This window comes from Paenarthrobacter sp. NPDC091669 (assembly GCF_044756725.1).
Classification (GTDB): Bacteria; Actinomycetota; Actinomycetes; order Actinomycetales; family Micrococcaceae; genus Arthrobacter; species Arthrobacter bambusae_C.
On record NZ_JBIVTK010000004.1, the window covers coordinates 230,687 to 288,357 of the forward strand.

General features: G+C 62.4%; 50 protein-coding genes (2 of these 50 running past the window's edge). 13 read left to right on the plus strand and 37 right to left on the minus strand.

Annotated elements, in window-relative coordinates; translation table 11 throughout:
• The 4 genes from ctaD to ACIQLI_RS08725 all read right to left on the minus strand — a co-directional run.
• Positions 1-179, minus strand: the start of a protein-coding gene (ctaD, locus tag ACIQLI_RS08710; RefSeq protein ID WP_089595185.1) for a cytochrome c oxidase subunit I. Its footprint begins 1,546 nt before the window's first position; 179 of the gene's 1,725 nt are visible here — the first part of the coding sequence; the start codon lies at positions 177-179; its stop codon lies beyond the left edge, outside the window.
• A gap of 10 nt (positions 180-189) precedes the next feature.
• Positions 190-1,062 (minus strand): cytochrome c oxidase subunit II, encoded by an 873-nt coding sequence (gene coxB / locus ACIQLI_RS08715; protein ID WP_089595186.1) that lies wholly within the window; start codon positions 1,060-1,062, stop codon positions 190-192.
• A gap of 183 nt (positions 1,063-1,245) precedes the next feature.
• Positions 1,246-1,635: an iron-sulfur cluster assembly accessory protein gene (locus tag ACIQLI_RS08720; RefSeq protein WP_026540757.1), complete on the minus strand. Its 390-nt coding sequence runs from the start codon at positions 1,633-1,635 to the stop codon at positions 1,246-1,248.
• A gap of 176 nt (positions 1,636-1,811) precedes the next feature.
• Positions 1,812-3,245 (minus strand): dipeptidase, encoded by a 1,434-nt coding sequence (locus ACIQLI_RS08725; protein ID WP_400387220.1) that lies wholly within the window; start codon positions 3,243-3,245, stop codon positions 1,812-1,814.
• Between the two features lie 115 nt (positions 3,246-3,360).
• On the opposite strand from ACIQLI_RS08725, the gene ACIQLI_RS08730 reads away from it, so the two are divergent.
• Entirely contained in the window at positions 3,361-3,954 is a 594-nt protein-coding gene (locus ACIQLI_RS08730; RefSeq protein WP_354227256.1) for a DUF3043 domain-containing protein, read from the plus strand.
• Positions 3,955-4,042: 88 nt separating this feature from the next.
• On the opposite strand, the gene ACIQLI_RS08735 is transcribed toward ACIQLI_RS08730, so the two are convergent.
• On the minus strand, positions 4,043-5,119 hold the full coding sequence (locus ACIQLI_RS08735) for a quinone-dependent dihydroorotate dehydrogenase (protein ID WP_400387224.1): 1,077 nt from the start codon (positions 5,117-5,119) through the stop codon (positions 4,043-4,045).
• Positions 5,120-5,286: 167 nt separating this feature from the next.
• Between ACIQLI_RS08735 and ACIQLI_RS08740 the strand changes: the two genes are divergently transcribed.
• Positions 5,287-6,297, plus strand: coding sequence for an alpha/beta hydrolase (locus tag ACIQLI_RS08740; protein WP_400387227.1), 1,011 nt, complete (start codon positions 5,287-5,289; stop codon positions 6,295-6,297).
• Positions 6,294-7,367 (plus strand): alpha/beta hydrolase, encoded by a 1,074-nt coding sequence (locus ACIQLI_RS08745; RefSeq protein WP_400387230.1) that lies wholly within the window; start codon positions 6,294-6,296, stop codon positions 7,365-7,367. The genes ACIQLI_RS08740 and ACIQLI_RS08745 overlap by 4 nt, the downstream gene beginning before the upstream one ends.
• Positions 7,368-7,382: 15 nt before the next feature.
• Here ACIQLI_RS08745 and ACIQLI_RS08750 read toward each other — a convergent pair whose 3' ends face one another.
• The 3 genes from ACIQLI_RS08750 to leuA form a co-directional block, all read right to left on the minus strand.
• On the minus strand, positions 7,383-8,207 hold the full coding sequence (locus ACIQLI_RS08750) for an isoprenyl transferase (RefSeq protein WP_354226885.1): 825 nt from the start codon (positions 8,205-8,207) through the stop codon (positions 7,383-7,385).
• A 2-nt stretch (positions 8,208-8,209) separates the two neighbouring features.
• Complete coding sequence (gene recO, locus ACIQLI_RS08755) at positions 8,210-8,962, minus strand: DNA repair protein RecO (RefSeq protein ID WP_354226887.1); 753 nt, start codon at positions 8,960-8,962, stop codon at positions 8,210-8,212.
• Positions 8,963-9,048: 86 nt separating this feature from the next.
• Positions 9,049-10,788 (minus strand): 2-isopropylmalate synthase, encoded by a 1,740-nt coding sequence (gene leuA / locus ACIQLI_RS08760; RefSeq protein WP_354226889.1) that lies wholly within the window; start codon positions 10,786-10,788, stop codon positions 9,049-9,051.
• A 249-nt stretch (positions 10,789-11,037) separates the two neighbouring features.
• Between leuA and ACIQLI_RS08765 the strand changes: the two genes are divergently transcribed.
• Positions 11,038-12,990, plus strand: a complete 1,953-nt coding sequence (locus ACIQLI_RS08765; RefSeq protein ID WP_400387234.1) for a M13 family metallopeptidase — start codon at positions 11,038-11,040, stop codon at positions 12,988-12,990.
• Positions 12,991-13,085: 95 nt separating this feature from the next.
• On the opposite strand, the gene ACIQLI_RS08770 is transcribed toward ACIQLI_RS08765, so the two are convergent.
• From ACIQLI_RS08770 to ACIQLI_RS08790, 5 genes are all read right to left on the minus strand, one after another.
• Complete coding sequence (locus ACIQLI_RS08770; RefSeq protein ID WP_400387237.1) at positions 13,086-14,645, minus strand: LCP family protein; 1,560 nt, start codon at positions 14,643-14,645, stop codon at positions 13,086-13,088.
• A 105-nt stretch (positions 14,646-14,750) separates the two neighbouring features.
• Positions 14,751-15,713 carry a GTPase Era gene (gene era, locus ACIQLI_RS08775; RefSeq protein ID WP_207593633.1) on the minus strand — a complete coding sequence of 321 codons (963 nt, stop codon included), beginning with the start codon at positions 15,711-15,713 and terminating at the stop codon, positions 14,751-14,753.
• Entirely contained in the window at positions 15,697-17,028 is a 1,332-nt protein-coding gene (locus ACIQLI_RS08780) for a hemolysin family protein (RefSeq protein WP_089595198.1), read from the minus strand. Before ACIQLI_RS08780 ends, era begins: the two co-directional genes overlap by 17 nt.
• Entirely contained in the window at positions 17,025-17,498 is a 474-nt protein-coding gene (ybeY, locus tag ACIQLI_RS08785) for an rRNA maturation RNase YbeY (protein WP_400387242.1), read from the minus strand. The genes ACIQLI_RS08780 and ybeY overlap by 4 nt, the downstream gene beginning before the upstream one ends.
• Positions 17,495-18,577 carry a PhoH family protein gene (locus tag ACIQLI_RS08790; RefSeq protein WP_354226900.1) on the minus strand — a complete coding sequence of 361 codons (1,083 nt, stop codon included), beginning with the start codon at positions 18,575-18,577 and terminating at the stop codon, positions 17,495-17,497. The genes ybeY and ACIQLI_RS08790 overlap by 4 nt, the downstream gene beginning before the upstream one ends.
• A gap of 425 nt (positions 18,578-19,002) precedes the next feature.
• On the opposite strand from ACIQLI_RS08790, the gene ACIQLI_RS08795 reads away from it, so the two are divergent.
• A complete protein-coding gene (locus ACIQLI_RS08795) occupies positions 19,003-19,875 on the plus strand; it encodes a GerMN domain-containing protein (RefSeq protein ID WP_400387582.1) in 873 nt (290 codons plus the stop codon).
• Positions 19,876-19,934: 59 nt separating this feature from the next.
• Here ACIQLI_RS08795 and ACIQLI_RS08800 read toward each other — a convergent pair whose 3' ends face one another.
• From ACIQLI_RS08800 to hrcA, 3 genes are read right to left on the minus strand one after another with little or no spacing between them, the layout of a single operon-like run.
• A complete protein-coding gene (locus ACIQLI_RS08800) occupies positions 19,935-20,699 on the minus strand; it encodes a 16S rRNA (uracil(1498)-N(3))-methyltransferase (protein ID WP_400387245.1) in 765 nt (254 codons plus the stop codon).
• Between the two features lie 2 nt (positions 20,700-20,701).
• Positions 20,702-21,829 carry a molecular chaperone DnaJ gene (dnaJ, locus tag ACIQLI_RS08805; protein WP_400387247.1) on the minus strand — a complete coding sequence of 376 codons (1,128 nt, stop codon included), beginning with the start codon at positions 21,827-21,829 and terminating at the stop codon, positions 20,702-20,704.
• Between the two features lie 50 nt (positions 21,830-21,879).
• Entirely contained in the window at positions 21,880-22,887 is a 1,008-nt protein-coding gene (gene hrcA, locus ACIQLI_RS08810) for a heat-inducible transcriptional repressor HrcA (protein ID WP_400387250.1), read from the minus strand.
• 178 nt (positions 22,888-23,065) lie between these two features.
• Here hrcA and ACIQLI_RS08815 point away from each other — a divergent pair, with 178 nt between their 5' ends.
• Both ACIQLI_RS08815 and ACIQLI_RS08820 read left to right on the plus strand, forming a co-directional pair.
• Positions 23,066-23,917, plus strand: a complete 852-nt coding sequence (locus tag ACIQLI_RS08815) for a DUF3097 domain-containing protein (RefSeq protein WP_400387253.1) — start codon at positions 23,066-23,068, stop codon at positions 23,915-23,917.
• A gap of 121 nt (positions 23,918-24,038) precedes the next feature.
• On the plus strand, positions 24,039-24,452 hold the full coding sequence (locus tag ACIQLI_RS08820; RefSeq protein ID WP_159699313.1) for a DUF4870 domain-containing protein: 414 nt from the start codon (positions 24,039-24,041) through the stop codon (positions 24,450-24,452).
• 28 nt (positions 24,453-24,480) lie between these two features.
• On the opposite strand, the gene hemW is transcribed toward ACIQLI_RS08820, so the two are convergent.
• Together hemW and lepA are read right to left on the minus strand one after the other, a co-directional pair.
• Complete coding sequence (gene hemW, locus ACIQLI_RS08825) at positions 24,481-25,710, minus strand: radical SAM family heme chaperone HemW (protein WP_400387257.1); 1,230 nt, start codon at positions 25,708-25,710, stop codon at positions 24,481-24,483.
• Complete coding sequence (gene lepA, locus ACIQLI_RS08830; RefSeq protein ID WP_011774924.1) at positions 25,711-27,564, minus strand: translation elongation factor 4; 1,854 nt, start codon at positions 27,562-27,564, stop codon at positions 25,711-25,713.
• 160 nt (positions 27,565-27,724) lie between these two features.
• Between lepA and ACIQLI_RS08835 the strand changes: the two genes are divergently transcribed.
• Complete coding sequence (locus ACIQLI_RS08835; RefSeq protein ID WP_400387262.1) at positions 27,725-28,252, plus strand: type II toxin-antitoxin system PemK/MazF family toxin; 528 nt, start codon at positions 27,725-27,727, stop codon at positions 28,250-28,252.
• A 178-nt stretch (positions 28,253-28,430) separates the two neighbouring features.
• Complete coding sequence (rpsT, locus tag ACIQLI_RS08840; protein WP_054808077.1) at positions 28,431-28,691, plus strand: 30S ribosomal protein S20; 261 nt, start codon at positions 28,431-28,433, stop codon at positions 28,689-28,691.
• Between the two features lie 95 nt (positions 28,692-28,786).
• Here rpsT and holA read toward each other — a convergent pair whose 3' ends face one another.
• The 8 genes from holA to ACIQLI_RS08880 all read right to left on the minus strand — a co-directional run bounded on the left by holA (position 28,787) and on the right by ACIQLI_RS08880 (position 40,544).
• Positions 28,787-29,803 (minus strand): DNA polymerase III subunit delta, encoded by a 1,017-nt coding sequence (gene holA, locus ACIQLI_RS08845; protein WP_400387265.1) that lies wholly within the window; start codon positions 29,801-29,803, stop codon positions 28,787-28,789.
• A 59-nt stretch (positions 29,804-29,862) separates the two neighbouring features.
• A complete protein-coding gene (locus ACIQLI_RS08850; RefSeq protein ID WP_400387268.1) occupies positions 29,863-31,440 on the minus strand; it encodes a ComEC/Rec2 family competence protein in 1,578 nt (525 codons plus the stop codon).
• A complete protein-coding gene (locus ACIQLI_RS08855; RefSeq protein WP_400387271.1) occupies positions 31,433-31,870 on the minus strand; it encodes a helix-hairpin-helix domain-containing protein in 438 nt (145 codons plus the stop codon). The genes ACIQLI_RS08850 and ACIQLI_RS08855 overlap by 8 nt, the downstream gene beginning before the upstream one ends.
• Positions 31,871-32,329: 459 nt before the next feature.
• Complete coding sequence (locus ACIQLI_RS08860) at positions 32,330-33,364, minus strand: DegV family protein (protein WP_400387274.1); 1,035 nt, start codon at positions 33,362-33,364, stop codon at positions 32,330-32,332.
• Positions 33,365-33,372: 8 nt separating this feature from the next.
• Positions 33,373-35,901, minus strand: coding sequence for a leucine--tRNA ligase (leuS, locus tag ACIQLI_RS08865; protein ID WP_400387277.1), 2,529 nt, complete (start codon positions 35,899-35,901; stop codon positions 33,373-33,375).
• A 331-nt stretch (positions 35,902-36,232) separates the two neighbouring features.
• Entirely contained in the window at positions 36,233-37,747 is a 1,515-nt protein-coding gene (gene glpK / locus ACIQLI_RS08870; protein WP_089595212.1) for a glycerol kinase GlpK, read from the minus strand.
• A gap of 94 nt (positions 37,748-37,841) precedes the next feature.
• Complete coding sequence (locus tag ACIQLI_RS08875) at positions 37,842-38,594, minus strand: MIP/aquaporin family protein (protein WP_089595213.1); 753 nt, start codon at positions 38,592-38,594, stop codon at positions 37,842-37,844.
• Positions 38,595-38,762: 168 nt separating this feature from the next.
• Positions 38,763-40,544, minus strand: coding sequence for a glycerol-3-phosphate dehydrogenase/oxidase (locus ACIQLI_RS08880; RefSeq protein WP_400387281.1), 1,782 nt, complete (start codon positions 40,542-40,544; stop codon positions 38,763-38,765).
• A gap of 122 nt (positions 40,545-40,666) precedes the next feature.
• Here ACIQLI_RS08880 and ACIQLI_RS08885 point away from each other — a divergent pair, with 122 nt between their 5' ends.
• From ACIQLI_RS08885 to ACIQLI_RS08900, 4 genes are read left to right on the plus strand one after another with little or no spacing between them, the layout of a single operon-like run.
• The gene (locus ACIQLI_RS08885) at positions 40,667-41,629 is read left to right on the plus strand and encodes a sugar-binding domain-containing protein (protein WP_354226927.1); all 963 of its coding nucleotides are present in this window, start codon (positions 40,667-40,669) and stop codon (positions 41,627-41,629) included.
• Between the two features lie 34 nt (positions 41,630-41,663).
• A complete protein-coding gene (locus ACIQLI_RS08890; protein ID WP_400387284.1) occupies positions 41,664-42,545 on the plus strand; it encodes an aldo/keto reductase in 882 nt (293 codons plus the stop codon).
• A gap of 10 nt (positions 42,546-42,555) precedes the next feature.
• On the plus strand, positions 42,556-43,500 hold the full coding sequence (locus ACIQLI_RS08895; protein WP_400387286.1) for an alpha/beta fold hydrolase: 945 nt from the start codon (positions 42,556-42,558) through the stop codon (positions 43,498-43,500).
• The gene (locus ACIQLI_RS08900; protein WP_400387289.1) at positions 43,497-44,579 is read left to right on the plus strand and encodes a glycosyltransferase family 4 protein; all 1,083 of its coding nucleotides are present in this window, start codon (positions 43,497-43,499) and stop codon (positions 44,577-44,579) included. Before ACIQLI_RS08895 ends, ACIQLI_RS08900 begins: the two co-directional genes overlap by 4 nt.
• 9 nt (positions 44,580-44,588) lie before the next feature.
• Here the strand turns inward: ACIQLI_RS08900 and ACIQLI_RS08905 are convergent, their stop codons facing one another.
• The 11 genes from ACIQLI_RS08905 to ACIQLI_RS08955 all read right to left on the minus strand — a co-directional run.
• Positions 44,589-46,688: a primosomal protein N' gene (locus tag ACIQLI_RS08905; protein ID WP_400387292.1), complete on the minus strand. Its 2,100-nt coding sequence runs from the start codon at positions 46,686-46,688 to the stop codon at positions 44,589-44,591.
• Between the two features lie 144 nt (positions 46,689-46,832).
• Positions 46,833-48,062, minus strand: coding sequence for a methionine adenosyltransferase (gene metK / locus ACIQLI_RS08910; RefSeq protein WP_311212937.1), 1,230 nt, complete (start codon positions 48,060-48,062; stop codon positions 46,833-46,835).
• A 76-nt stretch (positions 48,063-48,138) separates the two neighbouring features.
• Positions 48,139-49,389 carry a bifunctional phosphopantothenoylcysteine decarboxylase/phosphopantothenate--cysteine ligase CoaBC gene (gene coaBC / locus ACIQLI_RS08915; protein WP_400387296.1) on the minus strand — a complete coding sequence of 417 codons (1,251 nt, stop codon included), beginning with the start codon at positions 49,387-49,389 and terminating at the stop codon, positions 48,139-48,141.
• A 28-nt stretch (positions 49,390-49,417) separates the two neighbouring features.
• On the minus strand, positions 49,418-49,678 hold the full coding sequence (rpoZ, locus tag ACIQLI_RS08920; RefSeq protein WP_017197559.1) for a DNA-directed RNA polymerase subunit omega: 261 nt from the start codon (positions 49,676-49,678) through the stop codon (positions 49,418-49,420).
• A gap of 39 nt (positions 49,679-49,717) precedes the next feature.
• A complete protein-coding gene (gene gmk, locus ACIQLI_RS08925; protein ID WP_026540798.1) occupies positions 49,718-50,290 on the minus strand; it encodes a guanylate kinase in 573 nt (190 codons plus the stop codon).
• Between the two features lie 21 nt (positions 50,291-50,311).
• A complete protein-coding gene (gene mihF / locus ACIQLI_RS08930) occupies positions 50,312-50,638 on the minus strand; it encodes an integration host factor, actinobacterial type (RefSeq protein WP_024816819.1) in 327 nt (108 codons plus the stop codon).
• Between the two features lie 97 nt (positions 50,639-50,735).
• Positions 50,736-51,611 (minus strand): orotidine-5'-phosphate decarboxylase, encoded by an 876-nt coding sequence (gene pyrF, locus ACIQLI_RS08935; RefSeq protein ID WP_400387301.1) that lies wholly within the window; start codon positions 51,609-51,611, stop codon positions 50,736-50,738.
• Positions 51,604-54,912 carry a carbamoyl-phosphate synthase large subunit gene (carB, locus tag ACIQLI_RS08940; protein WP_400387304.1) on the minus strand — a complete coding sequence of 1,103 codons (3,309 nt, stop codon included), beginning with the start codon at positions 54,910-54,912 and terminating at the stop codon, positions 51,604-51,606. Before carB ends, pyrF begins: the two co-directional genes overlap by 8 nt.
• Entirely contained in the window at positions 54,912-56,159 is a 1,248-nt protein-coding gene (gene carA / locus ACIQLI_RS08945) for a glutamine-hydrolyzing carbamoyl-phosphate synthase small subunit (RefSeq protein ID WP_354226945.1), read from the minus strand. The genes carB and carA overlap by 1 nt, the downstream gene beginning before the upstream one ends.
• A complete protein-coding gene (locus tag ACIQLI_RS08950) occupies positions 56,140-56,661 on the minus strand; it encodes a hypothetical protein (RefSeq protein WP_400387307.1) in 522 nt (173 codons plus the stop codon). The genes carA and ACIQLI_RS08950 overlap by 20 nt, the downstream gene beginning before the upstream one ends.
• Positions 56,661-57,671 carry the 3' portion of a dihydroorotase gene (locus ACIQLI_RS08955; RefSeq protein ID WP_400387310.1) on the minus strand. It continues 315 nt past the right edge of the window, so 1,011 of the gene's 1,326 nt are visible here — the last part of the coding sequence; the start codon falls outside the window, past its right edge — the gene reads right to left on this strand; it ends in the stop codon at positions 56,661-56,663. Before ACIQLI_RS08955 ends, ACIQLI_RS08950 begins: the two co-directional genes overlap by 1 nt.

Genomic DNA, 57,671 nt, shown 5'->3' on the forward strand with positions numbered 1-57,671 from the left:
CGGATCAGCAACGCCATGACGCCGCCGAGGCAGAAGAACACGAAGGACGCGATCAGGTACATGTACCCGATGGTCTTGTGGTCGGTGGAGGTAATCCAGTTGACGACGATGCGCCCCTTGGATTTAGGAACTACGGGGGCTTCTAGGACCCCCGGTGCGGATTGAGTGTACGTAGCCACGTCGCTCCCCTTACTTGGTTTCGTTCAGGTTCGGGTTGCGGTCGTATTCCGCACCGAGGAGGCCCGTGTTGCCTTCCTGGCGAAGCTTGTCCATGTGGGCCTGGAACTCAGACTCGGAGACAACCTTGACGCGGAAGAGCATTTCGGAGTGGTATTCACCGCAGAGTTCGGCACACTTACCGTCGAAGGTGCCCTCCTTCGTGGGGGTGAACCTGATGTAGTTCGTCTTGCCGGGGATCATGTCGCGCTTCTGGAGGAAGGCGGGAACCCAGAATGAGTGGATGACGTCGCGGGAGTTCAGCTCCAGGTCCACAGACTTGCCAACCGGCAAGTACAGGGTGGGGAGCAGTTCCTTGTTGACCTCATTGCCGGTCAAGTGGGCCTGAACGCCGGCCTCGTGGAGGTCTTCATTGATGACCTCGCCCTTTTTGTAGTTGAAGTCCCAAGCCCACTGCTTGCCGCGGACGTCAACAACGACGTCGGCCGGCTGCGAGCGGTCATCGATCGCACGCTGGTCCTGGTCGGTGAAGTAGAAGAACACCAGCACCATGAACAGCGGAATGGTCAAGTAGAAGACCTCAAGCGGCAGGTTGTAGCTGAGCTGCTTGGGGAATCCCGTGGTGCCCTTGCGGCGACGGTAAGCGATGATGCACCAGACCAGGAGGCCCCACGTGATGATACCGACTGCCAAGGCGGCGATCCATGAGTTGACCCAGAGGTCCATGATCCGGTCAGTGTGGTTGGTCGTGCCGCGCTCTGTAGGCAGCCAACCCTTCTCTACCTCTGGTGAACATCCGGTCAAAACCAACGCGCCGGCTAGTGCCAAGCCAGTGATCGATGTGATCTTTATGCGTCGGCTGCCGGTTCGGTTCTGCGAACTCACAGACGGCCCTTCCTCTTGTTGCTGTCTCCCGGCAGGCCGAAGGCCCACCGGGCACACTAAAAGTTTTACTACCCGATGTAGAGCTTACCGCTATCACGCGGTTTTCGCGCACATGTCAGCGCCGTGGCCCCGAATGGTTTTAAACCCACCCGAAGTGGCGCCGACATGCGGCGATGGCTCACATCAGTGGAACGAATCGCCGCAGGCGCAAGACCCGCCGGCGTTCGGGTTGTCGATGGTGAAGCCCTGCTTCGAAATGGTGTCCTCGAAGTCGATGCTGGCACCACTGAGGTACGGAACGCTCATCTTGTCGACGACGACTTCAACGCCGTCGTAGTCGCGTACAGCATCCCCATCAAGCAGTCGCTCGTCGAAGTAGAGCTGGTAGATCAGACCGGAGCAGCCTCCAGGCTGGACTGCAACGCGCAGCCGAAGGTCGGTGCGCCCTTCCTGTTCCAGGAGGCTGCGGACCTTGCCTGCGGCGACGTCGGTCAGATTGACCTCGTGCGTGGCCAGCTCGTCGTTGGCGACGAGCTGTTCTCCGGTGCTGTTTTCGTTGGTTGCAGTGCTCATTGGCCTACCTTCTTATGAAGCTCCTGGCGGCGGCACCGAAGCGCTGCCTGCCCTTACCCAAATTACCTACGGGTTATACCTAATGCTACGTCGCGCAGACGCTTAGCTATAACTCCTGACGTAACTACAGACAGCATTTGGTTGTTCCCGGCGTGCCGCCAGGGAGTGAACTGGCACTAGCCCTTGAGGCCTTCAGCATTCAGTCTGGCCAGCATCAGGGCTTCAGCCAGCACGGCATGCCGGAAGTCGCCGATGTGCAGGGACTCATTGGCACTGTGAGCGCGGGAATCAGGGTCTTCCACTCCCGTCACAAGGATTTGCACGTCGGGATACACCTCCATGAGGTCCGCAATGAACGGAATCGAACCGCCAATTCCCATTTCCACGGGTTTCACACCCCATGATTCGCCCAGCGCCCAAAGGGCTACCTTTGCAGCTGCCGAGGATGTATCGGTGGAAAAGGCGTTGCCGCGCTCCCCCGGCGTAAACGTCACTTTGGCGCCAAACGGTGCATGTGATTCGACGTGGGCCTTCAGGGCATCCATGGCGGACCCGGGGTCCTGGCCTGGGGCCAACCGCATGCTGAACTTGGCCCGGGCGGCCGGAATCAGCGTGTTGGATGCAACATCGACGGACGGGACATCCATACCGATGATGGACAGCGCGGGCTTGGTCCACAGTCGGGAGGCGATGGTCCCGCTGCCGGCGAGCTTGACGCCGTCGAGCACTGAAGCATCCGCGCGGTAGTCCTCTTCGGCAAGGTCCACGGCCACGTCGTCACGGGCCACCAGGCCCGCAACCGCGACGTTGCCGTCGTCGTCATGCAAAGTGGCGATGAGCCGCGCAAGGAGGGTGGGGGCATCCAGGACTGGTCCGCCAAACATGCCGGAGTGGACTGCATGGTCCAGGACACGGACCTCGAAGGTCCCGTCCACGAGTCCCCGAAGGCTGGTGGTCAGGGCCGGAACGCCGACTTTCCAGTTGCTGGAATCGGCTACGACAATGACGTCGGCCCGCAGGAGCTCTTGATGTTCCTCCAGGAAAGTCCGGAACGTGGGCGAGCCGGCTTCTTCCTCACCTTCGAAGAAGAAGGTCACGCCGAGCCCGAACCCGTCACCCAGAACTTGGGTCACGGCGCGGTAAGCGGCCAGGTGCGCCATGATTCCAGCCTTATCGTCGGCCGCACCGCGGCCGTACAGGCGGCCCTCGCGTTCCTCAGCCACGAAGGGCTCGGAGTTCCAGAGGCTCCGGTCCCCCGGTGGCTGAACATCGTGGTGGGCGTACAGCAGGATGGTCGGCTTGCCGTCCTCGGCAGGACGGCGCGCGACGACGGCAGGGCCACCGGGGGTACCGTCGGCTTTGTCGCAGCGCAATATCCGGACATCGTCCATACCCGCGGCCTTGACCAAGGCAGCAACTGCGTCTGCGCTGCGGTCCAGTTCCTTGGGGTCGAAACTTGCCCACGCAATGCCCGGAATGCTGACGAGCTCCTTGAGGGATTCCAAGGTGGTGTCAAAGGAATCGTTGACTGCTCCGGACAGTTCCTCCACAGGAGTATTGCCGGCGTGCCCTTGCTTGTTCTGCGGGATCTCCGCATGTGCTGAAGTCATGGCCACACTTTACCGCCGGGATTCAGGCGTCCACAGCAGGCGCGGCCACCCGCCGTCGGCCCCGGACGGCGGTCCACGTAACCTACGCCACCTCCGCGAGGGGTATTCTGTAGGGGTGTTCGGACGCAAAAAGGAAGAGCCCAGCGCTCAATCAGTAGTAGACCAGGCCTACGCCACCGCCACGGAGCCCGGTGCCGGAAAGGGCACCCCCACTCCCAAGCGGAAAGACCAGGAAGCAGCACGCAAGCGCCCCCTGGTTCCCAATGACCGCAAAGCCTCCAAGGCCGCGGAACGGGTCGCCATCCAGGACCAGCGGCAGAAAATGCGGCAGGCGTTGGATACGGGTGACGAAAAATTCCTGCCCCTCCGTGACAAGGGTCCCCAGAAGCGCTACACGCGTGACTACGTGGACGCACGGTTCAGCTTGGGCGAATACCTCATGTTCGGCGCCTTGCTGTTCGTGGTGATTTCCCTGATCATTCCGCCCACCAGCGCCGGCATCAGCTACGTCCTCATTGGATTCTGGATCATGTTCCTGGCGGTCTTCGTGGATGTCTTCATCCTGTCCCGCAAGCTCAGGAAGCGCCTCACCGAGAAATTCGGCGAGGTGGAACGCGGGTCCGTCTGGTACGGCTGCATGCGCGCACTTCAGTTCCGAAAGCTCCGCCTGCCCAAGCCGCAGGTGAAGCGCGGACAGTACCCGGCCTAAGCGCCCCCACCCCCTCACAAACACTAAGACCCCGGACCATCGGTCCGGGGTCTTCGTTGTAGGTGCCTGATCTACAGAACGGCTGGGCCTAACGCGCCTTCTTACGGCTCTTCGCGAGCCCCTTGTTGATGCTGGAAGCCCAGAAGGGTCCCTCGTACAGGAACGCTGTGTAGCCCTGGACCAGTGTTGCGCCCGCTTCCAGGCGCTCTTGAACGTCCGAGGCAGTCTCCACTCCTCCTACCGCGATGAGCACGAGCTGGTCACCCACAGCGTCTTTGAGCCTTCGCAATACTTCAAGCGACCTCTGCTTGAGGGGTGCTCCCGACAAACCACCAGCACCCAACGACTCCACCTTGGTGGCGTCCGAAACGAGCCCCTCCCGCGAAATGGTGGTGTTGGTGGCGATGATGCCGTCCAACTTCAGGTCCAGCGCCAGCCGGGCGACATCGTCGATGTCTTCGTTGGACAGGTCAGGCGCAATCTTAACCAGCAGCGGAATATGCCGTCCGGCGGCTTCATCGGCGGCATCGCCCACTGCCCGCAACAGCGGCCGAAGGGTTTCAACGTTCTGCAGCAAACGAAGGCCGGGTGTGTTGGGAGAACTGACATTGACCACCAGGTAATCTGCCGCGGGCGCCAGGCTTCGTGCACTCACGAGGTAATCCTCGGTGGCGTCCTCGAGCTGAACCGCTTTGGTCTTGCCGATGTTGACGCCGATGACGGGCCGGACGTCCGGGTGCTTCCTCTGCAGAGCAGCCCGCGCAGACTTGAGCCGCGGCGCAACGGCTGCTGCGCCGTCGTTGTTGAATCCCATCCGGTTAACCACCGCACGGTCCTCAACCAGGCGGAACAACCGGGGCTTGTCATTGCCTGGCTGCGCCTGGCCGGTGATGGTACCCACCTCCACGTGGCCAAAGCCGAGTTCGGCCAGGGCTTCCATGCCGTGGCCTTCCTTGTCGAAGCCTGCCGCCAAGCCGAACGGTGATGGGAAAGTCAGGCCCAACGCCTCGGTCCGAAGCGAGGCGTCAGGGGCCGTCAGCCGGGCCAGGATCCGGCCGGCTCCCGAGCGGTGTGCCGCCCGGATCCCCTGGAAGCCGATCTTGTGTGCCTTTTCGGCATCCATCCAGGAGAAGGCCAGCTTGAAGAATGTGGGGTAAACACGCATGGTCCTAGTTTTCCGGTTTACGGACGACTCGCCAAACCCGTGACCGCTCATGCCGCTGGCATGAACGCATCCCGCGGCCAACAGTGACGCAGATCATGGAGGTCATTCGACCTTCTTTGCTGACCGGCCGGCGGCGGGCCGCCGCCACCTGTGTCTAAGCTAAAGCCATGGAGTGGACGGCTGACATTCTGGGTACAGACTTCCAATCCTGTGGCGTTGATGCCACAGGATCTGACGGCGTGACCCGCCACGCCACCCTGATCCGCCATCGGGCAGAGCAAAGCGGTACCGGGAATGCTCCTGGACGCTACGGCGCCGTCCTGTTTCTGCACGGATGGAGCGACTACTTCTTCAACACCGAACTAGCCAGGTTCTGGGCCGGGCAGGGCTACGATTTTTACGCCCTGGACATGCACAACCATGGCCGAAGCCTGAAAACGGACATGCCGGGCGGTTACGTGGCAAACCTGACGGACTATGACGCCGAGATCAACCAGGCACTGGGCATTATCAGGAACCACACGGCCTCGTCACCGGAAGGCAGCGTTACCTTGATGGGCCACTCGACCGGCGGGCTGGTGGCCGCATTGTGGGCGAGCCGCCACCCGGAATCCATCCAATTCCTGATTCTCGACAGCCCGTGGTTGGAAATGCACGGCAGTTCGTTGGTACGGCGGGCGGCGCAGGCCATGGTGGCTCCCATCGCCAAGTTAAGGCCGGAAACTGTTTTGAAACTGCCGGAGCGGGGTTTCTACTTCCGCAGCATCAGCAGTACTGCGGAGGGGGAATGGGCGCTGGACGAAAATTATCGTCCACCCCTGGCTTTCCCGGTCCGGGCCGGGTGGCTCAGTGCCGTATTTGCCGGGCATTCCCAAGTTGCCCGCGGGCTGAACCTCGATGTGCCTGTCCTCGTCCTGACGTCTTCGGCCAGCGCCAATGGAATGGTTTGGCAGGAGTCCATGCGCCGTTCGGATGCTGTGCTGGATGTTGGAGTTATTGCGCTCAGGGCCATGGCGCTGGGTCGAAGCGTCACTCTGGAACGCATCGACGGCGGCCTCCACGACGTCTTCCTGTCCGCACCTGCGGTGCGAAAGGACGCCTATGCGCGGCTTGCGCGGTGGATCAAGGGGTTTATGCAGAATGATGTGCCGGCAGAGCAGCAGGAGGGGGACCAATGAACACCACGGAGGCGTCTGCAACCAAGTGGCGACGCGACGTCCTGGGGCATGGCTACGAATGCATGGACCTGCCGCTCAAGCCTGACGAGGAAGGTCCTGTCCACGCCACACTCATCCGCTACGCGCCACCTGCGCCGCAAGCCACCCAGAATGGCGTCCTTGACTTCCTGTCGTCCTTCACCAAGAGAAGACGCCGGGCAGTCACGGCCGATCCAGGTGGGGCACCAAGGGTGGTGCTCTACCTGCATGGTTGGGCCGACTACTTCCTGCAAACCGAATTGGCTGAGTACCTCACGGCGTCGGGTTTTCACTTCTACGCAGTGGACCTCCGGAAATTCGGCCGCAGCCTGCTCCCTGGACAGACGCCCGGTTACATTACAGACCTTAACGCCTACGACGAGGACCTGGCAGCAGCGCTGGTGGAGATTGAACGCGACGTGGCTGCACGGACTGGGGACACCACCGCGCCAACCATCCACATGCTGGCCCATTCCCTGGGAGGTTTGATCGGGGCGCTCTGGGCCGATCGCAACCCAGGCCGGTTGGGCACCTTGGTCCTGAACTCCCCATGGCTGGAACTCCAAGGCAGCAGCCTCGTCCGCAGCATCGCCATGCACCTGGTGGAACCCTTTGCACGTACAGATCCCAAGCGCCCCTTCCGCTTTCCTGAGATGCCTGCCTACTGGGAGAGCGTCAGCAATGAAGCACATGGTGAGTGGATTCTGGATCCACTGTGGCGTCCGCGGACCTCATTCCCTATCCGCGCAGGGTGGACCAAAGCCGTCTTGGCCGGGCACGCTGCGGTGGAACGCAAGCTCACCATTGATGCGCCCGTCCTGGTCCTGTTGTCCGGGAGGACGAGGATCCAGGCTGAGTGGACAGCTGACCTGATGCGGGCCGACGCAGTCATCGACGTAGAGGAAACCTCGCGGAGGGCGCTTGGACTTGCCCGCCGCACCGCCGTCTTCAGGTACCCAGGTGCCCTTCATGATGTTTTTCTCTCACGACGCACCGTCCGTCAGCAGGCGTACCGCGATGTGGCTGTATGGCTGGCCGCCTACCCTTACTGAAGTAGCCGGGGCGTGCTACTTGCCGGCAGGCGCCGCGTCCACGGCCCCACCGTAGCGCCTGTCGCGTTTGGCATAAATCTCGACGGCGTCCCACAGCGTCCGCCTGTCGACATCCGGCCACAGCGTGTCCATGAAGACGAACTCCGCATAGGCGGACTGCCACAACAGAAAATTGGAGAGCCGCTGCTCCCCCGAACTGCGAAGAAAAAGGTCTACATCCGGGAGGTCTGGCTCATCGAGGTACTTCTGGATGGTTTTCTCGGATACCGATCCGGGTTTCAACCGCCCTTCGGCGACATCGTGGGCGATGGCAGAGACGGCGTCGGCAATCTCGGCACGGCCGCCGTAGTTAACACACATGGTCAACGTGCACGTGTCGTTGGCCTTCGTGTATTCCTCGGCCTCTTCGAGTTCCTTGATGACAGAGCCCCAAAGCCGCGGGCGCCTTCCTGCCCACCTGATGCGCACTCCCCACTCGTCAAGTTGGTTCCGCTGGCGTCGTAGCACGTCCTTGTTAAATCCCATGAGGAAGCGGATTTCTTCGGGCGATCGGCGCCAGTTCTCCGTTGAAAAGGCGTACACGCTGACGTACTTGATTCCCAGTTCGATCGCTCCTGCCATCACATCAAGCAAGGCAGGCTCACCGGCCTTGTGACCCTCGATGCGGGGAAGTCCGCGCTGGTTTGCCCAACGTCCGTTGCCGTCCATGACGATTGCCACATGCTGCGGAATGAGTTCACTGGGAATACCAGGCGGCACTGCGCCGGAGGGGTGCCCATACGGCGCTGTGACCGGCGCCGTTCTGGCCGTTGTTGTCTTGCTCTTCTTACCAAGTGCCACTGTCAGCTTCGCTCCACGTGTTTGAGTGATTTCAGCGCCCGTTCCAAATGCCATTGCAGATACGTGGCAACCAGTCCTGCGGCTTCACGCCGATGCCGGGGGTCCGATGCATCCGCCACGCCCCAATTGCCTGTCAGCAATGCACCAAGCAACACCACTGTCTCCGCCGCCGGCGCCGGTGAACCAGGAGGGCGGCAGTCGCTGCACACCATACCTCCAACCGGAGCGGCAAAGGCCGTATGGGGCCCAGGACGGCCACAACGGGCACAATCGGTGAAACTCGGTGCCCAACCGCCCGTGGCCAAAGCCCGCAGCAGATAGGAGTCCAGGATAAGTTCGGGCGGATGGTCTGAACGGCTCAAGGCAGCCAGGGCGCCCACCAGCAGGTTGTATTGGGCGGTCCCCGACTCCGTATCGGCATCCGTGAGTTTCTCGGCGGTCTCCGTCATGGCAGCCGCCACGGTGAACCTGCCATAGTCCGCAGCAATACTGCTTCCATAGGCGCCCTTGGCCACGGCCTGCGTCACGATGTCCAGCGTCCGCCCGGATACAAGCTGCAAATCCGCCACCATGAACGGCTCCAGGCGGGCCCCAAAGCGGCTGCTGGTCCTGCGCACACCCTTGGCGACGGCCCGAACCTGACCGTGATGTTTGGTCAAAAGAGTGATGATGCGATCCGCTTCGCCCAGCTTGTGGGTACGGAGCACCACGGCATCGTCCCGGTAGGACCGTGCTGCAAACGACGGATTGGCCACAACTAATCTTCGCACTATGACTGGACCGTGCGGCGACCGCCGGACCGTGTGGTGACGGTATTTCGCGTCACCACACGGCAGATACCCTAGGCCCGGGCGTCCCGCACGGCACGGTTTACAGCCGAGATCAGGGCCTTGAGGGATGATGTGGTGGTGCTGGGGTCAATGCCCACGCCCCACAGGACCCGTTCGCCGACGGCGCATTCAACGTACGCCGCAGCGCTGGCGCTGCCGCCCTCGGACAGGGCGTGCTCGCTGTAGTCAAGCACACGGACGTCAACGCCGTCGTGGTGCAGGATGTCCAACAGAGCTGCGATGGGGCCGTTGCCGTGCCCGGTCCGCCGAACCTCCACGCCATCGATCCGCAGGTTGGCGTTCATGGTCATGGCGCCGGACTCGTCGGTCTCAGTGCTTACACTGCCCAGCGCGTAGCGACCCCACTGCGCCTGCTCTTCGTCGGACGGCAGGTACTCATCCTGGAAGACCTGCCACAGCTGTGCACCGCTGACCTCGCCGCCCACAGCGTCGGTGCGACGCTGGATAACTCCGGAAAACTCAATCTGGGCCCGGCGGGGCAGGTCCAAATTGTGCTCGTTCTTCAGCAGGTAGGCAACCCCGCCCTTGCCTGATTGCGAGTTGACCCGGATCACGGCTTCATAGCTGCGGCCGAGGTCCTTTGGATCGACGGGCAGGTAAGGAACCTGCCAGGTGAAGTCGTCCACGGCGGTGCCTGCCGCAGCAGCGTCCTTCTCCAGGGCTTCGAAACCCTTCTTGATGGCGTCCTGGTGCGAACCGGAAAACGCCGTGAAAACGAGGTCGCCACCGTACGGCGAACGCTCCGGAACCGGCAACTGGTTGCAGTACTCCACCGTGCGGCGGACTTCATCGATGTCGGAGAAGTCGATCATGGGGTCCACGCCCTGGACGAACATGTTCAACCCCAGCGTTACGAGGTCCACGTTGCCGGTGCGCTCACCGTTGCCGAACAGGCAGCCTTCAATCCGATCAGCACCGGCCAGGTAACCCAACTCAGCAGCAGCCACGCCCGTACCGCGGTCGTTGTGGGGGTGCAGGGAAATGATGATGCCCTCGCGGGGGTGCAGGTTGCGGTGCATCCACTCGATGGAGTCGGCATAGACGTTCGGGGTTGCCATCTCCACAGTGGCCGGCAGGTTGATGATGACCTGGTTGTCGGCTGAAGCCTCGAAAACGTCGGCAATGGCATTGCAGACGCGGGCCGCGTACTCGAGCTCGGTTCCCGTGAAGGACTCCGGCGAGTATTCATAGGTGATGTGGGTATCTTCGAGTGTCTCTTCGTACTTCTTGCACAACCGGGCACCCTGCAACGCGATATCAAGGATTCCGTCTTCGTCCTGGTTGAAGACCACACGCCTTTGCAGCACCGAGGTGGAGTTGTACAGGTGGACGATCGCCTGTTTGGCCCCCACCAGCGACTCGTAGGTTCTCTCGATCAGGTGCTCACGTGCCTGGGTCAGGACCTGGATACTGACGTCATCGGGGATGTGGCCACCCTCAATGAGCTGGCGGACGAAGTCGAAGTCGGTCTGCGAAGCCGAAGGGAATCCGACTTCAATTTCCTTGTACCCCATCTTCACCAGCAGCTGGAACATCTTGAGCTTGCGTGCCGGGCTCATGGGGTCGATCAGGGCCTGGTTTCCATCGCGCAGGTCGACCGCGCACCAACGCGGGGCCTTGGTGATGACCTTGTCCGGCCACGTGCGGTCAGGAACCTCTACGGTGATCTGGTCCTGGAACGGCAGGTAGCGGTGAATCGGCATACCGGAGGGCTTTTGTGCATTACGCATGACGTGTGGCCTTTTCTCTAAGAACTAAATGAAAGCTTAGCCGGACACAACGGAACTCCGCGGCGAGGATGGCCCAGCTTCAGATAGCTTTCAGGCCTCGCCGCGGCAGCTAAGAAGAAGCATCGCCGTACGCACAAAATCACAGTAACACGATGCGTATGATGACAGTGCAACACCTCATGCAACGTCCACTATGCAGACGCAGCGACGGTGGCAACGCCGGCTGCTGCGTCCACACAAGGAGCCACAGTGCCACAGTCGGGGATCACTCTTTCGAACATCGATCACAGCGTCCGGCCCCAGGACGACCTCTACCAACACGTCAACGGCGCGTGGCTCAACAGCACAACCATTCCTGACGACAGGCCACTGGAAGGCACATTCACCGCTTTGCGGGACGGCGCCGAGTTGGCCGTCAAAGCGATCATCGAAGAAGCTGCAGGCAAAGGAGACTCGGCAACCGGCGTCGAGCAGCAGGTGGGTGGACTCTACGCGAGCTTCATGGATGAGGCAGCAGCAGAGGCCAAAGGCGTCGGCCCCATCCGCAGCCGGCTTGAGGAAGTCCATGCGGTGGGATCCACCCAGGAACTCGCTGCCCTGATCGGCCGCCTGTTCCGGTCCGACGTCTCCGGGCTCTTCTCCATCTACCCGGCCCCTGATGCCGGCAACCCAGAGCGCATCCTCCTTTACATCGGGCAGGGTGGCCTTGGACTACCGGACGAGTCCTACTACCGGGAGGATAAGTTTGCCGAAACCGTCACAGCCTACACCGGGTACGTTGCCAAGATGCTTGCCCTCGCCGGCATCCAGGACGCCGAAGCAGCGTCCGCGCGCATCGTCGCCCTCGAAACTGCCTTGGCTGGGCACCACTGGGACAACGTCACGCTGCGGAATCCCCAGAAGACCTACAATCTCAAGACGGCAGAAGAAGCATCGGAGCTGTTCCCCCTGCTGGACACCTGGTTCCAGGCCGCCCGTGTGGACGCAGCCAAGCGAAACGAGATCGTTGTCAGCACGCCGGACTTCTTCGCCGGCGCAGCAGGCTTGCTGGAGTCCGAGCCGTTGGAAACATGGAAGGAATGGCTGACACTGAGGGTGCTGGGTTCGGCGGCCCCGTACCTCTCGTCCGAATTCGTGAACACCAACTTCGAGTTCTACGGAACTACTCTCAGCGGCACGCCCCAGAACAAGGAACGCTGGAAGCGTGGAGTTGCCGTTGTCGAAGCTGCGCTTGGCGAAGCCGTCGGACAGATCTACGTGGAGCGGCACTTCCCCCCTGGCCACAAAGCAAGGATGGAGACGCTCGTTGCCCATCTGATCGAGGCTTACCGTGACAGCATCTCATCCCTGGCATGGATGGGAGAGGAAACCAAGAAGGAAGCGCTCAAGAAGCTGGAGGCCTTCCGCCCCAAGATCGGCTTCCCGGAAAAATGGATCGACTACTCCGCCGTGGTCATCGATCCATCGGATCTGTTGGGTAACGTGGAGCGCGCACATGATGCTGACGTCGACCGTCACCTGGATGAGATCGGCAAGCCCGTTGACCTGAACAAGTGGCTGATGACTCCGCAGACGGTCAATGCCTACTACCACCCCATGCTGAATGAGATCGTCTTCCCGGCCGCAATTCTCCAGCCGCCCTTCTTCACCGCAGATGCTGACGACGCTGTGAACTATGGCGGAATCGGTGCCGTTATTGGCCACGAGATCGGTCACGGCTTCGACGACCAAGGATCGCAGTTCGACGGAAGCGGGGCACTGCGCAACTGGTGGACTGAAGAGGACCGGACCGCGTTCGAAGCCCTCACGGCCAAATTGGTGGCACAGTACGACGCCCTCTCCCCCTACGCCGCGCCAGAGCACAAGGTCAACGGCAAACTCACCCTGGGCGAGAATATCGGGGACCTCGGCGGCCTGACCATTGCCTACAAGGCCTACCTCCTCAGCTTGGAAGGCAAGGAGCCTGAGGAGATCGACGGCTTCACTGGCCAGCAACGCTTCTTTATGTCGTGGGCAGCAGGCTGGCGCCAGGTGATCCGCCGTGAAGAGGCGATCCGACGGCTGGCCACCGATCCGCACTCCCCCAACGAGTTCCGCACCAACGCCATCGCCCGCAACCTCGATGCGTTCCATGAAGCATTTGGTGTCAGCGCAGCAGATGGCATGTGGTTGGAATCCGGAGACCGCGTCAGCATCTGGTAATACCGGAAAGATGAGGCCGGGTCAGCTCGTGAAGAACCGGCCCGGCCTCAGCTATGCCTGGCTGCCTCGCAGCCCGCTACCGGTCTCTGTACGGACTATTGGTCGATGTACAAAGGGTTCACTTGTTGGCAGACGGCATCGCTGGCGGTCTGGTTGACGACGTCCGGTGGCACGGAGGTTGCTCCGTATGCAGTACCGGTACCAAAGTCCGTCCCAACATAGAGTTGAACGCCCGCCACGCCGGGAGCCTCCTGCACTTGGGCCGCCGGAATACCGTAGAGCGCAGCTACGTCTGCAGCGACGTCGGCGAAGCCGGCCCCGTAGTAAATCACTGTCTGGTCAACAGGATCCGCCACATAGGAAACCGCTTGGGTAAAGCCACCGCCTGTCAGGACAGACATGATCTCCTGGGCCCGCGCGGCTACTCCGCTGCCATTGGCGACTGCCACCGGCTGGATCGCTTTGTCGTAGGCGGGGACCACGGGAGTCGACGCTGTGGGCTGGGGCGCAGACGTTTCGGTGGCAGCGGGCGATGACGTGGCCCCGGGTGTGGTCAGGTCAAGGTCAGCACGTAAAGCTGAAAAGAGCTGCGATGACTGCGGTTCCACAAGCTCCAGCCTGTTCGGATCAACTGCTGCTGCCTGGGTCGGGACAGCCACGAACGCAACCTTGGAAACATCAATGTCCTTCAATCGCCCGCCGATGGTCAACAGCGACGGAACGGATGCCAGGCCCTCATCGACGGTGAGGTTCTGGGTGACGACGTCGGCAATCTGCAGGAGCCTCTGCGGGTTCCCCAGTGTTCCTTCGTCTTTGAGCTTCCTGGTCAAGGATGAGAGGAAAGCCTGCTGTCCCTTGATACGGCCGAGGTCGCCTCCATCGCCGAAAGCATGGCGGGTCCGCAGGAAGGCCAGGGCTTGTTCGCCTTCAACCATGGAATCACCCTTGGGGAGGCGAAGACGGGAGTCCGGGTCAAAGACGGGATCGCTGACACAGACGTTCACGCCGCCGACAGCGTGGGACAACTCCTTGACGGCGTTGAAGTCCGCCATCATGAAGTGGTCGATTTCCAAGCCGGTCAATTTGTTGACGGTGTCAACAGCGCAACCAATACCCGCCTCAGCCATGGCCTCGTTGATCATCACACCGCTGCGGGCGGGGAACGTCTGGTTGTTGGTCCGATCGGTGCATTGAGGCACGTCAACCAGCAGGTCACGCGGGAAGCTCATGACGCTGACACGCTTGTTGTCTGCTGAGATATCCAGAAGCATCATGACGTCCGAATGACCGTAGCCAGTAGAGTCTTCCGTGCTTCCGTACTCCGAGTTCTTCCCGTCACGGGTGTCAGAACCAAGAATGAGGATTTGCAGGCGGTCTGATTTGTCATTTGCCAGGGTTTCACCGCTGTCGCGGGTCTCTCCTGCACTCAACGGAGCCTTGGTGATGTTGCTCTGCAGCCGGATGAACCAAAAGGCAGCGAAGGCCACGCCTGCAACCAGTGCCACGGAGACCACGCCAGTAACAATCTTCAACCACAAGGGAAGTCCCTTGCGTGCCTTCATATGGCGGGGAGTGCCTTCGGCATCCTCACCGTGGCGGGCCGCAACGGGGTCAGCGGTGCCGGTGCCCTGCGGGCGGGCGTCACGACGTCGCACTATTCGGTTTACCTTTCCTCAAACACGTGGATTCCCGCCATCATAGTTGCCGAGTCTGGGAAGTTCCTTATCGCGCCTCTACGATGCCTGGACGTGTCTTGCCCGCTAGAATCCGAGTTTGACCAGTTGCTTGGGATCCCGCTGCCAGTCCTTGGCCACCTTGACATGCAGATCCAGATAGATTCGGGTGCCCAGAAGGGTCTCGATGCCCTTCCGTGCGTTGGTACCGACCTCCCGCAGCCGGCTTCCACCCTTGCCTATGATGATGGCCTTCTGTGAGGGTCGCTCGACATAAAGGTTGACCCGAACGTCCAGGAGCGGGTTGTCCTCGGTTCGACCTTCACGGGGAACGATTTCTTCCACTACCACGGCCAGCGAGTGGGGAAGTTCGTCGCGGACACCTTCCAAGGCAGCCTCCCGAATAAGTTCCGCAATCATGACAGCCTCGGGCTCGTCGGTCAGTTCACCGTCGGGGTACAGCGGGGGCGATGAGGGCATGTGGCTGATCAATACGTCCGCGACAGTGGAGACCTGGAATCCGTCGGCCGCTGAAACTGGGACGATGTCGGCCCAACCTTGTTCGCCGAGGACGTCGCGTCCCAAGGCAGCGACAGCGAGCAATTGCTCGGTCAGGGCTTGGCGGTCCACAAGGTCGGTTTTGGTCACGAGGGCGACGATCGGCTTCCTGCCCACGGCCGCCAGCTGAGCTGCGATGTACTTGTCGCCGGGGCCGATCTTCTCGTTCGCCGGCAGGCAGAATCCAATGGCGTCCACTTCGGCCAGGGTGTCGGCCACAAGATCATTGAGCCGCTTACCCAGCAGCGTGCGCGGCCTGTGCAGACCGGGGGTGTCCACCAGGATCAGCTGCGCATCCTCGCGGTGGACAATCCCACGGATGGTGTGCCGCGTGGTCTGCGGCTTGGCCGAGGTGATGGCCACCTTCTGGCCGACCAAGGCGTTGGTCAGTGTCGATTTGCCTGCATTGGGCCGGCCAACCAGCACAGAGAAGCCTGCGTGGAAGCCACCGAAGTCATTATCGGCATCGAATTTCTTATTTTGCTTGCTCACGTGGAACTCCCTGTTGCGTTGAGTCGGCGTCATCGAGTAGGTCTTCAAAGTCAGTGTCTTCCTTTGGCATGGCTGCCGCAATGATGTGGCTGACCCTGTTTCGGCGACCCTCAAGCCTATCCGCCCTGAGTGATATTCCATCCACATCAACTGAACTGCCGACAATCGGGACCTGCCCCAGTGCTTTGGCGAGGAGGCCGCCTACGGTGTCCACCTCGTCGTCGTCGAGGTCAATGTCGAACAGTTCACCGAGGTCATCGATGCTCATGCGGGCGCTGACCCGGAACGTACCGTCGCCGAGGTCCACTGCTTCTTCTGCGGCGGCATCGTATTCATCCACGATTTCGCCCACGATTTCCTCGATGAGGTCCTCAAGGGTCACCAGTCCGGCGGTACCGCCGTACTCATCGATCACGATCGCCACGTGGGTGGATTCCTGTTGCAGTTCCCTGAGAAGGTCACTCACGAGCTTGGACTCAGGAACGTAGCGGACGTCCCGGGCGAGGGAGTCGACATCGTGTGCCTGCAGGCCGGGTTCGCCTCGATGCATGGCCGCGGCGACGTCCTTCAAATAGAGGATTCCGCGGATCTGGTCGGTATTCTCACCGATGACCGGAATCCTGGAATAGCCCGACCGCAGGAAGAGGCCCATGGCTGTCTCGAGGTCCGATCCAGTACCGATGCTGACAATGTCCGTGCGGGGGACCATGACCGAACGCACCAACGTGTCGCCGAAGTCGAAGACCGAATGGATGAGTTCAGCCTCGTTGTCCTCGATCATGTCCGATTCGGCGGCGCGGTCCACGAATTCGCGGAACTCTTCTTCGCTGACGAACGCGTCGTCACCGCTGGGGGCGCCGGGAGCCACTGCCTGGCCCAGGGCCACGAGCCACCCGGGAATGGGGCCGAGAACCCAGCAGAGGAAGCGGATCAGCGGAGCTGTGAAGCGTACAACGGGGCCGGAGTGTGCCCTCCCCAGCTGCCTCGGCGACACCCCCACCAGCACGAATCCAATGACGGCCATGATGCCGGTAGCAGCAAGCCCGGCAAGCCAGACGTTGTCGAGCAAACTGTGCAGCACTACCGCCACAGCTACTGCAGCGGCCATCTCGAACCACACACGCCAGAAACGCAGGGCGCGCATGTGGGCAATGGGAGCTTTGAGGATCCCACTCAGGGCCTTGCCCTTGCTGCGGACAATGGATTGTTCGGCCTCATGCCGGGGCAGGAAATTGAACGCGGCCTCAGCAGCCGTCAATAAGGCGACAAAGCTGAGGAAAACCAATGCCATGCCGACCAGGATGATCCAGGTCACTGCATGGTCTCCATGGGGGCATCCTTGCCCAGGAATTCAGACAGCAGTTCGCGCTGCAAACCGAACATTTCTTCTTTTTCCTCGGGTTCTGCGTGGTCGAATCCCAGAAGGTGGAGGATGCCGTGGGTTGTCAGGAGGAGCATCTCGTCCTGGGTGGGGTGACCGGCGTTGCGGGCCTGGACTTCGGCTACCTGGGGACAGATGGCGATGTCGCCCAGCATTCCCTGCGGCGTGGGCTTATCCGGAGTGCCTGGAGTGAGCTCGTCCATGGGAACAGACAGGACATCAGTGGCCCCGGGCTCATCCATCAGTTCAATGTGGAGCTTCTCCATGGCGGGTTCGTCCACCAGGAGAATGGAAAGCTCCGCCTGCGGATGGATGTAGAGCCGTTCGAAGATGAAGCGGGACAACGTCACCAGCTGTGCTTCGTCCACCGTCACGCCGGACTCGTTGTTGACTTCAATGCTCATTGACGTTCTCCACGTTTGTAATGTGTGCCTGACGCGTCTTTGCGGTGCGCGTCATCCCAGGTGCTGTAAGCGGATACGATGTCGGCCACCAGGCGATGCCGAACTACGTCGGCCGCCTCGAGAATGGAGAAATTGACGTCGTCTATGCCCGTCAGGATCTCCCGGACGATCCGAAGGCCTGACGTTGCGCCCAGCGGAAGGTCGATCTGCGTGACGTCTCCGGTGACCACCATTTTTGAACCGAAGCCGAGACGGGTCAGGAACATCTTCATCTGTTCCGGGGTGGTGTTCTGCGCCTCATCAAGAATGATGAAGGCGTCATTGAGCGTACGTCCGCGCATATAGGCCAATGGTGCCACCTCAATGGTGCCTGCAGCCATCAGCCGTGGGATGGATTCCGGATCCATCATGTCGTGGAGTGCGTCATACAGCGGGCGAAGGTACGGATCGATCTTGTCGCTCAATGTACCGGGCAGGAATCCCAGCCGCTCCCCCGCCTCCACAGCGGGCCGCGTCAGGATAATCCTGCTGACTTCCTTCATCTGGAGTGCCTGCACAGCCTTGGCCATGGCCAGGTATGTCTTGCCCGTGCCAGCTGGTCCGATACCGAAAATCACCGTGTTTGCATCGATGGCATCCACATAGTTCTTCTGGTTCAGTGTCTTTGGGCGGATGGTCTTGCCGCGGCTGGAAAGGATGTTGTGGGTCAGCACATCAGCCGGGTTCTGCACCGACTGGGCCCTCAACAGCGACACCAACTGCTGAAGGATGTCAGGGCTGACCACAGTCCCCTTGGCCACCAGCCCGCGGACTTCCTCCAGGAGGCGCATGACGCGGGGAATGACAGTGGAGGGCCCGGTCATGGAGAGCTCGTTGCCGCGGACATGGAAGCTCACATCCTGGAACTGTTCCTCGATGTACCTCAGGGCTTCGTCATGGCTGCCCAGCGAGTGAACCATCTGGTCGGAATTGTCAAAGGTGACAACTTCCGTGCGCGTGCCCGGTAAAGTGTGCGGGAACTCGTTGGGCGGCTGGTTGCCGTTTCCGGTCCTGAGCCGCCCGTTCAAAGATTCACTCATAGTGCTGGCCCTCAGGCCTTTTCTCCTCCGGTTGGTCTGCAATAACGCCATCGATTCGACATTCGCGGCTGGCTCTCACTGCCCGCGTTGATGCCGGAATGTCTCCAATCCTACGCCAGCCCGGCCCGTGATGAACCTCCCCCGGCAGCCTCATTCGGCACCCCGGGGCTGCTACGGACGTTTTGTCTCAACTCGGCATCAAGCCGGTATCAATCATGTTTCAGTTGGCGCCCGCCCCCGGAAACCCGGCCGACCGCCGTCAGCGATGTGCCAAGCTGGCATAGCGGGTGAAAAACACAACCCCGCACCCAGCCGACAAATGGCTGCCAAACCGTGCAGGGCAGGACAGGAAACCCATCAAGAAAACAGCCAGCAACGTTCATGGCGCGAACAAGCGGACCAAGTCCGCTGTTGCCGTGCCTGCGATGCTCGCTGTCCTCCTCCTGACCGGTTGCATCGCCAACGGCGGCGGCACCCAGGCCACCTCCACCCCGCCGCCGCTGACCGTCCAGGAAGCCCCGGCCAGCAACGCCCCGCTGGAGACCACCCAGGCCTCCACCAAGATCCCGGTCTACTGGATTGGGCGGAGCAAGGAAGAGGTCTACCTCTACCGCGAGTTCAGGGACATCTCCGGCGACGGAAATCCTGTGACCACCGCTCTGAAGATCATGATGGCGGAAAAGCCGTTGGATCATGACTTCTTCACGCCTTGGCAGGAACCCGCCAGCCTGGCCACGTCCATTTCGGGCAAAAATGTCATCACTGTCGATATTTCCCGTGATGCTTTCAACTCGAACCTGGACGCCGGCATGGCGCAACGGGCGGTACAGCAACTCGTCTACACAGCCACAGCCGCAGCCTCGTCCTCAGGACTCATCAATTCAGGCCAGCAGATCCAAGTGGTCATCCTGGTTGATGGCCACAAGGACTACATGGCGTTCGGGCAAGTGCAGCTGGGTGAGCCGATGACGCGCGACGCCTCCTTGGTTGCCCCGCTCTGGATCATCGATCCGCAGGAAGACACCACCCTGCCCACCGGTCTGGTCAAGTTCAACGGTCGGAGCACGGACAGCTCAAAGCCCATTGCCTGGCAGGTCCTGCAGGACGACGGCAAGGGCGACAAGACCAGCCTTCTCACGGGCCAAACGCAAGCCACCGGCGAACCCGGACAGTATGGCCTGTTCACGTTTGGCGCCACGTTGAAAGCCGGTCAGTACGAGGTACGTGTCTCCCAAGTGGACAACGCCGGAAACACCATCGCGACGAGCACCGATACCCGGCTGTTCAGGGTCGGATAGCTGTTCAGGGTCGGCTAATTCCCCGGGGCCGGTGAGGCCCAGGGCCGCTGACTGCCCGGCTACCAGCGCCCCAGGATGTCGCTCGCAAGAACGACGGCGGCCGGCCCCGCCGTCGACGACCGCAAGACATGGTGCCCCAACAGTGCCGTCACAGCACCGGCATCACTGAGTCGCGTTACTTCGCGCGGCGAGATCCCGCCTTCGGGGCCCACAATCAACAGAACCTCGCGCGGAGCGGTGGCATTGGTTGCCGCAAATTCTTCAAGGACGGTCCGCAGGGGATTCTTCGCGTCTTCATGCAGGATGATGGCAAGGTCAGCTTGGGATACGGCTTTCGCCAGGGACCCGGTGTCCACCATGGTCCGAACCTGGGGAATCCATGCCCGCCGGGCCTGCTTGGCGGCGGCGGTGACCACGGACTCCCACTTCGCATGGGCTTTCGAGGCGCGATCGCCCTTCCATCGAACAATCGAACGCTCTGACTGCCACGGAAGCACAGCATCAATTCCAAGTTCCGTGGCCGTTTCGATGGCAAGTTCGTCGCGGTCCCCCTTGGCCAGGGCCTGGACCAGCACCAGCCGGACGTCCGGCTGCTCTTCCAAGACCACGTCGGACGCCGTGACCGTAAGGCCGGTGGGGCCGGCCCCGGCGACCGTGCCGGTCAACCGCATGCCGGCACCATCGGCTATGTCAACGGGCTCTCCCACTCCAAGTCGCTTGACCGTAACCGCGTGCCGGGCCTCCGGACCTTCCAGCACGAACGTACTGCCAGGGCTGACGTCGCCAAGGCTGCCGGCCGGGGTGAAGAAAACGGGGTTGCTCACCGCTACAGGTTACCGAGCTTGTCCCGAAGCTTGGCGAACATTCCGCCGCTGGCCACGAGCTTTCCTTCGGTGAACTGCTCCCCGCGAAGCTTGGCGAGCTGCTGCAGCAATTCTTCCTGCGCAAGATCCAACTTACTCGGCGTTTCAACGTGGAGGTGTACCTTGAGGTCGCCACGGCCATAGCCACGCAGGTGCGTGACGCCCAGGCCCCGCAGGGTAACGATCTCGCCTGACTGGGTTCCGGCCTTCACATCAATGTCCTGTGCGCCGTCGAAAGTATCCAACTGCAGCTCCGTACCCAGCGCCGCGGCCGTCATGGGCACGCTGAGGGTGGCGTGGAGGTCGTCGCCTTCGCGGATGAACATGGAATCGTTGTTGACGCGGATTTCCACGTAGAGGTCGCCCGACGGGCCGCCTGCGGGTCCTGCTTCGCCTTGCCCGGACAACTGGATGCGCGTACCGGTGGCGACGCCGGCAGGAACCTTGATGGTCAGGGAACGGCGGCTGCGGATGCGGCCTTGGCCGTTGCACTCATTGCAGGGGTCCTTGATGACCGTGCCGAAGCCCTCGCAGGAACCGCAGGGGGCAGCGGTCATGACCTGGCCGAGAATGGACCGGACAGCGCGCTGGACCTGGCCGCTGCCGCCACAGATGTCACAACGTTCCGGGTGGGTTCCCGGACGGCAGCAGCTGCCGTCACAGGTGGGGCAGGTCACTGCAGTGTCCACTTCGAGCTTTTTGTTGACGCCGAAAACGGCGTCCTTCAAGTCAATGCGGACGCTGATGAGTGCGTCCTGGCCGCGTCGGACACGGGAGGCAGGCCCGCCGTGACCGCCGCCACCACCAAAGAAGGTGTCGAAGATGTCCTGGAACGCGAAGCCCTGGCCGGAATATCCGCCGCCAAACCCGTTGTCCGTTCCATTCTCATTTCCGGTGGCATCGTAGACGCGGCGCTTCTGGGGATCGGACAGCACCTCATAAGCATGGGTCACGGCCTTAAACTGCTCCGCGACATCCTCACCTGGGTTTACGTCCGGGTGGAGTTTCCGCGCCAACTTGCGGTACGCCTTTTTGATCTCTTCCCCGGTGGCTTCCGGCGAGACTCCCAAAACGTCATAGTGGCTGCTCAAAGTCGGTATCTCTTCCTTGTTGTACTGCGGATGTTTCTTCGTGACGGCGTTCAGCCGCCGAGAATGCGTGAAAGGTAACGGGCCACGGCCCGGACTGCGGCCATGGTGGTCGGATAATCCATGCGGGTCGGGCCCAGGATCCCCACCTTTGCGCCGGAGCCGTATCCAGTGGCAACCACGGAAGCCTCGGCCAATCCGTCATAGGGATTCTCCCGGCCGATACTCACGGTGACGCCGCGGGGGTCGTCCCCCATGTCTGACAACAACCGAAGCATGACAACTTGTTCCTCAAGGGCTTCCAGCACCGGACCAATGCTCAACGGGAAGTCCACGTTGGACCTGGCGAGGTTGGCCGTACCGGCCATCAGGATGCGTTCTTCGCGGCTGTTGTCGCTCAAGGACTGCAGGCCGTTGGCCAACGTTTGGGCCAGTCCCCGAAGCTCGGGCGGACACAGGGCAATCACCGACGGAAGCACCTGCGGCAACAGAGCCAGTTGCGTCCCCGCGATGCTGCCCAGGAAGCGGGATCTCAACCGCATCAAAGCGTCGTCGCCCACGTCCGAACCGGCGTCGATGACCTTCTGGCTGACGCTGCCGGTATCGGCAATCAGCACCACCAACACCTGTTGTGGGGCCAACAGGACGAACTCAACATGCCGTACCAAGGCGCGGTTGGAGTGCGGGTACTGCACGACGGCGACCTGGTTGGTCAGTTGGGACAGGAGCCTGACGGTGCGCTCCAGGATGTCGTCTACATCATCGGGGCCTTCAAGCAGCGAGTGGATGGCCCTCCGCTCGGCGGCCGAAAGGGGCTTGACCTGGGAGATGCGATCAACGAACAGGCGGTAGCCCTTGTCGGTGGGGATGCGACCGGCACTGGTGTGGGGCGCTGCAATGAGGCCTTCTTCTTCCAGAACGGCCATGTCATTTCGGATGGTGGCGCTTGAAACACCAAGATGGTGCCGTTCAACAAGGGCCTTCGATCCGACAGGTTCCCGTGAATGCACGTAATCTTCAACGATGGCACGCAGCACTTCCAACTTGCGTGGCTCACTCATTGCTCCACCTCCTGACGACTGCCGTGGTCTCTGGGACCGGGTCCACTTAGCACTCAACATGCCCAAGTGCTAACCAGTCTAGTATGAGCCACCCCGTTGCTAGCATTGAACTTTCCCGTCCCAACCCAGCGCAAATCAACACTGCACCATTCAACCCAGCACAAAAGGTAGGAACTCCTTGGCTTTCGACACGTGGGGTCCGCAGGATCTGTCAGCTCCTGCCAAACGGCAACTGCCGGAGGTTGCCGTCCAACGCGGGATGGTCCTCGAAGACGTCCAATCAGGCTGGGTGGGCGAAGTCACCCGTGTCGAGAAAACCGGCGGCATGCACATTGTGTCCCTTGAGGACAGGCGGGGGAAGACAAAGTCGTTCCAACTCGGATTTGGCTTCCTGCTCGAGGGGCAGCCCATCCGCTTGATGCCCCCGGTCCCCCGCCAAACGACGCCGCCCGTTCAGGCCGGGCGCACCGCCTCGGGTTCCGTGAAGGTTCAAGGACAACGCGCACAGGTGGCCAAAGCCAGCCGCATTTGGGTGGAGGGAAAACACGACGCCGAACTCGTCGAGAAAGTGTGGGGCGACGATCTCCGCGTCGAGGGCATTGTGGTGGAGCCCCTGCACGGAGTCGATGACCTCAAGTCGGCTATCTCCGCCTTTGACCCCGGACCCGGCCGACGCCTCGGCATCCTGGTGGACCACCTTGTGGCCGGCTCCAAGGAGTCCCGCATCGCAGCTGACGCCATGACTGTGCCTGGAGCCGCGGGAAACGTCCTGATTGTCGGCCACCCCTACATCGATGTATGGCAGGCCATCAGGCCCAAAGTCCTGGGAATAGAGGCCTGGCCGTCCGTACCCCGCGGCACCGACTGGAAGACCGGGATTCTGACCGCCTTCGGGTGGCCCCACGAGACCGCTGAAGATATAGGACTGGGCTGGCAGCGGCTTCTTGGAGCGGTTCGCAGCTACGCCGACCTCGAGGCCTCGCTGCTGGGCCGCGTGGAAGAAGTCATCGATTTCCTCACAGTTCCCTGACCTTTGCCCTCAAAGCAGCAGCAACTGACGTGTCATCGCGGCGTTTGTCCCGGGAAGCCTGCTGGGGCCGGTATTCTGGGACAGCAACACCGCACCATCTTTACAGCAAAGGGAACACACCGTGGCAGAGAACGCTCCTGAAGAACCGGGCAGCGCCGCAGGCCAGCCCCAGTACCATGGCGCGCCTGCAAATGCGCTGCCACTGACCGCCAGCGAGGACAGGCAATGGGCCACCCTGGCACACTTTGGCGGCATTTTGGGATGCCTCCCATCACTCCTGATCTACCTGATTTTCCGTGACCGCGGACCTTTTACGGCACAGGAATCCAAGGAAGCGTTGAACTTCACCCTGCCTCCCACCATCGCCGCGGTTCTGGCCAACATCCTGGTGCTGCTGCCGGTAGTGGGTAACATCTTCGCCGTGATCGCCACGGGCATCTGGGTAGCCCTGACATGCTTCTCAGTCTCGGCTGGGATCCGCGTCAACCACGGCCAGCCGCACCGCTATAAGCTCAACCTGCGCTGGATCAAGTAGCCCTCCCCCTTTCAAGGGGGGCTGGGAGTTAGTCGGGGAGAATCCTCCGGACTACGGCGTCAGCCAGCAGCCGACCCTTCAGCGTCAGGATCAACCGGCCTTTGAAGGCCTGCGCAGGATCAACCAGCCCGTCGGCGATGAGCCCTGCCATTGCATGGCGGCCAACCGCGTCCAAGGCATCAACTTCAAGTCCTGTACCCAGCCGCGCCTCCAGCATGATGCGCTCGACTTCGCGGGTTTCGGCGTCCAAGGTCTCCCTGCCTGCCGCCGGTGAGCTTCCCGCCCCCAAACGGCCTGCGTAAGCGGTGGGGTGCTTGACGTTCCACCACCGGACACCTCCTACGTGGGAGTGCGCACCGGGTCCGACGCCCCACCAGTCGTCGCCGCGCCAGTAGGCCAGATTGTGCCGGCACGCTTGATCGGGCGTCCGGGACCAGTTGCTGACCTCATACCAGTTCAAACCAGCTGCGGAGACCAGCGAATCAGCCAATTCGTATTTGGCCGCATGATCGTCGTCGTCAATTCCGGGCACTTCGCCGCGGCGGATCTGGGCCGCGAGCTTGGTGCCGTCTTCCACGATCAATGCGTACGCGCTGATGTGGTCAGGCTGATAGGAAAGAGCCGTCTCCAAGGACAACCGCCAGTCGTCCATGGACTCACCCGGCGTACCGTAGATGAGGTCCAGGCTCACTGCGAGTCCGGCTTCGCGGGCCCACTGGACCACGAGCGGCACACGGCTGGGGGTATGCGTGCGGTCAAGGACCTTCAGCACGTGAGGTACAGCTGACTGCATGCCGAACGAGACCCTGGTGAAGCCGGCATCGGCCAGCACTTTCAGCGACTCAGGGGTCACGGAATCGGGATTGGCTTCGGTGGTTACTTCGGCTCCGGGCTCAAGTCCCCAATGATCGACGGCCGCCCGGAGGATGTGCGCCAGATCTTCCGCAGGGAGGAGCGTGGGGGTACCGCCGCCAAAGAAAACAGTGCTCATGCGCCGCTGTGGCAGCCCGGAGGCCTCCAGTGCAACAGCTGCAAAGTCGAGTTCACTCACCGCCGTTGAAGCGTAGGCATCCTGAGAGGCTCCACCACCGAGTTCGGTGGCCGTGTAGGTGTTGAAGTCACAGTAGCCGCAGCGAACGGCACAAAACGGGATATGGACGTAGAGCCCGAAGTTACGGTGCTCCACGCCGTCCAGCACCTGCGGGGGAAGTACTCCGTCCGCAGGTGCCGGATCGCCCAAAGGCAGGACGCTGGGCATTTACTTCTTGGCCTTGTCCTTGGACTCGTCGGTGGTCAGGGCTGCGATGAATGCTTCCTGGGGAACCTCCACGCGACCCACCATCTTCATGCGCTTCTTGCCTTCCTTCTGCTTTTCCAGCAGTTTGCGCTTACGGGTGATGTCACCGCCGTAGCACTTGGCAAGAACGTCCTTGCGGATGGCCCGGATGCTCTCGCGGGCAATGATGCGCGATCCGATGGCTGCCTGGATGGGCACCTCAAACTGCTGCCTAGGGATGAGCTCACGGAGCTTGCCGGTCATCATCACACCGTAGGCGTAGGCCTTGTCACGGTGGGTGATGGCACTGAAGGCATCCACTTGTTCACCCTGCAGCAGGATGTCCACTTTGACGAGGTCTGCAACCTGTTCGCCGTCGGCCTTCCAGTCCAGCGACGCGTAGCCTCGGGTTTTGGACTTCAGGAGGTCGAAGAAGTCGAACACGATCTCAGCCAGCGGAATCCAGTAGCGGAGTTCCACACGGTCCTCGGAGAGGTAATCCATGCCGCGCATTTGGCCTCGGCGGCTCTGGCAGAGTTCCATGATGGATCCAACAAACTCATTGGGAGCCAGGATGGTGGCGGAAACCATCGGCTCGCGAACCTCGGAGATCTTGCCCGTGGGGTACTCGCTGGGGTTGGTGACGTGGATGACCTTCTTGTCCTCCAGTGTCACCTCGTATTCCACGTTGGGAGCCGTGGAGATGAGGTCCAGGTTGTACTCACGTTCGAGGCGCTCACGGGTAATTTCCAGGTGGAGCAAACCGAGGAACCCGACGCGGAAACCGAAGCCCAGTGCTGCGGACGTCTCGGGCTCGTAAACCAGTGCGGCGTCGTTAAGCATCAGCTTTTCGAGGGCGTCGCGGAGGACAGGGTAGTCCGTTCCGTCCAGCGGGTAGAGACCGGAGAAGACCATCGGCTTGGCGTCGGCGTAGCCGCTGAGCGACTCCGAGGCAGGCTTGGCCAGGTTGGTAACAGTATCGCCAACCTTCGACTGACGGACGTCCTTCACGCCGGTAATCAGGTAGCCCACCTCGCCGACGCCCAGGCCCTTGGATGGCGTCGGCTCCGGGGAGCTGACACCAATCTCCAGGAGCTCGTGCGTTGCCCGGGTGGACATCATCTGAATGCGTTCGCGCGGGTGGAGCATGCCGTCCACCACGCGGACGTAGGTAACTACGCCGCGGTACGTGTCATAGACGGAGTCGAAAATCATGGCGCGGGCCGGCGCATTGGGGTCGCCAACGGGTGCAGGAAGGTCACGGACAATTTTGTCCAGCAGGGCCTCAACACCCACGCCCGTTTTACCGGAGACCTTGAGAACGTCCTCGGGGTCGCCGCCAATGAGGTTGGCAAGCTCCGCAGCGTACTTCTCAGGCTGGGCAGCCGGAAGATCGATCTTGTTCAGTACAGGAATGATGGTGAGGTTGTTCTCCATTGCCAGATACAGATTGGCAAGGGTCTGGGCCTCGATGCCCTGGGCTGCATCCACCAGCAGCACTGCGCCTTCACAAGCGGCGAGCGAGCGGGAAACCTCATAGGTGAAGTCGACGTGGCCGGGAGTATCGATCATGTTCAGTGCGTAGCTGTTGCCATCAAGTTCCCATGGCATGCGAACTGCCTGGGACTTGATGGTGATGCCGCGCTCACGTTCGATATCCATGCGGTCCAGATACTGGGCCTTCATGTCGCGTTGCTTAACGACGCCGGTGTACTGCAGCATGCGGTCGGCCAGGGTGGACTTACCGTGGTCAATGTGGGCAATGATGCAGAAGTTCCGGATGATGGCCGGATCTGTTGCGGCGGGCACCGGTGCGGTGCGGGCCATGGGAGACACGCAGGATCCTTACTGTCGACACTCACACGGCAATTTCCGGAACTGGGCATAGGCCAGCCGGAACACGCCGCGCATCTGATCCTCTAGTCTCCCATGAACCTGCGCTTCGCCGTACATTGCCTGCTCAGGCATCAGCTCCGCGCAGCTGTAGCGTTGTCCCATGGCTTTCGACTTGCGCCCTTTGGGCAAACTCATCTTGCGATCCTTCAAAGCCCTCGGTGGCAGCAGCACCAAAGCAGCCACCCCGGCAGGTGCCCGCAGGACACAGACCCGGCAGTCCGACGTCGTACGTCAGCCAGGCGCCTACCCCGGCGACTTCCTTGGTTCAATCAAGGTCAACTACTCCCCCAAGCCCGATGGTCAGCCGGATCCCGGCGAGATTGTCTGGAGCTGGGTCCCCTACGAAGAGGACCACACACAAGGTAAAGACCGGCCCGTACTCTTGGTGGGTCGGGATGGCGAGTGGCTTTTGGGTCTCATGTTGACGTCCAAAGATCACAACAACGGCGCTCGGGCGGACGATTACGTTGACATAGGAACCGGCTCCTGGGATCGGCAAGGCAGGCCCAGCGAAATTAACGTTGGGCGCATTATCCGGCTGGATCCTGCTGCGGTCCGGCGCGAAGGTGCCGTCCTGGGAAAGTCGCAATTCCGGGAGGTAGCCCGGGCCCTCCAAGCACGGCATTAGCCGGACCAATCGCCCGGTTCTGTATGAGCCCCGACTTTCTGCTATCCTTTATAGCTGTGTGTCCGTGCAGGTCGACGGCCACTCATGGTTGGCTGCCATAGGCATCCCCACGCCGCTCAGTCGATGGCCAACCTGAAAACCCTCTAGACCATTTCCGCATTAAAAAGAGAGTTCATACGTGGCTAATATCAAGTCCCAGAAGAAGCGCATCCTCACCAACGAGAAGGCTCGCCTGCGTAACAACGCAGTCAAGTCCGAGCTGAAGACGGCCATCCGCGCCGTCACCACCGCCGTTGAGTCTGCTGACAAGGATGCTGCTGGAACTGCACTTGTTGCTGCCAGCCGTAAGCTGGACAAGGCTGTCAGCAAGGGCGTTATTCACAAGAACAACGCTGCAAACCGCAAGTCGGCGATCTCCAAAAAGGTCAACGCACTCTAAGGTTTTTCCAGTTCGACTGAGCTGATCAAAAGGCCGGCACCCAATGGGTGCCGGCCTTTGGGTTTAAGCGCCAGCGATGCCGCCGCATGCCGGCTTCAGCGTCGACTGGCTGACATGGCAATCACAGTCACCGCGTGCTCCACGGCGTAAACAGGGTCCCGCGACTCGCCCTTCACCTGCGCGTCCGCTTCGGCGATGACCTGGATGGAACGGATCAGGCCCTCGGGAGTCCAGCGCCGGACATCCCGCTGCGCCTGCTCAACAAGCCACGGCTGCATTCCCAGATTCCTGGCAATGGTGGCCGAAGAACCGTTGGCCCCCGCAACTTTGGCCAACGTCCGCAGCTTGGCCGCGAGTGCAGCAACCAGGGGAACCGGGTCCACCCCGGTGGCCAGTGCGTGCCTCAGGGTGGACAGTGCCACCGGCCCATTACCAGCCATCGCAGCATCCGCCACCTTGAACGCCGTAGCTTCGACCCGGCCGCCGTAGTAGCGTTCAACGGTCTCCGCCGTCACAGCGGCAGTGGCGTCGGCAATCAGCTGGTTGCACGCTGCTGCAAGCTCGGAAAGGTTCGCGCCCACCGCGTTCACCAATGCCTGGACGGCTTCGCCCTCAATGCGGCGCCCTCCCGCCCTGAATTCGGAAACGACGAACGCGGTCTTGTCAGAGTCCTTCTTCAACGGTTGGCAATCAATGACGGGCCAGCCGGCGGACTTCACGGCATCGAGCAGCTTCTTGCCACGAACTCCCCCGGTATGACGCAGGACAAGGACGACGTCTTGGTCCGGATGCTGGAGGTAGGCCAAGCCGTCGGCCAGGAAAGCGTCATTCATGGCTTCAAGGCCCTCGACCTCGATGAGCTTGCCCTCACCGAAGAGGGACGGCGTGACGGTCATCGCCAGGGATCCGGCCTCGTAGGAGCCCGCGTTAAGCCTGCTCAGCTCGACGTCCGGGGTGGTGCTTCGCACCTGGGTCCGGATGCCGTCCATCGCCCGGATACCGAGATATTCTTCCGGTCCCATGATCAGGACGACGGCGGCCGGTGCCGCATCCCGCCAACTGACAGTGTTCGCCGCGACGCTCTTGGCCCGGGTGTTTTGGGCAGCAGCCACTGGTGGTTCCTTCCGGACGTTTCGTTGCAGGGTTCAAGTCTGCCATGTTTGGGCGACACTCAGCGATCGAGAAGCACCATCACAGCACAGTGCAGCCTCATGGCGTGTCGCTTCACGTCTGCAAGGTGCAGCGCCATCCAGACGGCCAGCAGGGTCACCATGGATGAGAGCACCATGGCCACTACTCCCACCGCCCCCTCGGCCCACGGCAAAGCAGCTCCTGGTAAGCCGGCAAAAAACCTTGCCACTCCCGCCACCAATCCAGCGCAGATCCCCGCAACGGCGATGGGCACCACCGCGAGCCAGGGCAGAGCTGTGGCCAGAGGCACGGCGATCGTCCCAAAAATAGTCACCGGAGCCACCAAAGGACCTGCCACAACATTGGCAATCAGCGCGAACGATGAGAACTGCGGCTGAAGTGCCACGATCACCGGGCCACACAGCAGCTGCGCAGACAACGGCACGGCAACCCCGGCAGCCAACCACCGTGGCACCCGGGCAGGGATCCATGACGCAATGCGCGCCGCAAGCAGCACAATTCCAAGCGTCGCCAGAACCGAGAGGAGAAATCCCACGCTGGCCGCCATGGCCGGGTCCAACAGCAGCAGGATGGTTGTGGCGAGGCAAAGGAAGGACAAGGACCGTCCGCGCAGCCCACCCGTCAAAGCAGCCAGCCCCACTGTCCCCATGACTGCGGCCCGTAAGACGCTTGGATCCGGCCCCACCATGATGACGAACGCCAACAGGCCGCACGCAGCAAAAGCCCCAGCTGCCGGGCGCGCCCACCGGAAGCACCGTGCCAACAAAATGAAGCCACCCAGAATGAGGCTGCAATTGGCGCCCGAGACGGCCGTCAGGTGTGTCATTCCCGTGGTCTTCATGGCCGTTTCCAGGCTTTCCGGCAGGGCGCTGGTGTCGCCTGTCACCATCCCGGGAAGCAAGCCTGCCGCGTCCGGAGGCAGCCAGTCACCAGCGGAGACAAACCGTTTCCGCACGTCGGCCGCTGTTTGTCGGATATCGAACCCCGAGCCGGTAACGACGGGGGCGGAGGACGCGTTGAGAAGCGCCGCTTCTGGTTGCCCCTCCCGCACCTGCTTCAGCGTCCCGGTTGTTCTGACGCTCTGCCCCGCCCGCACATTCTGCCAGTCAGCACCGCCCGTCACAAGGATGTCGGCCGTTCCATGCACCACGCTTCCCTTGGCCGTGAGATCGATCAGACTCGCATCAACCATCCATCTGCCGCCACTTGAATGCCCCGGCGCCGGCGACAGGGTTGGGCTGCCCGTAATGAGTAGGTGGACGACGACCCCCTCATCGGCGGCCATCGCCGGGGCCAGTGGTCCCTTCTCACGGTTGCCCGCGATGACAGCACAATGAACCGCAACAGCGGCCCCCAGGACACATGCGAGGGCGAGGGTCGCGAACAGTGTTCCGGGCCGTACTCCGGAAGGCCTTTGGCGATGCCCCGCAACCAGGAACACCCCTCCCAACAAGCCCAGCGCGACCGCCAACACAGCGGACCAGACCCCATCAACGAATCCACCTGCAAGCGCTGCAGACCACGCCACCACCACCACAGGCACGAGCCTCAGGTCCAGGCGTTTTCCTGCTTCCGGACCTCCGGGCGACTCAGCCACCCTGCACCGTCACAAGATCGTTGAGGGACTCCATGAGCTTTGGTCCAATCCCGTCAATGGCATCCAGTTCGTCCACCGACGCAAACGGTCCGTGCTCTTTCCGCCAGTCCAGAATTCGCTGGGCGGTCACCGGCCCCACCCGGGGCAACGTCCCCAACTCCTCCAAGGTGGCAGTGTTGATGTTGACCTTCGCAGCCCCGCCGCTGGAACTGCCTGTGCCAGTACTGCCGGCAGGCGCAGACGGGGAGGCTTGCGGGGCCTCCCCCGCTACTGGAACGACGACCTTGGCTCCATCGTTGAGCACTTCAGCGAGGTTCAGCCCGCCGAGTTCGGCGTTTGGCGCTGCACCCCCGGCAGCCTCAATGGCTTGGAAGACGCGGCTACCCCGCGGCAGGGTTACGACGCCGGGCGTCTGTACGGCCCCAGCCACGTGAACAAGCAGGCTCCCGTCAGCCTCCGACCCCATTGGTTGCGGCGATTCTGACGAATCCGGAACAATGGGACCAACAGATGTGGAAGGATCCAACGGTTCTGATGTTGGCTGACCCAGGGAAAACTGCCATAGATGCCATGCGATGAGGCTCGCCCCTACTATGGCCAGGAGTACCGCTACGCGCCAAGGAGCACGCCATCGAAGACGGGGTCTTCGAACCAGCTCTCCTGGCTCTTCCTCGTCGCTCACTGGATCAGAAGAATGGTTGTCCGGTAACTCCAGCAGCGGAGAAGTCCGGGCGTCTCCGGCCAATCTCGCGATAAAGCGCTGCCGTGCTGCCTGCGCTGCGGCGTCTGGGGACGTATCCCGGTTCCGGCGTGGCATACAACGAGCCTATTGCCGGCAATCCGATGTCAGCCGGGGCCAAAGGGGCTATGTGGATAAACCGCCGGATGATCAGTCCGTCGGCGTGCTGCTCTCCCCCACAATGACCGCCAGAACCCCCAGGCCTGCATGAGCCGCCAGAACGGCAGGCAGGGCACTGATTTGGGGTGGCGGGCAGTCGGGGCATTTTCCGTTCAGCCGGGCGGCCAGCGCTTCGGCCTCCATCTGGTTGCCGAAGTGGTGAACCGCCAGACGCTGCTGTCCGGCCGGGCGGGAAGCGACATCCGCCGCGACAATCTCTTCCAGCCGGGCGACGGCTCGCACAGCGGACCGAACCTTTTCCAGCGGAACGATCTTGCCGCCGTCGACCGCCAAAATGGGCTTGATGGCGAGGACTGTACCCAACAAGGACGCTGCGGCACCGATTCGACCTCCACGGCGCAACTGTTCAAGGCTGGGCACGTAGAAGTAGACCTTGGTGCGCTCCATGCGCCGCTCAGCGAAGCCACGGACTTCTGCAGCCTCCTGCCCATCGGCAGCGGCAACCACCGCACTTTGGACCCCCATGCCCTGCGCCATGCCGACCGTGCGGGAATCCACCACCTCTACGGGAATGCTCACACGGGCTGCAGCCAGCCGGGCGGCATCGGCGGTGCCGGAAAGTTCGGATGAAATGTGGATGGACACCACGGATTCGAAACCGCGCCGTTGGGCTGCGAGGTAGGCCTGTTCAAACTGCCCGGGTGATGGCCGTGACGTTTTGACCGAGGCGCCTGAGGCGAGAGCCAGCGACAACGTGAGGGTGATGTCGTCTTCGCCTTCGCCGTAAATTTCGCTTCCCACCATGACGGGCATAGGAACTACGGCAAGCCGTCCGTCGGCGGTAAAGGCCGAGACCCAGTCCGTGGGGAGCGCAGCCGCCGAATCAGTGACGACGGCTGTCTTGACGACGGCGGCCAGCGGCACGTCAGCTGCTGGAACCGGCGCGCTGGGCTGCCTAAGGCGCGCAACTCTTTCTTTGAGCCATATCCATGCGGGTGGTTCTCGCTCAGGCACGCAACCTCCAAAGATGATGGCCGGCCGCCGGCGCAGTGCCGGCGGCCGCACTCTCCCTGCTAGGCGGGGACGATGTTCACCAGTTTAGGTGCCCGGACGATCACGGTGCGGATGCCGCGGCCGTCCATGGCGCGTTGGACGTTTTCCGAGGCCAATGCAAGCTCACGCAACTCGTCCTCAGTGATGTTCGGCGAAACTTCCAAGCGATCGCGAACCTTGCCCTGGACCTGAACCACAGCGGTGACGGTGTCCTGAACCAGCAGTGCGTCGTCGTGCTTCGGCCAGCCTGCATTCGCTACGGAAGCAGGGTGGCCCAGCGTGTTCCACAGGTCCTCGGCTGTGTACGGAGCAAACAGGCTCAGGATCACTGCAACGGCTTCCACCGCTTCACGAACGGCTGGATCTGCTGCACCTGCACCCGAGTCGATGGTCTTGCGGGTAGCGTTGACCAGCTCCATCAGACGGGCCACCACAACGTTGAACTTGTTGTTGTCCAACAGTTCAGCGGCGTCGGCGATGGTCTTGTGCGTGACCGTCCGCAGGGCGCGATCACCGGTTGCGGGATCTACACCCGGCTCGCTGCTGACGTCCTGGCCAAGCCGCCAGGCCCTGGCCAGGAACTTTGCAGAACCCGACGGCGAAACGTCCGCCCAGTCGACGTCGTCTTCCGGCGGGGAGGCAAAGACCATGGTGAGGCGCACGGCATCGACGCCGAACTTGTCCAGCTGCTCTCCGAGGTCCACACCGTTGCCCAAGGACTTGCTCATGGCCTTGCCGCCGTTGAGCACCTGGCCCTGGTTGAGCAGCGCCGAGAAGGGTTCGTTGGCTTCGATCAGTCCAATGTCCTTGATGACCTTGGTGAAGAAGCGGGCATAGAGCAGGTGCAGGATGGCGTGCTCAACGCCACCTACGTACTGTCCGACCGGCATCCAGTTGTTGATCTTTTCAGGATCGAACGGGCCCTCGGTGTAGTCCGGCGACACGAAGCGCAGGAAGTACCAGGACGAGTCCACGAACGTGTCCATGGTGTCGGTATCGCGCTGTGCGGCACGTCCACAGTTGGGGCACTCAACGTTGACCCACTCGACGGCGGCAGCCAACGGGGAGGTCCCCTTCGGCGACAGCGCCTCACCCCGCAGGTTGTCGGGCAACCTGACCGGCAGCTGGTCATCGGGGACGGGCACTTCTCCACATTCACCGCAGTGGATGATGGGGATGGGGGTGCCCCAGAAACGCTGGCGGCTCAGCAGCCAGTCACGCAAACGGAAGTTGACGAATTTCTCGCCGGTTCCCAGCTTCTCGAGGATCTCGATCGCGGCAGGAATGCCCTCGGACTTGGACAAGCCGTCCAGATCGCCGGAGTTCTTCAGTGTGCCTTCACCGGCAGTGGCCACGCCGGTCTCTGCGGGGTCTTCGGCGCCTGTTTCCAACACTGCCCGGACGGGCAGGTTGAAGGCCTTGGCGAAGTCGAGGTCACGCTGGTCATGCGCAGGCACGGCCATGATGGCACCCGTGCCGTAATCGGCCAGCACGTAATCAGCGGCCCATACCGGGAGCTTCTCGCCGTTGAGCGGGTTGATGGCGTAACGGCCGGTGAAGACGCCGGTCTTCTCGCGTTCGGTGGACTGGCGCTCAATCTCAGAGAGCGCCTTCACCTTCTCGCGGTACGCCATGAGTTCGTCGTGCTGTTCCGGAGTCACCAGGTCCAGTGCCAGGTGCGCATCTGCTGCAACAACGAAGAACGTTGCACCATAGAGAGTGTCAGGACGGGTAGTGAACACGGTGACTTCGCGCTCGGCACGCTCTTCCGTGGCTTCGATGACGAATCGCACGTGCGCGCCCTCAGAGCGGCCGATCCAGTTGCGTTGCATGGCCAAAACACGCTCGGGCCAGTGGCCTTGCAGCTGGTCCATGTCCTCCAGCAAGCGGTCTGCGTAGTCGGTGATCTTGAAGTACCACTGATTCAGCGACTTCTTGGTGACAGCTGTGCCGCAGCGTTCGCAGGCGCCGTTGACAACCTGTTCGTTCGCCAGGACGGTGAGGTCCTTGGGGCACCAGTTGACCGGCGAATCCTTGCGGTAGGCCAGGCCACGCTCGTAGAAGCGCTTGAACAGCCACTGGGTCCACCGGTAATACTCGGGATCAGAGGTGTGAATGCGCCGGGACCAGTCGGCGGAGATGGCGTATCGCTTGAACGACGCCGCCTGGGTGTCGATGTTCGCGTAGGTCCACTCGCTGGGGTGCGCGTTGCGCTTGATCGCAGCGTTCTCAGCGGGGAGGCCGAAGGAGTCCCAACCGATGGGGTGCAGGACGTCGAAGCCCTTCTGGCGCAGGTAGCGCGCCACCACGTCGCCCATCGCGAATGCTTCGGCGTGGCCCATGTGAAGGTCGCCGGAAGGGTAGGGGAACATGTCCAGCACGTAGCGGCGTTCCCGCGAGCCCTCGTCGGCAGGCGTGAAGACTTTGAGGTCTTCCCAGACTTGCGGCCACTTGGCTTCCATCGCAGCGAAGCTGTAGACGCCCTCTTCAGGCGCTTCAGCTGCGGCTGTCTGTGCTGTTCCGGTCTCTGTCTCCGGCTGAACGCTCACTGCTGCCCTCTTCTGTTCTTCGATGGCGGTTTTGCCTCCTGCTGCGGTCCCGGATAGCCCCGGACACACAAAAGCCCCTCAACAATGGAGGGGCGGCCGCACGGCTAATCAAAGCCGGGCGGCTAGCTAAGCAGAAGGATCGCACGCATAGATCTACAATAGCGCACGATTATCCATCCACTCACCGACAAATCATGGTTGGAGGCGCAGCGCTTGGCTTGCAGAAGACCGGCTCAATGACGCCGTGCTGTTATGGGGGCCCGGGAGCGGCTTCGGGCGTCCGCGTAGCGGGCGGGGCCCCCATAACAGCTAAGGCGTCATGTCGCTGGTCTTACTTAACGTCTTCGTCGACCCAATCCATGGATTTGGTGACAGCCTTCTTCCAGAGCCGCAGCTGACGCTCCTGCTCTTCTGCCGGCAGTTGCGGCTCCCAGCGCTTGTCTTCGTTCCAGTTGGCGCTGAGCTCACCCAGGTCCTTCCAGAATCCGACGGCGAGCCCCGCCGCATAGGCAGCACCGAGGGCGGTGGTTTCCACCACCTTCGGACGGACCACCGGTACGCCCAGGATGTCTGCCTGGAACTGCATGAGTGCCTCATTGGCGACCATTCCGCCGTCGACCTTCAGCTCGGTGAGCGGAACACCCGAGTCCGCGTTGACGGCGTCCAGCACCTCGCGGGTCTGGAAGGCGGTTGCTTCCAGCGCGGCGCGGGCAATGTGGCCCTTGTTGGCGAAACGGGTCAGGCCGACGATGGCGCCACGGGCGTCCGCGCGCCAGTACGGTGCGAACAGTCCGGAGAAGGCGGGGACGATGTAGACGCCACCGTTGTCCTTGACACCCGCAGCCAGCTCCTCAACTTCCGGAGCGGAACTGATCATGCCCAGGTTGTCGCGGAGCCACTGGATCAAAGAACCAGTGACCGCGATGGAACCTTCCAAGGCGTAGTGCGGCTTGGCGTCGCCCAGCTTGTATCCCAGCGTAGTGAGGAGGCCGTTCTTGGAGTGAACAATCTCCTCGCCGGTGTTGAAGATCAGGAAGCAGCCTGTGCCGTAGGTGTTTTTCGCTTCGCCGGCCTGGAAAGCTGCCTGGCCGAAGGTAGCCGCCTGCTGATCGCCCAGGATGCCCGCTACCGGAGTTTCGCGAAGGAGCTGCGAGGTGTGGACCTGGCCGTAGACCTCGGAGGAGGACTTTATGGCAGGCATCATGGAGGCCGGAACGCCAAAGACGTCCAGGATTTCCTGGTCCCATTGGAGCGTCTCCAGGTCCATGAAAAGGGTGCGGGATGCGTTGGTGACATCGGTGACATGGACGCCGCCGTCCACACCGCCGGTGAGGTTCCACAGAACCCAGGCGTCGGTGTTGCCGAACAGGAGGTCCCCGGCTTCCGCACGTTCGCGGGCGCCGTCGACGTTGTCCAGGATCCACTTGATCTTGGTGCCGGAGAAGTAGGTAGCCAGGGGCAGGCCCACCTTCTGCTTGAATCGTTCGAGCCCGCCGTCCTGGGCCAACTGGTCCACGATTGGCTGGGTGCGGGTGTCCTGCCACACGATGGCATTGTAGACAGCTTCACCGGTGTTCTTGTCCCAAACGACAGCGGTTTCACGCTGGTTGGTGATTCCGACGGCGGCGATGTCGTGCCGTGTCAGGTTCGCCTTGGATAGGGCCGAGGCGATAACTTCCCGGGTGTTGTTCCAGATTTCGGCGGGGTTGTGCTCAACCCAGCCAGCCTGCGGGAAGATCTGCTCGTGTTCCATCTGGCCGGTGGAGACGATGTTGCCGGAGTGGTCGAACACAATGGCGCGGGAGCTGGTGGTGCCCTGATCAATGGCGATGACGTATTGATTCATGGTGACGTCCTTGTCTTAGTGGTGGTCGTTGCTTGGTTACTCAGTGGTGATCTCAGTGGTGATTGAGGGTGCGTGCGGTTGAGTACGGGCAGGATCAGCCGGCGATCGCAGGCATGATGTCGGGAACCCACAGGGCTACGACGCCCGCAAGTGCGCCGCCAACCAGCGGTCCGACAATGGGGATCCAGGAGTAGGCCCAATCGCTGCTGCCCTTGCCCTTGATGGGAAGGAGGGCGTGTGCGATGCGGGGGCCGAGGTCACGTGCAGGGTTGATGGCGTAGCCGGTGGGGCCACCGAGGGAAACGCCGATACCAACAACGAGCAGTGCCACAGCCAGCGGGCCGAGTCCTGAGGGGGTGCCGCCGAAGGTCAGGATGACGAAGACCAGGACGAACGTGCCGATGATTTCGGTGACGAGGTTCCACGGGGTGGAACGGATGGCCGGACCGGTGGAGAAAGTACCCAGCTTGTTGGCTGCCAGGGGTTCTTCATCGAAGTGCTGCTTGTACGCGAGCCAGCAGACAACCGCGCCAAGGAAGGCGCCCAGCAGTTCAGCGCCGAAGTACGTCAGCGTGGATGCGAAATCCACGGGAACGCCGGGGGCGTATTCTGCTTTCTGATTGACCAGAAGGCCCAACGTCACGGCCGGGTTCAGGTGCGCACCGGACTTTGCAGCCACGAAAACGCCCGCGAAGACCGCAATGCCCCAGCCCCACGTCACCATCAAGAATCCAGCGTTGTTGCCCTTGGTGCCTTTGAGCGCAACGTTTGCCACGACGCCACAACCCAACAGGGTCAGCATCATGGTTCCGAATACTTCGGAAAGGAAAACAATTCCAAGAGACATCTTTGACTCCTCATTTTTCTGTTATCAGCCCCCTCGCGGGTGAAGAGGCCGTTTGGGACGGTTCCGCTCTCCGGAACCGTCCCGGTGTGGTGGTCCCTGTCGGGCCCACCTACCCCATTCCGCCCCAACCGCACGTTGGGACGGTCAAGCTGTTTCCGCTGCTTGGGCTCAGGCTACGAGACTGTGCACGTCAACCTTGTGGAACCGCTGCAGCACTTCCTGGGCGTGGCGGATTTCTGCTTCGCGGGCAGCAGCATCCCAACCGAGCGGTTCGGCCAAGGCGGCGGCAATCTCGTTCAGCAGCTCGCCGGTGACCAAGCCACGGAATGCCAGGGACGTCCTGCGGATGAGGACATCCACCAGGTGCCCGATCTGCTCATGCTCGGCCATGAATTCCAACTCACGGACGCTGAGTTCACGCGTTGACCGCAATGGCTGGTCATGCCCCGCGTTGAGGTACGCGATCACGGCGTCAGCCCGCGTACCGTACCGGGTCAGCAGCCCGGCAACCCGGTCAGCGTCCAGGCCCGGACCCATGTGCTTCTTGATCCATTCCTGTTCGCCCTGTTCCGTGGCAGGGAAGCCGGCACCGCCGCCGATGGCGAGTTTCGCCGTCGAGACTTTGCGTTCCATGCCGAGTTCGCGCAGGACGTCGTTGGTCATGTGCTCGGCCAGGGCACGGAACGTTGTCCATTTGCCGCCTACCAGGCTGAGTACGACGGCGGCCTTACCGCCTGGCGTGGCTACCGCATCATCGCCGGTGCGGACGCTGCGCTCGATCCGGTAGTCCCTGGAGACGAAGCCAGGCTGGGTTTCGTCGTGGCGGGGCAACGGACGGACGCCGGCAAAGCTGTAGACGATCTGGTCCCGCTCCACCTTGATGGTGGGGAATACGTGCCCTACCAAGTCGAAGAAGTAGTCGATCTCTTCTTCCGTGCACACGGCGTCTTCGGACATGTCCGCGTCGACGTCGGTGGTGCCCACCAGGACGCGGTCACCCATCGGGTAGATGAGGACGATGCGGCCATCGGTGTGTTCGAAGAATATTTCCCTGCCGTTGCAGGCGGCAAGGAGTTCCGGGTGGTCAAGGACGATGTGGGAGCCCTTGGTTCCGCCCATGAACTTGCTGACGGCCCCCATGGCCTGGTTGGTGAGATCCACCCAGGCGCCTGTGGTGTTGACGATGACGTCTGCCTGGAATTCGAATTCCTTGCCGGTCAGTTCATCGCGGAGGAGAACTCCGTCTGCGCCCATGGAAACGAGTGAGACGTAGTTGCTGGCGCGGGCGCTTCCACCGGGGAGTCCGCCGCCCAGGCCTGCCTTCTCGCCGTCCTGGAGGACATCAAGGGTCAGGCGTTCGGGGTTGTGGACCGAGGCATCAAAGTAGGTTGCCGCGTACTTGATCCCTGAGTGCAGCTTGGGAAGCTCAGCCAGTGCCCGGGTCCTTCCACGGAACTGGTGGCGGGGCACGCTTCCTCCGTCACGGGAGAAGAAGTCATACATGCTCAGGCCAACCTTGATGAGGAAGGCGCCGCGTTCCTTGGGCTTGCCCTGCTTGTGCGTGAGGAAACGCATGGGTGCGGAGAGGATTCCGGAAAAGGTACTGAAGATGGGGATGGTGGTCTGCAGCGGCTTGACGTAGTGCGGTGCAATGCGCAGGAGCCGGTTGCGCTCCACCACGGATTCCTGGACAAGGCGGAACTCGCCGTTTTCGAGGTAGCGGATGCCGCCGTGGATCATGTGCGAGGAGGCACCGCTGGCACCTTGGCAGTAGTCGCCGCGTTCAACAAGCGCCACATCCACACCTTGCAGGGCCAGGTCGCGGAACGTTCCTACGCCGTTAATGCCGCCGCCGATGATAAGTACCTTGGCCGAGGGCCGCTCCTGCAGTGCAACGACGGAGTCGCGCTGTGTGTGCTGTGAGGTACCGGAAATCCTGTTGTGTCCCAAAACTGCTCCCTTGGGCTTGGTTCGTGCGCCGCGCCACTCGCTGCTGCACCGTTCACCACTAATCTTGCGAAGGTGGAAAATGGAGTCAAGCTATTTGCACAAACGTGCAGGAAGGAAATGAGATGGCACGATCACGTCACTCGGATGCGCTCCGGGCTGCACAGATGTATTACCTCCAGGACCTGACCATGGACGCAATCGCCCGTGAGCTCAGAACATCCCGATCCACAGTGTCCCGGCTGCTGTCCTCGGCACGCGAAACCGGCCTGGTGCAGGTCCAGATCAGGAGCCCTTTCGATACCGGCCCCGAGCTGGAAAGCCAGATCCGGAACCAATATGGGGTGGACGTCCACGTGGTTCCCGTGTTGGACACGCTCAACGAGGCGGAGACCCTGGACCGCGTAGCCATGCAGGCTGCCCGCACCATTGGGCCATTGGTCGATTCGAATGCCATCATCGGAGTTGCCTGGGGCGCCACCCTCAGCGCCGTCAGTCGTCACCTCACGCGCAAGGTCACCCATGACAGCATCGTGGTCCAGCTGAACGGCGCCGGGAACATGCAAACCACCGGCATCACGTACGCCAGCGACATCATGCGCCGCTTCGGCAGCGCCTACGGTGCAAGGGTTGAACAGTTCCCTGTTCCGGCATTCTTTGATCATGCATCCACCAAGACGGCCATGTGGAATGAGCGCAGCGTTCAACGCATTCTTGATCTGCAGGCACGCATGAGCATCGCCATCTTCGGCGTGGGCTCGGTGGATTCGGACTATCCCAGCCACGTCTATGCCGGCGGTTACCTCGATGAACACGACCTCACCGTCCTGGCCGCCGATGACGTGGTGGGCGACGTCGCCACAGTCTTTTTCCGGAGTGACGGGTCCTCGGACGGCATCACCCTTAATGCAAGGTCCACGGGACCAAGCCATGAACAGTTGAGGCAGGTTCGGCGCCGTATTTGCGTGGTGTCAGGCGCATCCAAAATCAATGGGCTTCAGGGGGCCCTGGCCGCCGGATTGGCCACGGACCTCATTTTGGACGAAGCTTCAGCCCGGCGGCTTGTCAGTTTCAATGGCAAGTCCTGAAGCATTCGTGCAAGGAATGGGTAGAGTCTTTGCTATGAGATCCCCTGCCCGGCAGACATTGAACAATGGCGTACAGATGGATCGCCTGGGCTTCGGGCTCTACAAAGTTCCACCCAAGGACGCTGAAGCCCTCGTGTCCACGGCGTTGGGTGAGGGCTACCGTCGATTTGATACAGCCGCGATGTATGGCAACGAACTGGGTCTTGGCCGCGCCTTGGGCGGCGCTGTAGGAGATGCCGCCGAAGCCAACAGGGCCAGCGGCGGATCGGGCGAGTCAGTCAATGCCTTGGCCCGCGAGGACCTGTTTGTGACCACGAAGGTCTGGAACGATGACCATGGATACGATGCCACGCTCCGCGCCTTCGACACCTCCATGGCCAACCTCGGCCTGGATTACGTGGATCTTTACCTCATTCACTGGCCCTGTCCCGGACGAGGACTGTTGGTGGACACGTGGAGAGCCATGGAGACCTTGTACAGGGAAGGCAAAATCCGGGCTATTGGTGTTTCCAACTTCCAGCCCGGCCACCTTGAGGAGCTGATGCAGAAAGCGGAAGTAGTTCCGGCCGTCAACCAAATCGAACTGCACCCCTGGTTGCAGCAGACCAGGCTGCGCACCTTGCACGAACAACTTGGTATTCGCACTGAGGCGTGGAGCCCCCTGGGCAGGGGGCAGGTCCTGGCAGATCCAGCCATCGTCTCGCTGGCGGAAAAGTACGGCAGGACTCCTGCGCAGGTCATTCTCCGCTGGCATCTACAGCTGGGGAACCTGGTCATCCCGAAAGCAAGCTCTGCGGGCCGGATCAAAGAGAACTTCGCCGTCTTAGATTTCGATCTTGACGCCACGGATATGGACGGCATAGCCGGGCTTGAACGCCACCATCGAACCGGGTCGCACCCGGACAACGTGAACTAGGAATTGCTGCATGGAAAAAGTGGACACTGCGAACTCCCCCGAAGGAACGCAGGCCCCCGGTAGGTTCTTCAGCGAAGCCCTCGCAGGGCGGACTGCAGCTTCGGACATTGATATTGACGGCAGCAACGTGGCGTATTGGACGTACGAACCGGTCACCGTCACCCCCAAGACCCGAACCATCCTGGTGATCCATGGATTCCGGGGAGACCACCACGGGTTGCTTCGGGTGGCCGACCAACTTCCGGAAATGCGGATCATCATGCCGGACCTGCCGGCCTTCGGGAGCTCAGAGCCGTTCGTCGATGGTGAACACAGCGTTGAACACTACGGAAAGTTCATCTCCGGCTTCATGTCAGCCCTGGACCTTGGGCCCAGAACTGTACTGTTGGGCCATTCCTTCGGATCAATCGTTGCGAGCCACTTTGCCGCCGCGAATCCGGGAGCCGTCTACCCGCTGATCCTGATCAACCCGATCGCAGCACCGGCGTTGGAAGGTCCCAAGGGGATCATGACCAAGCTGGCCGTGCTCTACTACCAAGCCTCAGCAAAGCTCCCGCGCGCCCTGGGGTTGGCTGTGCTTCGCAACCGTGCAATTGTCCGGATCATGAGCATCACCATGGCCAAAACCAAGGACAAGGAACTGCGCCGGTTCATCCACGGCCAGCACGACGCCTACTTCAGTGCCTTCGCCGACAGGAAAAGCCTGCTCGAGTCATTCAAAGCCTCCGTCTCAGGCAACGTGGCCGAGGTGGCCGAGCAGCTCACTCTCCCCGTGCTGCTGGTCGCCGGCGAGAAAGATGAGATCGCCACCTTGCCCAACCAGCACAAACTCATGAAGCGGCTCCCTGACGCCAAGCTGGAAGTGATTCCCGGCGTCGGACATCTGATCCACTACGAAACGCCGGAGACGGCGGCCGCAGCCATTCGCAGCTTCCTGGAGGAACATCCCGCGTGAAAATTGTCATCGACGCCCGCTTTACCAGAACGGACCACCACGATGGCATCAGCCGCTATGGTTCAAGCCTCATAGCGGCTGCATCCAAGATCGCGGATGTCACCATGCTGATCAGCGACAAGCGCCAACTGGCGCTGCTGCCGGATGTTCCCTACGTCATGGTGAACAGTCCGTTGTCGCCGCTGGAACTGTTCGTGGCCCGCAAGGTCAACCCCCTGAATGCCGATGTTGTGGTGTGTCCCATGCAAACCATGGGGACCTTTGGGCGGCGGTACGGACTGGTGCTCACCCTCCATGACCTCATCTACTACGAACACCCGACTCCCCCGGGCTTCCTCCCGCCACCTGTTCGTGTGCTCTGGAGGCTTTACCACAAGGCGTTCTGGCCCCAGCGGCTCCTGCTGAACCGGGCGGACATTGTTGCCACGATCAGCCGCACCACGGAGGCCCTCATGGCCAAGTACGCGCTCACCAAACGGCCGGTGCGGATTGTGGGAAATGCCCCCCAACCCGGGCAAATACCCCGGGATCCCGCAACCGGCGCGGACAAGACGCTGCTTTATATGGGTTCGTTCATGCCCTACAAGAACGTAGAAACCATGATCCGCGGGATGGCCGGCTTACCCGACTACACCCTGCATCTTCTCAGCCGGATCACACCCCAGCGAAAGTCCGAACTCGAGGCTTTGGTCCCCCAGGGCGCCAAGGTGGAGTTCCACAACGGTGTCACCGACGCTGAGTACGACGAGCTATTGGTGAGGGCAACTGCGCTGATCAGCCTTTCCCGTGCTGAGGGATACGGATTGCCGCTGGTGGAGGCCATGGCCCTGGGCACGCCGGTGATCGCCAGCGACATCCCCATCTTCCGCGAAGTGGGCGGCGACGCTGTCAGCTACGTCAACCCGGAGTCGCCCTCGGATTTCGCAGATGCTGTGACCGGCCTGGGCGACGACGAGCTGTGGCAGCAGCGCTCCCGGAGGTCCGTAGAGCGGGCGTCGGAGTTCAACTGGGACGAATCGGCGCGGCAATTGCTTGCCGCAGCCGAGGAAGTTGTTGCCCTTCGGAAGCGCCGGTCCTAGTCTCCTGCTCTAGAGGACGTCAACCCCATCCAGGCGAAGCTGTACCGGTCCTGAACTGCGCTTGGCGGCGCTGGCCGCTTTCACTGCCCTGAGGGCGCGGGTGGCCTCAGCAGCCTCGCCATAGGGAATGAAATACAGGGTCCGGACCTCGCTATCTGCCTCGTTCCCAGGGCGGGGCGTGGCCCCTGAGTACAGCTGCACAGGGGCAGGACCGGCCTTGCGGAGTTTGGTGCCCGAGGCAGACGTGGCAGCGGCTTCAAAAGCATCCGCGAAATGACCGACGTCGGCCCTTGTCCCGGTCACCGAAGCCACCCTGACAGCCGGGGGCAACTGAAGCTCCTTCCGCAGAGCCAGTTCACGGGACGCATATCCTGACGCATCCCACCGCAGCAGTGCCCCTGTCGCCGCGGTATCGTCCGCGGTAATGACCACGAGCCCACCTTGGCTGGCCGGCTTCACGAGGGAGGCAGCATTGAACCATCGGCGAACAGTATCCTCCCCCGCCCGCAGGTTCTCCCGCCGGAGCAGCGAGTTGCCATCCAGCAGCAGGGCTGCAGCATAGCCGTTGTGCGCTACCGGCTCGGCTCCCACAGTGGCCACGACCAGGGCAGGTGAGTCCGGCACGCTTGCCTTGATGTGCTCGCCGGAGGACGTCACCACGGCTTTGCCCGGGAAAGCCCGCCCCAGTTCCTCGGCTGTCCGCATGACACCCGCAGCTCCCCTGCGCAGCCGGGTTCCGCTGCAATGCGTGCAACGCCACAGGGGAGCCGGCGTGGAGCACCAACGGCATGCAGGTGTGGCAGTGCCACTGGATACCGCCAACGGGCCTTGGCAGGCGTTGCAGCGAGCCAGTTCCCGGCAGGTCTCACAGACCAGGGAGGGAGCATATCCGGCCCGTGCAACCTGGACCAGGACGGGGCCACGCTCCAGTCCATCCTTGGCCGCACGCCAGGCCGCACCGGGCAAGCGGGCGATCCGCGCCAGAGGATCCCGTTCCTGCTCAAAACTGTCAGCGGTGTTCAGGACACGCGGAACCGTGGATCGGGCAACAGTTCGCGGCGCTTCCATCGCTACCGCCCACTGCATCTCAACGAGGCGCTGGAGTTCTGTACTGCGGCTGTGGGAGGCCATGAGGCACGCCGCATTCTCCTGCTCAGCGCGGAGCAGCAGAACCTCCCGGGTGTGCGCGTACGGAGCCCGTTGTTCGATGTGGAGGTCGTCACCGTCATCCCAGCACACCACCAGGCCCAGATCCCGGACGGGTGCATAGGCCGCCGAGCGGGTGCCGATGGCCACCCCGGCGGAGCCGCTGAGCAGGCGCAAGAAGCTTCTATAGCGGGGTGTTTGGCCGTCATCTGCGGTCAGCCGCGCAATGTCAGTGGAGGGCAGGACCTTGGCCAGCGCATCCTCGAGTTGTTCAAGGTCGCGGTAGTCGGGCACCACCACCACTGCGCCGCGGCCGGAGGACCTGACCGTGGCAACTGCTGAGGCGACCAGGGCGGGCCAGCCGCTGGGACCGAATCCCTGAAGGGCCGTGAGAACAGCCTTGGGAGAACCGCCGCCGGCAAGATGCTGTAGATACGCTGCCCCGTTGGAGTACACACCCCAGGCCTGGGCGTCCGTCAACGGTTTGAGCTCTTTGACGCCGGAGTCCAGTTCTCCTGCCAGCAGTTCCTTCTCCACCTTGGCAACCCTTGGCGGGACGGCGGTCCTGAGGACGTCGCTCAACGTTCCTGCGTATCTGGCTGCGACGGTGCCGGCCAATTCCGTGACCGCCGGGGTCAGAACAGCAACCGGTGACACCACTTTGTGCAGGGTGCTCAGCGGCGCCGCAGCATCGGAGCCTGCACGCCGTTCAATGATGTAGCCGTTGAGTTCCTGGCCATTGAACTTGACCTTCACCCGGACCCCAGGCGCAGCAACCTCTGCGAGCTCGGCCGGAACACTGTAGTCGAAGGGCCGGTCCAAGTGGGGCAGGGAGGACTCAAGCAGCACGCGCGCCACGGGATTTTCAGCCGCAAGCGGCGGCCCATGGACTGGCGGACGATCCGGAAAACCCTGCAGCAGCGAGGGTTGAAGCAACGACGGCTGGGCCTCGTGTCCTGCCATGCACTTCACCTCCAACTCTCAGCGGAAAACATCCATGGGTCCTTAACCCGGAATGCCCGCAGCGGGATTGACCCGCTGCGGGCATCTCTCTGGCACCAGCCAATCATGGGCCACTGACATTACAGTGGTCACCTACAAGACAGGTCAGGCGTTGAAGTATTCCTTCAGGTCCGCCACCCGATCCAGCCGTTCCCACGTGAAGTCCGGCTCGTCCCGGCCGAAGTGGCCATGGGCTGCCGTCTTGGCGTAGATGGGCCGTTTGAGGTCCAGTGCATCGATGATGGCCCGCGGACGCAGGTCAAAGAGTTCGTCGATGGCCTCGCTGATGCGGGCCGGGTCTACAGTCTCCGTGCCGAAGGTCTCAACGTAGGTTCCCACAGGACGGGCCTGGCCAATGGCGTAGGCAATTTGGATTTCGGCGCGCTTGGCGAGTCCGGCAGCCACCACGTTCTTGGCAACCCACCGCATGGCGTAGGCAGCAGAACGGTCAACCTTGGACGGATCCTTGCCGGAGAACGCGCCGCCGCCGTGTCGTGAGAACCCACCGTAGGTGTCCACGATGATCTTGCGTCCGGTGAGGCCTGCATCGCCTACCGGGCCGCCGATGACAAAGGCACCGGCAGGGTTCAGGATGTTCGCCGTGCGCGAGAGGTCCAGGCTTGACGCCGCGAGGACGGGGTCGATGACGTAGCTGGCGAGATCGGCCCGAAGCTGCTCGAGGCTTGCTTCCTCGGCGTGCTGGCTGGAGATCACTACGGTTTCAACGGAAACCGGGCGGTCGCCGTCGTACCCTACGGTGACCTGGGTCTTGCCGTCCGGGCGGAGGTAAGCCAATTCGCCGTTCTTGCGGACTTCAGTGAGCCGTTCGGACAAGCGGTGGGCAAGCCAGATGGGCGTGGGCATGTAGGAGGCTGTTTCATCACTGGCGTAGCCGAACATGATGCCTTGGTCGCCTGCGCCCTGGAGATCGTAGTCGTCCTCCTGGCGGCCTTCGCGGGCCTCAAGGGAGTTGAACACTCCGCCGGCGATGTCGTTGGACTGCTGGCCGATGGACACCGAGACACCACAACGGGCGCCGTCGAAGCCGTTGGCGGAAGAGTCATATCCAATGCCGAGGATGGTCTCACGGACAATCTGCGGGATCTCTACGTAAGCGTCGGTAGTGACCTCACCAGCCACGTGCACCAGGCCGGTAGTGGCCATGGTTTCAACGGCCACGCGGGACTCAGGATCAGCGGCCAGCAGCGCGTCAAGGATGGCGTCGCTGATTTGGTCGCAAATCTTGTCCGGGTGCCCTTCGGTGACCGACTCGGAAGTGAAGAGCCGGAGCTTGGACGGGGTGCCATGGTGTTCATGGTGCAGCGGTAAAGTCACTCGACCACCTTACTGGGTTGCGGGACGGCGGCATCTGCCGTGTGTCCCTGTGCTAAGAATTCGGGTGTGGGCTCAGTTACAACGCCGGGAAGACCCGTGTGAGCTCAGCGCCCACCCGATCAACCACTGCAGCGGCGACATCGGCTTTGGAACCGGCGGCCGACTGCGGTTCGGCTCCGTGACCGGAGAGGATCACCACTGAATTGTCGTCCTGGCCGAACACGCGCCCAATGCCCACCTGGTTAACGACCAGGAGGTCGCAGCCCTTGCGCTTGAGCTTGGCCGTTGCGTGTTCCAGGACGTCACCCTGGGCGTCGCCTGTTTCGGCCGCGAAACCGACAATCAATTGCCGGCCACCCTCGGCGTTGCGGCGCTCCACGAGCTCGTGCAGGATGTCAGGGTTGCGGACCAACCGCACGACGGGCGCATCCTCGCCGTCGACCTTTTTGATCTTGGTGTCCGAGACCTCGGCCGGACGGAAATCCGCCACTGCGGCGGCCATGATGACGACGTCGGAATCCACTGCCGCTTTCAGCGCGGCCTCGCGCAGTTCCAACGCCGACTCAACACGGACAAGCTCGACGCCGGCAGGCGGCTCGACGTCCATATGTGCGGCAAGGAACCGTACGGTTGCCCCGTCGGCCAAAGCTGCGGCGGCCAGGGCAGCACCCTGCTTGCCGGACGAGCGGTTGCCCAGGAAGCGGACCGGGTCCAGTGCTTCCCTGGTGCCACCGGCTGAGATCGTGACGATCCGGCCTGCCAGCGGCTGCTCCGCGGCGGTCGAAGCCTTGGCGCCGTCCGCCACCTCAGCCAAAGCCATGGCGGCCGTGAAGATCGCCTCCGGCTCCGGCAGGCGGCCAGGACCCGAGTCCGATCCGGTGAGGCGACCGGAGGCCGGCTCGAGCACTGTCACACCGCGGCCGCGCAGCGTCTCTACGTTCGCCTGGGTTGCGGCGTGCTGCCACATCTCAGTGTGCATGGCCGGAGCGAAGAGTACTGGCCCGTGGGCCATGAGCAGAGTATTGGTGAGGAGATCGCCGGCTTGTCCTGTTGCAGCCTTGGCAAGGAGGTCCGCTGTGGCGGGCGCAACCACGATCAGGTCGGCTTCATGGCCCAACCGCACGTGATTGACCTTCTCGACGTCGTCGAAGACGCTGTTGCTCACGGGGTTGCCCGAAAGGGCCTCCCACGTAGCGACGCCAACAAACCGCGTGGCGGCTTCCGTGGGGATGACCGTGACCTTATGGCCGGCTTCAGTAAAAAGCCGGAGGAGCGATGCAACCTTGTAGGCTGCAATCCCTCCCCCGACTCCGAGGACTATGCGCACGTGACCTCCGTCAACAGGCAGTCTGTACTTATTCTGCGGGCTCGATCGGCGTGGAAACCAAAAGGCCTTCGTTGATCTCGCGCAGTGCGATCGACAGCGACTTCTCGTTCAGCTTGGTGTCAACCAGCGGGCCAACGTACTCAAACAGGCCCTCGTGGAGCTGGGCGTAGTAGGCGTTGATCTGGCGGGCGCGCTTAGCGCCGAAGATGACCAGGCCGTACTTGGAATCAGCAGCCTCAAGCAGCGAATCGATCGGCGGGTTGATGATGCCTTCAAGGTTCGTGGACACGAATTCTCCAAATTTTAGCGGGCCAACAAATGCAAGCGCTTAGCGCTGGTGCGGGGTAAGCCCCATGAGTGAAACAAGCTCGTCCGCTGCCCGGCGAACGTCGTCATTGATGACGGTGTGGTCAAACTCCGGTTCAGCAGCAAGTTCCAGTTTAGCGGTTTCCAGCCTGCGCTGCTGTTCCTCGGGAGTTTCCGTGCCGCGGCCCACCAGGCGGCGGACCATTTCGTCCCACGTGGGCGGGGCCAGGAACACAAAATTCGCGTCCGGAACAGCCTCCTTAACCTGGCGTGCGCCCTGGAGGTCAATCTCCAGGAGGACAGACTTCCCTTCGGCGATGGCAGCGTTGACAGTGCTGCGAAGCGTCCCGTAGCGGTTCTGTCCATGCACCACGGCCCACTCCAGCAATTCACCATCCGCCACCAGGGAGTCAAACTCCTCTGCGGACTTGAAGAAGTAGTGAACGCCATCCTGCTCACCCGGACGCGCGGCCCGGGTGGTTGCCGAGACTGAGAGCCAGACCTCTGGATAGTTGTCCCTGATGTAGGTGGATACGGTTCCCTTGCCAACGGCAGTGGGGCCTGCAAGGACAGTCAGTCCGGGTTTCTTGCTCACGGATTCCTTCGGGGAGATGCGTCAAACGCTTTGCTGGGTGTCCATAAAATCTACCAGCGCCCGGGCCTGGTGAATTCCCAGGCCCCTGATGCGCCGGGATCCGGCGATGCCTATCTCCGCCATGATCCCGGCCGCCCTGACCGGGCCAATGCCCGGCAGGGCCTCCAGGAGTTCCACCACGCGCATGCGCGCAATCGCCTCATCCGTTGTCCCGGACGAGATCAGCTCCGCAATACTCACCTCGCCGCGCTTGAGCCGTTCCTTGGCGGCGGCACGGACTGCCCTCGCCTTGGCGGCCTTCTCCAGCGCATCGGAACGCTCTTGTGGTGTCAGCTCTTTAAGGCCCACTGCCAAACCCCTGTCAGATCGCGATTGTGATCCAGATCACGCGGACTGATCCTGAACCTACCGGCAGGGGCGCTGTTGCGCAATGAGGCCAGGCAACTTACTCCGGCCGAAGCCCGGCCAGCGTCTCTTCGGTTGCGGCACGAAGGGCCGCCACCGAGGGACCTGCGGCCAGGATGCCCCGGCTGGAGGTAGCAAGGACCGAGGGATAGGCAGCACCGAACGTCGCACGAAGGTCAGCAGGGGTAGCACCCTGGGCGCCGAGTCCCGGCGCAAGGATGGCACCGCGGACTGGTCCAAGATCGATGTCCAGGTCCTCAAGCGCCGAACCGATCGTGGCGCCCACAACCAACCCCACGGAACCAAGAGTGCCCTCGTACCGCTGGTTCTCGGCTGCAGCGGCGGCCACAATCCTGCGGGCCACCGAATCGCTTCCGCCAACATGCTGGACCGACTTCCCTTCAGGGTTCGATGTCAGTGCAAGCACGAACACTCCCCTGCCGTACCGGTCAGCCAGGTCCAGCGCCGGACGCAGTGATTCAAAGCCGAGGTACGGGCTGAGGGTCACTGAGTCAGCGGCCAAGGACGAACCATCACGCAACCATGCGTCGGCATACGCCGCCATGGTGGAACCGATGTCACCACGCTTGGCGTCTGCAATGCTGAGCACGCCCGCTTCCGAGGAAGCGGCAAGAGTGCGCTCAAGGATGGCCATGCCGGCGGAGCCGTGGCGCTCGTAGAGCGCCACCTGCGGCTTGACCGCGGCAGCGAGGGAAGCAACCGCCTCCACCACTGTCAGGGAGAAGCGTTCCAGTCCGGCGGCGTCGTCGTTCAATCCCCATTCAGCCAACAGTTGCGGGTGGGGATCGATCCCGACGCAGAGCGGACCGCGCGCGGCCATGGCCGCAGCCAGCCGGGAGCCAAAGGACTCCCGGGCCGGCTGCTGCTCTTGCTGTGGTGCAGCAGACTCAGGCATTGGCTGCTTCCACTGCAGCGGCCAGGTTGGCCGCGTGCTCCTGCAGGCTGGTCACGGACCACTCGTACGTGCGCAGTGCCTCGATGGCCTGCACCGCTGCGTTGAATTCCGCGACGGTGGTGATACAGGGGATGCCGATGGACGTGGCGGCGGCACGGAGTTCGTAGCCGTCGCTTCGTGCTTCGCCACCGGACGGCGTGTTGAACACCATGTCGATTTCACCGGCGATCACGAGGTCCGCGATGGTGCCTTCACCTTCGGCGCTGCTGCCCTCGGCCACCTTGCGCACCGGCGTCGCCTGGATGCCGTTGCGGCGCAGGACGTCGGCCGTTCCACCCGTGGAAACGATCTCGAAACCGAGGTCCGAGAGGCGCTTGACGCCCATGATCACCGAACGCTTGTCACGGTTGGCCACCGAAACGAAGATCTTGCCTTCGGTGGGCAGCGCGTTGTTCGCGGCAGCCTGGCTCTTGGCGAAAGCGGTGTCGAAGTGCTTGTCGATACCCATGACTTCACCCGTGGAGCGCATTTCCGGGCCCAGCAGGGAGTCAACTACCTTGCCTTCAGGAGTGCGGAACCGGCTGAACGGAAGCACGGCTTCCTTGACGGCCACCGGCGCGTCCAGGGGCAGCGTTGAACCATCGCCGGTTTCCGGCAGCATCTTGTAGGCGGCGCGGAGCTGGTTGATGGTGACACCGGTACCGATGAGGGCTGCGGCCTTGGCCATCTGCACGCCCGTTGCCTTGGAGACAAACGGAACCGTGCGGGAGGCGCGCGGGTTGGCTTCAAGGACGTACAGGACGTCCGAGGCCAGCGCGAACTGGATGTTGATGAGGCCACGAACGCCCACACCCTCCGCGATGGCACGGGTGGCGGTGCGAACACGCTCGATCACGTTGTTGCCCAGGGTGATCGGTGGCAGGACACACGCGGAGTCACCGGAATGGATGCCAGCCTCTTCGATGTGTTCCATGATGCCGCCAAGGTACATGTCAGTGCCGTCAAAGAGTGCGTCGACGTCGATTTCGACCGCATCCTCAAGGAAGCGGTCGATCAGCACCGGGTGGTCCGGGGTGATCTCCGTGGCGTTGGCGATGTAGCGGGAGAGGTTGGCTTCGTCATAGACGATTTCCATGCCGCGTCCGCCCAGGACGTACGAGGGACGGACCAGGACCGGGTAGCCGATTTCGTCGGCGATCTTCTTGGCGTCCTCGAAGGAGACTGCGGTGCCGTTCTTCGGGGAGGTCAGTCCGGCTTCGTCCAGTACGCGGGCGAACGCACCACGGTGCTCGGCGAGGTCGATCGCTTCCGGGGACGTACCCAGGATGGGCACACCGGCGTCGGCGAGCTGCTGTGCCAGCTTGAGCGGAGTCTGTCCACCGAGCTGCACGAACACGCCCATAACGCCGCCGGTGCGTTCCTCGGCCGCGATGACCTCAAGGACGTCCTCGAGGGTCAACGGCTCAAAGTAGAGGCGCGTGGAAACGTCATAGTCCGTGGACACAGTCTCGGGGTTGCAGTTGACCATCACGGTCTCGTAGCCGGCCTTGCGCAGGGCCATGGAAGCGTGCACGCAGGAGTAGTCGAACTCGATGCCCTGGCCGATGCGGTTGGGCCCGGAGCCGAGGATGATGACGGACGGCTTGGCGTGCAGGCCGACCTCGTCCTCTTCGTCGTAGGAAGAGTAGTGGTAAGGGGTGTAGGCGGCGAACTCCGCGGCGCAGGTATCCACCGTCTTGTAGACCGGGCGGATACCCAAAGCATGACGGACTCCGCGGACCACGGCCTCGTTGTTGTGCGTCAGGGCACCGATTTGCTCGTCGGAGAACCCGTGGCGCTTGGCATTGCGCAGCATTTCCTCCGTGAGCACGCCGGCCTTGCGGATCTCTTGTGCAGTCTCATTGAGCAGCTGCAGCTGGTCAAGGAACCAGGGGTCGATCTTGGTTGCTTCGAAGACGTCCTCGACGCTGGCGCCGCCCAGGAGCGCGCGCTGCACCTGGTGCAGGCGGTCCGTGGTGGGACGCTTGGCCTTCTCGATCAGCTCAGCCACCTCGTACTCCGGCACGGAGCTGAAGTCCAGCTGCGAGCCCTTCTGTTCCAGGGAGCGGAGGGCCTTCTGCAGTGCCTCGGTGAAGTTGCGGCCCATGGCCATGGCCTCGCCGACGGACTTCATGGTGGTGGTCAGCGTGTTGTCGGCGGCCGGGAACTTCTCGAAAGCGAAGCGCGGGACCTTGACCACTACGTAGTCCAGGGTCGGCTCGAAGGAGGCCGGGGTCTTCTGGGTGATGTCGTTGGGGATCTCATCCAGTGTGTAACCGAGGGAAAGCTTGGTGGCGATCTTAGCGATGGCGAAGCCGGTGGCCTTGGACGCCAGCGCGGACGAACGCGAGACGCGCGGGTTCATCTCGATGACCACGACGCGGCCCGTAGCGGGGTCGATGGCGAACTGGATGTTGCAGCCACCGGTGTCCACGCCAACCTCGCGGATGACGGCGATGGAAACGTCGCGCAGCTTCTGGTACTCGCGGTCCGTGAGGGTCAGTGCCGGGGCAACAGTGATGGAGTCACCGGTGTGGACGCCTACGGGATCGAAGTTCTCGATGGAGCACACAACAACGACGTTGTCGTTCTTGTCGCGCATCATCTCCAGCTCGTATTCCTTCCAACCAAGGATGCTTTCTTCAAGCAATACCTCGGTGGTGGGGCTGTACTGGAGGCCCTGGCCCACGATCCGGCGGAGGTCGTCCTCGTTGTAGGCCAGGCCTGAACCCAGGCCACCCATGGTGAAGGAAGGACGGACCACCATGGGGTAGCCGAGGTCCTCCGCAGCAGCGAAGGCCTCGTCCATGGTGTGGATGATGTGGCTGCGGGCGGACTCTGCGCCACAACGCTCCACCACACCCTTGAACTTCTCACGGTCTTCGCCGAGCTCAATGGCGGCAATGTTCGCACCGATGAGTTCCACGTTGTACTTCTCCAGGACACCGTTCTTGTCCAACGCAATGGCGGTGTTCAGGGCAGTCTGGCCACCAAGGGTAGGCAGGATGGCGTCCGGACGCTCCTTGGCGATGATCTTCTCCACCACCTCAGGCGTGATGGGTTCCACGTACGTGGCATCAGCGAACTCGGGGTCCGTCATGATGGTGGCCGGGTTGGAGTTCACCAGGATGACGCGGAGGCCTTCCTCCTTGAGGACCCGCAAGGCCTGGGTACCGGAGTAGTCGAACTCGGCTGCCTGGCCAATGACGATGGGCCCTGAACCGATGACGAGGACACTCTTGAGATCTGTACGCTTGGGCATTACTTCTTGTCCTCAGTCTTGGAGTCGGTGGACGTGGCGGCCTCAGCCTTGGACTTGGTGTCGGCCATGAGGTCGATGAAACGGTCAAAGAGGTAGGCGGCATCGTGCGGGCCCGCTGCAGCCTCGGGGTGGTACTGGACCGAGAACGCGGGGATGTCCAGGCACGCGAGTCCTTCAACGACGTCGTCGTTCAAGGACACGTGGCTGACTTCTACCCGTCCGTAACGCTCTTCGGGAGCAATCGTGGCGCCGTTCATGGGAGCGTCCACGGCAAAGCCGTGGTTCTGCGAGGTGATTTCCACCTTGCCGGTGCGGCGGTCCATGACCGGCTGGTTGATGCCACGGTGGCCGTAGCGGAGCTTGTAGGTGCCAAAGCCCAAGGCGCGGCCCAGGATCTGGTTGCCGAAGCAGATACCGAAGTACGGCAGCTTCTCATCCAGCACCGAACGCAGCAGGGAAACCTGGTGCTCGGCGGTGGCGGGGTCACCCGGACCGTTGGACATGAAGAAGCCGTCAGGGTTGACTGCGTTGACGTCCTCCAGCGTGGAGGTGGCCGGCAGTACGTGGACGCGGACACCGCGCTCGGCGAAACGCACCGGGGTCATGGCTTTGATGCCAAGGTCCACAGCGGCGATGGAGAACCGGGGCTCGCCTTCCCAGCCGTGATCCTTGGGTTCCACCACGTAGGCCTCGTCGATGGAGACTTCCTCCGCCAAGGCGGCGCCTTCCATGGGTGCGCTGGCCAGGACGGCGTTCAGGAGTTCCTTATCGGTGGCTTGTGCAGCCTCGCCGGAGAAGATGCCTGCGCGCATGGTTTTGTGCTCGCGGAGGTGGCGGGTGATGGCACGGGTGTCTACGCCCTGGATGCCAACGATGCCCTGTTCCACCAGTTCGTCATCGAGGCTTCGCTCCGAGCGCCAGTTGGAGGGACGGCGTGCGGCGTCGCGAACGACGTAGCCTGCCACCCAGATTCGGCGGGACTCAGCGTCTTCGCTGTTGACGCCGGTGTTACCGATGTGCGGCGCAGTCTGGACTACCAGCTGGCGCGCGTAGGAGGGGTCGGTGATGGTCTCCTGGTAACCGGTCATGCCGGTGGCGAACACCGCTTCACCGAGCGCAGTTCCCTGGGCGCCATAGCTGCGGCCGCGGAACATGCGGCCGTCTTCGAGCACCAGCACTGCTGCTGAGGGGGTGGGTGTGGTGGCTGCTTTACTATCCGTCACTTTATTACTTTCCACTATCGGCATCTGCCTGAGGGGCTGCGGAGATCAATTCCTGAAGGGCTTCGAGGAGGAGCTGCTTATCGGCTGCGTGCCTGGACCGGAATCCGGTATCCAGTTCCCGGCCACCGAGACTCCAGCTGATGACCAGGAGCCCGTCTTTTTCGACGAACTTCCCTGCCATGCCGCTGGACGCACGGGTGTCGGCCAGTGCCGAGCGGGGGATGAAGACCGGGGCGGCACCGGAGCGGTCGAACAGCACGCCTTCGGCGTGGATGCTCAGTTCCGCGTTGGTCCGGATACCAAGGCCCTGAACCGCTATGCGGTCCAGCCAGTCGCCCGCCGTCGTGGTGGCGACGTACTGGCCATCTGCGACCACTGTGGCCGGCGTCAGCTGCTCCGGCACCGCGGGAAGGCGTTCGACGTCGGCCTGTCGCCTCAGCCTGTTACGCCACCCCAGCCAGATCATCGCCAGGACGACGACGATCAACGGCACCGTGATGAGCACGGTCAGTGTCTGGTTATCCATTAATTGCTGCTGACTTCCGGGTACCGGTACGGCGTGTTGAGCTGGCCGTCGAGGACCGTGGGATGGCCTTTGAAGAAGGTTGCCACCACGGATCCGGGCAGCTCCTTGCCCTTGAACGGTGAATTGCGGCCCATGGTTGCCATTTTATGGGGGTCAACGGTCCATCGCGCAGCCGGGTCCACCAGGATGACGTTGGCAGGCTCGCCGACCTCCAGCGGACGGCCCTGGTCAGCGACACGGCCGATGACCGCCGGAGTGAAGGAAGTTACCCTGGCGAAGTCGGCCCAGGACATCAGGCCAGTCTCGATCATGGTCTCCTGGACCACCGACAATGCCGTCTCCAGTCCAGTCATGCCCATTGCGGCCTGCGCCCACTCACATTCCTTGTGTTCACTGGGATGCGGGGCGTGGTCGGTGCCCACGACGTCGATGGTGCCGTCTGCCAGGCCTTCGCGCAAAGCTTGCACGTCAGCATCGGTACGCAACGGCGGATTGACCTTGTAGACGGGGTCATAGCTGCGGACCAGTTCATCGGTGAGGAGCAGGTGGTGCGGCGTGACCTCGGCCGTGACGTTGATTCCCCGAGCCTTGGCCCAGCGCACGATTTCCACGGATCCCGCGGTGGAGACGTGGCAGACGTGGAGGCGGGACCCAACATGCTGGGCCAGCAGGACGTCGCGGGCGATGATGCTCTCTTCTGCAACGGCCGGCCAACCGGTCAGTCCGAGGACTGCTGAGACGGTGCCTTCGTTCATTTGTGCCCCGGCGGTAAGGCGCGGTTCCTGCGCGTGCTGGGCCACCACGCCGTCGAACGCTTTCACGTACTCCAGGGCGCGGCGCATCAGAACGGGATCGTGGACGCAGATACCGTCGTCGGAGAACATGCGGACTTGGGCCCGGGAATCGGCCATGGCCCCAAGCTCGGCGAGCTGTTCGCCCGCCAGACCAACAGTGACCGCTCCCACGGGACGCACGTCCACCCAGCCCGACGCGCGGCCCAGGCTGTGGAC

What these genes read in the sequence shown, in the direction of transcription:
- ACIQLI_RS08720 (WP_026540757.1), bottom strand. Translation starts at nt 1,635, where the DNA reads ATGAGCACTGCAACCAACGAAAACAGCACCGGAGAACAGCTCGTCGCC.
- ACIQLI_RS08725 (WP_400387220.1), bottom strand. Translation starts at nt 3,245, where the DNA reads ATGACTTCAGCACATGCGGAGATCCCGCAGAACAAGCAAGGGCACGCC.
- ACIQLI_RS08735 (WP_400387224.1), bottom strand. Translation starts at nt 5,119, where the DNA reads ATGCGTGTTTACCCCACATTCTTCAAGCTGGCCTTCTCCTGGATGGAT.
- ACIQLI_RS08740 (WP_400387227.1), top strand. Translation starts at nt 5,287, where the DNA reads ATGGAGTGGACGGCTGACATTCTGGGTACAGACTTCCAATCCTGTGGC.
- ACIQLI_RS08745 (WP_400387230.1), top strand. Translation starts at nt 6,294, where the DNA reads ATGAACACCACGGAGGCGTCTGCAACCAAGTGGCGACGCGACGTCCTG.
- leuA (WP_354226889.1), bottom strand. Translation starts at nt 10,788, where the DNA reads ATGCGTAATGCACAAAAGCCCTCCGGTATGCCGATTCACCGCTACCTG.
- ybeY (WP_400387242.1), bottom strand. Translation starts at nt 17,498, where the DNA reads ATGAGCATTGAAGTCAACAACGAGTCCGGCGTGACGGTGGACGAAGCA.
- ACIQLI_RS08790 (WP_354226900.1), bottom strand. Translation starts at nt 18,577, where the DNA reads ATGAGTGAATCTTTGAACGGGCGGCTCAGGACCGGAAACGGCAACCAG.
- ACIQLI_RS08795 (WP_400387582.1), top strand. Translation starts at nt 19,003, where the DNA reads ATGCTCGCTGTCCTCCTCCTGACCGGTTGCATCGCCAACGGCGGCGGC.
- hrcA (WP_400387250.1), bottom strand. Translation starts at nt 22,887, where the DNA reads ATGAGTGAGCCACGCAAGTTGGAAGTGCTGCGTGCCATCGTTGAAGAT.
- hemW (WP_400387257.1), bottom strand. Translation starts at nt 25,710, where the DNA reads ATGCCCAGCGTCCTGCCTTTGGGCGATCCGGCACCTGCGGACGGAGTA.
- ACIQLI_RS08835 (WP_400387262.1), top strand. Translation starts at nt 27,725, where the DNA reads ATGGCTTTCGACTTGCGCCCTTTGGGCAAACTCATCTTGCGATCCTTC.
- glpK (WP_089595212.1), bottom strand. Translation starts at nt 37,747, where the DNA reads ATGAATCAATACGTCATCGCCATTGATCAGGGCACCACCAGCTCCCGC.
- ACIQLI_RS08875 (WP_089595213.1), bottom strand. Translation starts at nt 38,594, where the DNA reads ATGTCTCTTGGAATTGTTTTCCTTTCCGAAGTATTCGGAACCATGATG.
- ACIQLI_RS08885 (WP_354226927.1), top strand. Translation starts at nt 40,667, where the DNA reads ATGGCACGATCACGTCACTCGGATGCGCTCCGGGCTGCACAGATGTAT.
- ACIQLI_RS08890 (WP_400387284.1), top strand. Translation starts at nt 41,664, where the DNA reads ATGAGATCCCCTGCCCGGCAGACATTGAACAATGGCGTACAGATGGAT.
- ACIQLI_RS08895 (WP_400387286.1), top strand. Translation starts at nt 42,556, where the DNA reads ATGGAAAAAGTGGACACTGCGAACTCCCCCGAAGGAACGCAGGCCCCC.
- ACIQLI_RS08905 (WP_400387292.1), bottom strand. Translation starts at nt 46,688, where the DNA reads ATGGCAGGACACGAGGCCCAGCCGTCGTTGCTTCAACCCTCGCTGCTG.
- pyrF (WP_400387301.1), bottom strand. Translation starts at nt 51,611, where the DNA reads ATGCCTGAGTCTGCTGCACCACAGCAAGAGCAGCAGCCGGCCCGGGAG.
- carB (WP_400387304.1), bottom strand. Translation starts at nt 54,912, where the DNA reads ATGCCCAAGCGTACAGATCTCAAGAGTGTCCTCGTCATCGGTTCAGGG.
- carA (WP_354226945.1), bottom strand. Translation starts at nt 56,159, where the DNA reads ATGCCGATAGTGGAAAGTAATAAAGTGACGGATAGTAAAGCAGCCACC.
- ACIQLI_RS08950 (WP_400387307.1), bottom strand. Translation starts at nt 56,661, where the DNA reads ATGGATAACCAGACACTGACCGTGCTCATCACGGTGCCGTTGATCGTC.